Source organism: Streptomyces sp. NPDC026575 (assembly GCF_055567415.1).
In genome coordinates, this window is sequence record NZ_JBVHQM010000029.1 from 1 (window position 1) to 56,812 (window position 56,812).

Below are 56,812 nucleotides of genomic sequence, written 5' to 3' on the forward strand. Positions count from 1 at the left end.
CCGGCCCCGGCTCCCAAGCCGTCATCATCACCCAGGACCGCAACGGCCGCGCCCACGCCTGGAACGCCGTCAACCACAACGGCAAAATCACCTACATCGACGCCCAAACCGGCAACACCAGCAACAAACCCCTCCACGACGGCTCCAACGGCGTCCACGCCATCCCCCTCGACCCCAACCGCCGCCCCACCCAGGACGGCCCGCCCCACGACCGGGACACCCAGGGCGACCGCCGGCCGGCCGCCGCACCGGCGGGCAGCGACGACGGGAAGAAGCGCGAGCGGCCCGACGACATGGACGTCGACGAGGGCGACCGGGGGAAACGTCAGCACCATGACGATTCCGACGACCCCTCGGACGTCGACATGCCCGACGCCGACCAGGACGACGCGGGACAGGACAACGCTGGTCACGACGGCACAGGCCACGACGACTCGGGGAATCCGAACAGGCTCAACCCGGCCGAGGGCGCGAGGGACAACCAGCTCGGGCTGCCTCCGGACTCGGACCAGCAGGACCTGCGCACGAGCAACCCCGTCCACCGGCTCGGGGACGATGCGCTCGGCGACAACTACGGCGACGACGGGCTGTCGCACGTCCACGACAGCCTCAGGCAGTGGGCCCAGGACGGCAGCCTGGCCTCCGTCCTCCAGAGCGCCCAGCAGCGCCTGGAGGCGCAGCGCAACGCCCTGGCCGACGGGGACACCAACCCGCCGCCGACCACCATCTCCCGAAAGGAGTTGGAGAACGCTCTCGGGGACAAGTTCCGCGCCATGAACGACGGCCAGAAGATGGCCGTGGTCGCCTCCCTGGCCCGCATGAGTGCGGTGTATCACGAGAGCCAGGGCGTCGGAAGGAACCCGGAATACGACTCCCGGCCCTACGCCAATGCCGATCCCCGCATGGACGGCACGGACGACCGGGCGAAGAACAAGGACCGGGCGGTCAGTTCCCAGTCCCGCGAGGACGCCAGTGCCAACTTCCCCACGCAGCATCGCAGCGACGACCACAGCAAGCGCGACCTCAAGGAACTCCACGAGCGGGTCTCCGGAAAGAAGGCGCCGGCCAGGGGACCGTCCAAGAAGCAGATGGACGACATCATCAAGGCCACCGGCGGCCATAAACCGGATTTCTCCGGGAAGAACTACGCCGTCATCGAGGTGAAGGACAGCGACGGAAACTCCACCTACGTCGTGGACTCCTCGGTCCCGGCCGAGAATTCGGGTGTGTCGCCCCGCCACTCCGAAAAGCACCTGCTCCAGTGGATCGACCGGCAGAACGAGCGGCCCGGCGGGAACAGGTACACGATCCAGGGTCTCTACACCGAGCGGGAGCCCTGCGGAAAGGGCCAAGGGCACGCCCACTGCTCGAACCGGCTCCGCGAGCACCCTTTGATGACCGGCGTCCCCGTGCACTACGCCACCACGTACCGAACGGACCCGGAGGGACTGGACCTGCGGTCCACGGAGCGCGCGAATCAGAAGGCGAAGTACGCTTCGCAAATCCAGGCGGCGCAGGCGATCACGGACGAGAAGCAGCGGCGAGAAGCCCTGAAGAAAATCAGCCAGAAGATCAACAACGAGGTGGGAAAGCAGGAATCGGAGAAAGAACGGTTGATGCAGCAGGAAATGAATGACCATTTGGACGTGATCGGTGAGGTGTGGTCCTCGACCATGCTTCACCTCATCAAGAGGTAGTTCCGTGAATCAGCCCAGCCCCCCTGGTGACCGCCGTCTCTCCCGCGACGAGGTGATCGCGCGCGTTCTTGAGTGGTGGAACGACGGGAACCGCACCGCGCGCCGCTGCGAGATCGTGGGCGGCCGCGACGCGGACGACCTGCTGCGGGAAGTGCACCGGCGCGCACCTCGCAGCCTGCTGCTCGACGCCACCGGGCGTACGGCCGACGAGGTCGTCACGGAGGTGCTGGACTTCGTCGGCGTCCCGGACACCGCCCGGACCGGCACGCCCTGGCGCCGTCTGCGCACGTACTTCTCGGCCGACACGCTCATCCTGCTCACGAACGTGCACCGCGCCGGCCGGACCCGCCACTCGGCTCGCCCCGCCCAGGTGCGGGGCCGGCTCGCCCAGCGGCTCAGCCACCAGCGCAGGACCGGTGTGGTCGTCACGGCCCCGTCCGAATCCGGCCCGCCGGCACCCGAGTTCGTCCTCCGCCTCGACGAGCCCGACGGCGTCGTCCCCCACCCCGACCCGGAACAGGTGCCGCCCGCCATCCGGGCGCTGGCGCTGTCGCAGCCGCGCCGGGTCCCGCTCCCGGTGTGGCGGGAACTGGCCGCGGCCGGCGGCCTGAACGGGGTGGACGAGGCGGCGCTGGAAGAGCTCGCGGCCCGGTTCCCCGACCTCGTGACGGTGCGTTCCGGGTGCGCCGCGTTCGTCGACGAGGGGCTGGCCGAGGCCCTGCGTGCGGCCGCCGACCCGGAGGCCGCACGCCAGGTCGACCGGCACCTGGTCGAGTGGCTCAGGGGCCTGGCCCCCGACCTCCGTCACGCCGAAGGCTGGGGCGCGTCGGGCGAGTTGGGGCGGTACGCCGCGGACGGGCTGGCCGCCCACGCCGTTCGTGCGGGGCGGTTCGAGGAGTTGCTGAGCGATGGCGGAGCCCTCGCCAACCTGACCCGGGAAGCGCTGCTCGACGCGGCGCACTGCGCCTACGACGGCTCGGTCCCCGGGAACAGTCCCGCGGCGGACGCCGTGCACCTCTGGAGCTACGGAGTGGCCCCGCGCAGCCAGGCCGAGTGGGCCGCGTGGCTGCACCTGATGGCCACCGCACGCGAGGACTCCGCTCTGGCCTCCGGCATCGCCGACTCCGGCCTGCGGCTGCCGTGGACGACGTCCTGGGCCCACTGGCGGCCGCCGGGCGGCTACCACCCCCGGTACCTCAGGCCCGGAGCCGTGGACGACCTGTACGGAGTCCGCTGGCAGGGACGCCCCGCCGTGGTCGTCGAGGCCGCGGACGCCGCACACGTCCATGTGCGCGACGTCGCCACCGGCGAAGTGCTCGGCGGCCCGTGGCACGGCGACGACCTGCCGGAGGCCGCTCGGCGGGCGCTCACCTGGACGGACCCCGACGCGCACGACACCGAAGGCCCGGCCACCGTCGGCGACTTCGAGGACGCCGACCGGGCGGACGACGGCCCCGACGAGGAGCTGCTCCACCTCGCGCTCACCGTGGGCGACCGCGTCGTCGTGGCGGGCGTGGGCGGCCTGTTCGCCGTGGAGCCCGCCGAACCGGCCGCCTTCGAGGGGCTCGCCCCCTCGCACGGCCTCCCCCTTGCCGGGTGCCCGACGGTGGCCGGCCCGGCCCGTCCGCTGCACGCCCCCGACCCCGCTCCGACGGACCTGGCGGCGCTGTTCGACGAGCCGGTGGTCGTCCGGACGCCGCAGGACGCCTTGCCGCCGGGGCTCACCGACGCATCCGCCCGGCGCACGCTGTCCGGTTCCGGGATCCCCGTCATGGACGCACGGGGGATCGCCCTCGAACCGGACCTTCCCGGCTTCCTCTCCGAGGTCTCCTGGGCGGACGACCTGGAATCCCCGCCGACCTCGGGCCCGTACTTCACGATCGGCCGGTGGATGGGCGGCCCGCTGGTCGTCGACGGGCCGACCGGTCAGGTGCTGCGCATGCCCGGCAGCCCCGACGAGGACGGCCTGGAGGGCACCGTGGTGGCCGGCGGCCTGGAGTCCTTCCTCACCAACGCGGCCCAGTGGATCACCGGCCGGGAGATCCTGGACGTCACCGAGAACGAGGTCGAGGCGCATCTGCTGCGCCGGCACATCGAGGACGCCTTGTGGACCGTCGACTGGGACGGCGCCACGGCGGGCGCGTGGATCTACCCGCTCCACAACGACTGAAGCCCCATGTGCCACCGGCCCGCCACGGTCGCTTCCGTGACGGGCCGGGGTGGTCCGATGGGCGTGCCCACCCGGGGGCTACCGGCCCTGCCGGCTCTCCGCGATCTGCCGCGACATGATCGTCGTCAGCTCGTAGGCGGTGTGCGAGGCGGCCACACAGGTGATCTCCGCGTGGTCGTAGGCCGGGGCGACCTCCACCACGTCCGCCGAGACCAGGTTGCAGGAGGACAGTCCGCGGACGATCTCCAGCAGCTCGCGGGAGGTCAGGCCGCCCGCCTCGGGGGTGCCGGTGCCGGGCGCGTGCGCCGGGTCCAGCACGTCGATGTCGATGGAGATGTACAGCGGGCGGTCGCCGATGCGCTGGCGCAGCTGGTCGGCGACCTCGTCCACGCCGCGCCGCATGACGTCCGCGGAGGTGACGATGCCGAAGCCCATCTTCTCGTCGTCGTCGAGGTCCTTCTTGCCGTACAGCGGTCCGCGGGTGCCGACGTGCGAGAGCGCGGAGGTGTCGAGGATGCCCTCCTCGACGGCGCGGCGGAAGGGCGTGCCGTGGGTGTACTCGGCGCCGAAGTAGGTGTCCCAGGTGTCCAGGTGGGCGTCGAAGTGGAGCAGCGCCACCGGGCCGTGCTTCTTGGCGACCGAACGCAGGATCGGCAGGGCGATGGTGTGGTCGCCGCCGAGGGTCATCATGCGGGCGCCGGTGCCGAGCAGGTCGTCGGCCGCGGCCTCGATGGTCTCGACGGCCTCGTTGATGTTGAACGGGTTCGCGGCGATATCGCCGGCGTCGGCGACCTGGGCGAGCGCGAAGGGGGAGGCGTCCTGGGCCGGGTTGTACGGGCGCAGCAGGCGGGATGCCTCACGGATGGCGTTGCCGCCGAAGCGGGCGCCGGGCCGGTAGGAGACACCGGTGTCGAAGGGGACACCGACGACGGCCACGTCGGCGCGGCCGCCGACCTCGTCGAGGCGCGGCAGGCGGGCGAAGGTCGCGGGCCCGGCGTAGCGGGGGACGCGGGAGGAGTCGACGGGGCCGACGGGCTCGGGGGATGCGCTGGCTGCGGTGGTCATGAGGGTGAGATTACGGACGGGCGACGGTCCGGCCCATGGACATTTGAGGTAGTGGGGACGACCACGTTCGACATTTTGGCCAGCGGGTGGAGCGGGTGGCTCGCTGCGCCCCGCCGCCGTCGCCCGTCCGGGTGTCCGGGCCGCGGTGCGCCGCCCGGCGGACGCACCGGGTGTCCGGGGTGTGGAAGTGCCCCGCCCCGCACCACCCGTCCGGGCACAATGGCGCTATGCCGATAGCCTCCGCAGCCGCCGTCCCCTCCCGTGCCGAACTCGTCGACCATCTCGTCCGCACCCGCATCGCCGGTGACGTCGCCACTCCCCGCGAGAACAACCTCTCCCACTACCGCAGACTCGCCAACGGCGACCGCCACTACTGGTTCGGCCTGGAGTTCGGCGACCGGTGGTCGGACGAGCAGGATGTGCTGGCCGTGATGGCGGAGCGCTGCGGGGTGAGCGACGATCCGCACCACCGGCAGGGCCAGGACACCATCGACCCGGAGCTGACGGTGGACGCGCTGGACCGTACGGCGGCGGTGCTGCGCAAGGCGGCGGCCGACCGGCAGAGCGTGCTGTTCGCGACCGGCCACCCGGGCGGGCTGCTCGATGTGCACCGTGCGACGGCCGAGGCGCTGCGGGCGGCCGGCTGCGAGATCGTGGTCATTCCCGAGGGGCTGCAGGCGGACGACGGCCTGGTCTTCCAGTTCGGCGAGGTGGCGATGCTGGAGCGCGGCGCGACGCTGTGGCACACCCACTCCCCCGAGCCGATGGCCGCGATCCTCGACGGGCTGGAGCGCGAGGGCCGGCCGCAGCCGGATCTGGTGATGGCCGACCACGGCTGGGCGGGCTGCGCGGGCCAGCGGGGCCTCGACGCGGTGGGCTTCGCGGACTGCAACGACCCGGCGCTGTTCCTCGCCGAGGCGGAGGGCACGCTGCAGGTGACCATCCCCCTGGACGACCACGTCCGCAGCCCGCGCTACTACGACCCGCTCACCTCCTACCTGCTGGACGCGGCGGGGCTGGGCTGAGGACGCCGGGGGCCGGGGCGCCGGGTCGAGGGGGCCGGTCCTGACGGACCTCGTCGGCCGGTCGGCCGACCGGCCGACGAGAAATCGGCAGCGGAGTGTGTTCCCATCTTGACTGTCCGTGCTTCACCGGCAGAAAGGATGAGCCATGCGCGCGCTTCCCCCCACCGGCCTGCGGGCCGCGGCCGTCGCCCTGGCCGCGGCCGCCTGTGTGCTGGGCACCTCCGCCCCGAGCCCCGCGGTCACCGCGCACAGCGCCCCCGTTCCCCGGGCCGCCGACGAGCCACCGGCCGATGCCGCCCAGATCGCCATGCTCAAGCGCAGCGTGGCGGAGTGGAACACCTGGCGCGGGGCGCATCGCGGCGTCCGACCGGCCCTCGCCGGCGCGTACCTCCACCACGCCGACCTGCGCCGCGCCGATCTGTCCGGCGCCCGCCTGCGCGGCGCCGATCTGGGCGGCGCCGACCTCTCGGGAGCCGATCTCTCGGGCGCCGACCTCGCCGGCGCCGTCCTCGCCGAGGCCGACCTCAGCCACGCCGACCTCACCCGGGCCGATCTCGGCGGCGCCTATCTGGACGGCGCCAAGCTGGGCTGCAAGGGCCACCAGGTCTGCAAGGGCTGACGGCCGGTACGCAAGGGACGACGGCGGCCGGGGCGCGGCACGACGTGCCCCGGCGAACGCCCTTGGGCCCTGTCGTCACGCCCCCTGGCGCGGAACCCTGATCACGCCCTCCTGGATCACCGAGACCGCCAGCCGGCCGTCGGCCGTGAAGATCCGGCCCTTGCCCAGTCCCCGGCCGCCCTGGGCGGTGGGCGACTCCTGGTCGTACAGCAGCCACTCGTCGGCGCTCAGCGGCCGGTGGAACCACATCGCGTGGTCCAGGCTCGCGCCGACCACGTCGCCGACCGCCCAGCCGCCGCGGCCGTGCGCGAGCAGGACGGAGTCCAGCAGGGTCATGTCGGAGACGTAGGTGACCAGGCAGATGTCCAGCAGCGGGCGGGGGATCTCCCCGTCGTCCACCAGCTTGCCGTGGGTGCGGAACCAGACCTGGGAGCGGGGCTCGCGCACCTCGCCGACGGTGCCGAACGGCGGCTCGCCCACGTACCGCAGATCGATCGCGGCCCGCGCCTCCAGCAGCCGGTCGACGACCCCCGGTCCGGCGAACCGGTCGGCGTAGCGGGGCAGCATCTCGGCGGCGGTGGGCAGCTGCAGCGGGTCCGGTGCCGCGGGCATCGGCTCCTGGTGCTCCATGCCCTCCTCGTGCGCCTGGAAGGACGCGGAGAGGTGGAAGATCGGCTGACCGTGCTGGACGGCGACGACCCGGCGGGTGGTGAAGGACCGCCCGTCGCGGATCCGGTCGACGGTGTAGACGATGGGCGCGCCGGGGTCGCCCGGGCGCAGGAAGTACGCGTGCAGGGAGTGCGGCGGGCGGTCGGCGGGCGCCGTGCGCCCGGCCGCGACCAGGGCCTGGGCGGCGACCTGGCCGCCGAAGACCCGGGGGACCACCGACGCCTGGGACTGCCCGCGGAAGATGTCCTGCTCGATCCGCTCCAGTGCGAGCAGACCGAGCAGGGACTGCAGTGCGTCGTTCACGTGCGGGGGACCCTTACAGGCCCATCGACTTGGCGATGATCGACTTCATGATCTCGCTGGTGCCGCCGTAGATGCGGTTGACGCGGTTGTCGGCGTAGAGGCGGGCGATCGGGTACTCGTTCATGAACCCGTAGCCGCCGTGCAGCTGCAGGCAGCGGTCGATGACGCGGTGCGCGACCTCGGTGCAGAACAGCTTGGCGCTGGCGGCCTCGGCCGGGGACAGCTCGCCCGCGTCGAGGGCCTCCAGGGTGCGGTCGGCGACGGCCTGCGCGGCGTCCACCTCGGCCTGGCAGGCGGCCAGCTCGAACTTGGTGTTCTGGAAGGCGGCGACCGGCTTGCCGAAGACGGTGCGCTCCTGCACGTACTGCGTGGCGAAGCGGACGGCCGCGGCGGCCTGCGCGTAGGCGCCGAAGGCTATGCCCCAGCGCTCGGAGGCGAGGTTGAGGCCGAGGTAGGAGAAGCCCTTGTTCTCCTCGCCCAGCAGGTCCTCGACCGGCACCTTCACATCGACGAACGCCAGCTCGGCGGTGTCGGAGACCTTCAGGCCCAGCTTGTCCAGCTTGCGGCCGACGGAGTAGCCCTCGGCCTTGGTGTCGACGGCGAAGAGGGAGATGCCGAAGCGGCGGTCGTCCTCGCGCGGGGCGGCGGTGCGGGCGCAGACGATGACGCGGTCGGCGTGGACGCCGCCGGTGATGAAGGTCTTGGCGCCGTTGAGGACGTAGTGCGTGCCGTCCTCGGAGAGCTTGGCGGTGGTCTTCATGCCCGCGAGGTCGGAGCCGGTGCCCGGCTCGGTCATCGCCAGCGCCCACATCTCCTCACCGGAGACGAACTTCGGCAGGAACCGCTTCTTCTGCTCGTCGGTGGCGAGCATCTTGAGGTACGGCAGGCCGAGCAGCACATGCACGCCGGAGCCGCCGAAGGAGACGCCGGCCCGCGCGGTCTCCTCGTACATCACGGCCTCGAACTTGTACGAGTCGATGCCCGCGCCGCCGTACTCCTCGCCGACGCGGATACCGAAGACGCCGAGCTCGGCGAGCTTGTAGTAGAAGTCGCGCGGCGCCTGGCCCGCGGCGAACCACTCGTCGTAGACGGGGACGACCTCGGCCTCGATGAAGGCCCGCAGGGTCTCCCGGAACGCCTCGTGGTCCTCGTCGAACACCGTACGGCGCATCTGCGTCGCCTCCTCCAGCTCACCGGCCTAGCCCATATCTAAGCGCTTGCTCAGCGAAAGCTACCGGCCGGTCACCAAAACTGTCCAGAGGTCAACCAAAACCTGTGCGGACCGCGGCGCCCCCTACGCGCCCGGCGCCCCCAGCGCCACAGAGCCCCCGGCCTCCGACTCCCCGGCCACCGCCCCGAACGCCCCCAGCGCCAGCCGGTGCAGCAGCTCCGCCATCTCCGTACGGCCGGGCAGGGAGCCGGGGCGGCCCAGGTGGGGGGTGGAGTTCAGCAGACCGAAGACGGCGTGCACCGCGGCGCGGGCCTGGGACTCGGAGGGCCCGGGGTGGACCTGGCGGACGACCTCCACCCACAGCTCGACGTACTGCCGCTGGAGCTGGCGCACCCGCTTGCGGTCGGCCTCCCGCAGCCGGTCCAGCTCGCGGTCGTGCACGGTGATCAGCGGCCGGTCGTCCAGCGCGAAGTCGATATGGCCGTCGATCAGCGCGCACAGCACCGCCTCGGGGCTCTCGCCGCCCTCCGCGACCCGCATCCGGCCGCCGGCGAGCAGCCGCTCGCTGATGCCGACCAGCAGTTCGGCGAGCATCGCGTCCTTGCCGGCGAAGTGCCGGTAGAGGCCGGGGCCGGAGATGCCCACGGCCGCCCCTATCTCGTCGACGCCGACGCCGTGGAAGCCGCGCTCGGCGAAGAGCCGGGCGGCCTCCTTGAGGATCTGCTCGCGGCGGCTGTTCGGGGCGGGGGCCTGCGCATTACTCATGCCGTCGATTGTAGACAGCCGGGTTAGTGCTCGTTAACCTGAGGGAAATGAGGTTAACGGCCATTAACCCGGATGGCCCGGCGGCCGCCGATCGCGGCGCCGGGGCAGCTGATCGAGCAAGGGGGCTCGTACTGATGGAACAGGCACCGGTGCTGGGGAGCGCGGCCGTTCCGGCGTCCGACTCCTGGCGGGCCAACGAGGCCGCGCACCGCGAGCTGGCCGCCGAGCTGCGCGAGAGGCTCGCGGCGGCCCGGCTGGGCGGCGGCGAGAAGGCCAGGGCGCGGCACACCGCACGCGGCAAGCTGCTGCCCAGGGACAGGGTGGACGCCCTCCTGGACCCCGGCTCGCCGTTCCTGGAGGTGGCGCCGCTGGCGGCGGAGGGCATGTACGGCGGCGCGGCGCCCGCCGCCGGGGTGATCGCGGGCATCGGCCGGGTCAGCGGCCGCGAGGCGCTGATCATCGCCAACGACGCCACGGTCAAGGGCGGCACGTACTACCCGATGACGGTCAAGAAGCATCTGCGGGCCCAGGAGATCGCCCTGGAGAACCGCCTGCCCTGCCTGTATCTCGTCGACTCCGGCGGCGCGTTCCTGCCCATGCAGGACGAGGTCTTCCCCGACCGCGAGCACTTCGGGCGGATCTTCTACAACCAGGCGCGGATGTCGGGTGCCGGCATCCCCCAGATCGCCGCCGTCCTGGGCTCCTGCACGGCGGGCGGCGCCTACGTCCCCGCGATGAGCGACGAAGCGGTGATCGTCCGCAACCAGGGCACGATCTTCCTGGGCGGACCGCCGCTGGTGAAGGCCGCGACCGGCGAGGTCGTCACGGCCGAGGAGCTGGGCGGCGGCGAGGTGCACTCCAAGGTTTCCGGCGTCACCGACCACCTCGCCGAGGACGACGCGCATGCGCTGCGGATCGTGCGGACCATCGTCGCCACGCTCGGCGAGCGGCCCCCGCTGCCCTGGACGGTGCGCAAGGCGGACGAGCCCGAGCTCGACCCGGCCGGGCTGTACGGCGCGGTGCCGGTGGACTCCCGCACCCCCTACGACGTCCGCGAGGTGATCGCGCGGATCGTGGACGGCTCGCGCTTCGCGGAGTTCAAGGCCGAGTACGGCACGACGCTGGTCACCGGATTCGCCCACATCCACGGCCATCCGGTCGGCATCGTCGCCAACAACGGCATCCTGTTCTCCGAATCCGCCCAGAAGGGCGCGCACTTCATCGAGCTGTGCGACCAGCGCGGCATCCCCCTGCTGTTCCTCCAGAACATCTCCGGCTTCATGGTGGGCCGCACCTACGAGGCGGGCGGTATCGCCAAGCACGGCGCGAAGATGGTGACGGCGGTGGCCTGCACCCGCGTGCCGAAGCTGACGGTCGTCATCGGCGGCTCGTACGGGGCGGGCAACTACTCGATGTGCGGCCGGGCCTATTCGCCGCGCTTCCTGTGGATGTGGCCGAACGCCAAGATCTCGGTGATGGGCGGCGAGCAGGCCGCCTCCGTCCTCGCGACCGTCAAGCGCGACCAGTTGGAGGCGCGCGGCGAGGAGTGGAGCGCCGAGGAGGAGGCCGCCTTCAAGGCGCCGGTCCGCGAGCAGTACGACACCCAGGGCAACGCCTACTACGCCACCGCGCGGCTGTGGGACGACGGCGTGATCGACCCGCTGGAGACCCGGCAGGTGCTGGGGCTGGCGCTGACCGCCTGCGCCAACGCCCCGCTCCCCCAAAGGGACCCCGCGGCGCCCGGCTACGGCGTCTTCCGGATGTGATCTTCATGAGGGGAATGCCCACACCCATGGCAACGACGATGTTCGACAGCGTCCTGATCGCCAACCGCGGCGAGATCGCGGTCCGGGTGATCCGCACGCTGCGCACCCTCGGCATCCGCTCCATCGCCGTCTACAGCGACGCGGACGCCGACGCCCGGCACGTCCGCGAGGCCGACACGGCCGTACGGATCGGCCCGGCCCCGGCCGCGGAGAGCTATCTGTCGGTGGAGCGGCTGCTCCAGGCGGCGGCGCGCACCGGCGCGCAGGCGGTCCACCCCGGCTACGGCTTCCTCGCCGAGAACGCCGGCTTCGCCCGGGCCTGCGCGGCGGCCGGGCTGGTCTTCATCGGCCCGTCCGCGGAGTCCATCGAGCTGATGGGCGACAAGATCCGCGCCAAGGAGACGGTGCGCACGGCCGGCGTCCCGGTCGTCCCCGGCTCCTCGGGCAGCGGGCTGGACGACGGCCAACTGGCCGCCGCCGCACGGGAGATCGGCCTGCCGGTGCTGCTCAAGCCGTCCGCGGGCGGCGGCGGCAAGGGCATGCGGCTGGTGCGCGAGGAGGCGCTGCTGGCCGACGAGATCGCCGGCGCGCGCCGCGAGGCCCGCTCCTCCTTCGGCGACGACACCCTGCTCGTCGAGCGCTGGGTCGACCGCCCCCGGCACATCGAGATCCAGGTGCTGGCGGACGGCCACGGCAACGTCATCCACCTCGGCGAGCGCGAGTGCTCCCTGCAGCGCCGCCACCAGAAGGTGATCGAGGAGGCCCCGTCGGTCCTGCTCGACGAGGCCACCCGCGCCGCGATGGGCGAGGCGGCCGTCCAGGCGGCCCGCTCCTGCGGCTACCGCGGCGCCGGCACCGTCGAGTTCATCGTCCCCGGCAAGGACCCGGCTTCGTACTTCTTCATGGAGATGAACACCCGGCTCCAGGTGGAGCACCCGGTCACCGAGCTGGTCACGGGGTTGGACCTGGTGGAGTGGCAGCTGCGGATCGCGGCCGGCGAGCGCCTGCCGTACGCCCAGGAGGACATCACCCTCACCGGGCACGCCATCGAGGCCCGGCTGTGCGCCGAGGACCCGGCCCGCGACTTCCTGCCCACCGGCGGCACGGTGCTGGCGCTGCACGAGGTGGCAGGCGACGGACTGCGCACGGACTCCGGCCTGGCGCAGGGCGTGGAGGTCGGCAGCCGCTACGACCCGATGCTGGCCAAGGTCATCGCCCACGGCCCGGACCGGGCGAGCGCGCTGCGCCGGCTGCGGGCCGCGCTGGCGCAGACGGTCACCCTGGGCGTGACCACCAACGCCGGTTTCCTGCGGCGGCTGCTGGCCCACCCGGATGTCGTCTCCGGCGACCTGGACACCGGGCTGGTGGAGCGCGAGGCGGCCGGCCTGGTCGAGGGCGAGGTGCCCGACGAGGTGTACGCGGCGGCCGCGGCGGTGCGGCAGGCCGCCCTGGAGCCGCAGGCGGCCGAGGGCGGCTGGTGCGACCCGTTCGCCGCGCCCAGCGGCTTCCGGCTCGGCGGCGAGCCGGCGCCGGTCCGCCACTGGCTGCGGGTGCCGGGCCGCGACCCGGTGCCCTACGACGTCACGCCCGGCTCCGCGGCCGGCCAGGTCGGGCCGGACCGTGTGCGGATCACCGTCGACGGGGTGCTGCACTCCTTCCACCGCAGCGGCGACTGGCTCGGCAGGGACGGCGACTCCTGGCAGGTGACCGACCACGACCCGGTGGCGGCGGCGCTGCGCGGGGCCGCGGGCGGGGCCGGCGCGGACACCCTGGCGGCCCCGATGCCGGGCACCGTCACCGTCGTCAAGGTCGCCGTCGGCGACGAGGTGGCCGCCGGGCAGGGCCTGCTGGTGGTGGAGGCGATGAAGATGGAGCACGTCATCTCCGCACCGCACGCCGGGACCGTCACCGAACTGGACGTCGGCGTGGGCACGACCGTCGCCATGGACCAGATCCTGGCCGTGATCGCGCCCCATGAGGCGCCCGAGGGCGAGCGGGAGGACGCGTCATGACCGCGGCCGGACTGCCGATGCAGGTCCAGGCGGAGGGGCTGCCCACCCGCGTGACGATCCATGAGGTCGGCGCGCGCGACGGGCTGCAGAACGAGCAGACCGTCGTCCCGACGGAGGTCAAGTCCGAGTTCGTCCACCGGCTCGCCGACGCCGGCCTGCCGACGGTCGAGGCCACCAGCTTCGTGCACCCCAAGTGGGTGCCCCAACTCGCCGATGCGGAGCGGCTGTTCCCGCTGCTGGGCGATCTCGATCCGCACCGGCTGCCGGTGCTGGTGCCCAACGAGCGCGGTCTGGACCGCGCGCTCGCGCTGGGCGCCCGCCGGATCGCGGTGTTCGCCAGCGCCACCGAGTCGTTCGCCAAGGCCAACCTCAACCGCACGGTCGACGAGGCGCTGGCGATGTTCGCCCCGGTCGTCGCGCGCGCCAAGGAAGCCGGGGTCCATGTCCGCGGCTATCTGTCGATGTGCTTCGGCGACCCGTGGGAGGGCCCGGTGCCCCTCGCGCAGACCGTACGGGTCTGCCGGGAGCTGCTGGAGCTGGGCTGCGACGAGCTGAGCCTGGGCGACACCATCGGCGTGGCCACCCCCGGCCACGTCCAGCACCTGCTCGCCGCGCTCAACGAAGCGGGCGTGCCCACCCCCCGGCTGGGCGTGCACTTCCACGACACCTACGGGCAGGCCCTCGCCAACACCCTCGCCGCGCTCCAGCACGGCGTCACCACCGTCGACGCCTCCGCGGGCGGCCTCGGCGGCTGCCCGTACGCCAAGAGCGCCACCGGCAACCTCGCCACCGAAGACCTCGTGTGGATGCTGCACGGCCTCGGTATCGAGACCGGCGTCGACCTGGACCGGTTGGTCGCCACGAGCGTGTGGATGGCGAAGGCCCTGGGTCGGCCGAGCCCCTCGCGCACCCTTCGAGCCCTCTCCCACAAGGAGTGACCCCCATGTCACTGGACCACCGTCTGCCCGCTGAGCTGGAAGAACTCCGGCGCACGGTCGAGGCGTTCGCACATGACGTCATCGCCCCGAAGATCGGCGAGTACTACGAGCAGCATGCGTTCCCGTACGAGATCGTGCAGGAGATGGGCCGGATGGGCCTGTTCGGCCTGCCGTTCCCCGAGGAGTACGGCGGGATGGGCGGCGACTACCTCGCGCTCGGCATCGCCCTGGAGGAGCTGGCCCGGGTCGACTCGTCGGTGGCCATCACCCTGGAGGCCGGCGTCTCCCTGGGCGCCATGCCGGTCTACCGCTTCGGCACCGAGGAGCAGAAGCGCGAGTGGCTGCCCAAGCTGTGCAGCGGGGAGATGCTCGGCGCCTTCGGCCTGACCGAGCCGGACGGCGGCTCGGACGCGGGCGCCACCCGGACGACCGCGGTGCGCGACGGCGGGGACTGGGTGATCAACGGCAGCAAGTGCTTCATCACCAACTCCGGTACGGACATCACGGGCCTGGTGACGGTCACCGCGGTCACCGGCCGCAAGGCTGCGTCCGATTCCTCTGGCGGCGGCCCGCTGATCTCCTCGATCATGGTGCCGTCCGGCACGCCCGGCTTCACGGTCGGCGCCCCGTACTCCAAGGTCGGCTGGAGCGCCTCGGACACCCGCGAGCTGTCGTTCTCCGACGTCCGGGTCCCGGCCGGCAACCTGCTGGGCGAGGAGGGCCGCGGCTACGCCCAGTTCCTGCGCATCCTCGACGAGGGCCGGATCGCCATCGCGGCGCTGGCCACCGGCCTCGCACAGGGCTGTGTGGACGAGTCGGTCGGCTACGCCAAGGAGCGGCGGGCCTTCGGGCGGCCGATCGGCACCAACCAGGCGATCCAGTTCAAGCTCGCCGACATGGAGATGCGCGCCCACACCGCCCGGCTGGCCTGGCGCGACGCCGCCTCCCGGCTGGTGCACGGCGAGCCCTTCAAGAAGGAGGCCGCGCTCGCCAAGCTCTACTCCTCCGAGATCGCGGTGGACAACGCCCGCGAGGCCACCCAGATCCACGGCGGCTACGGCTTCATGAACGAGTACCCGGTCGCCCGGATGTGGCGGGACGCCAAGATCCTGGAGATCGGCGAGGGCACCAGCGAGGTCCAGCGGATGCTGATCGCCCGGGAGCTGGGGCTGTAGGCAGGATCCCGTCCGCGACGCGGCGGGGCCGGGGAAGACCTCCCCGGCCCCGCCGCGTTTTCCGTGCCCGCTTACCGGACAATCCACCGGAAGGGCTGACCGAAAAGTAGCTGTCCAGCGGACCGCGGAATCCACCAGGCTTGATCACGCACATTCGGCCATGCTCAGATAAATAATGCCCGGGGGGGTATTAGCAGGTGCCTAGCAAGGGTGCTGCATACAGCCTGGAAGTCACCAAGCGCCAGCCGGTGACCACGCAGAACTTAGCGGAACTCGGTATCAATGAATCCATTCTCAAACATCCGAAGCTGGTATATACGGACATCCGGGGTGTAAAGCACAGTCCCCTGGGGATCTCCATCAACGAGACCGTGTTCGGGGAATTCCCCGGGACGGCGCTCGAACGTGGCTGGATCACCTACATGAATATCGGTGAGCCGCTGATCGAGGAGCGCAGCAGCCTCGCCCAGCCGCCTCCCGACACGCTCTCCGCGCGGGTGTACGTCAACCGGGACACCACCGCGCCGAGAAAGTTCGAGGACACCGTCGAGTTCTCCATTTCGAACACCTTCAGCTGGTCGGTCCAGGGCACCGTGCAACTCACTCTGGGCGCCAAGGAATCGGCGTCGCTGCAGAAGATGGTCCAGACCCAGCACACCGTGCGCCAGAGCTACAAGGAGTCCGGCACGGACATCGCGTACACGGTGCAGGAGCAGGCGACCGGCCAGGCAGAGCTGTCCGGCGAGCTGATGCTCGCCCTCACCGGTTCCGTCAGCGGCTCCCTGACCACGTCGTGGACCTCGCGGTCGACGGTCTCCGGCGACCTCGCCGCGAACAGCCGCGTGGAGACCCGGGCGACCCAGCGGCGGGTGGCGAAGAACTACTCGTACGAGATCCCGATCGCGTTCGCCGGTCACTTCGCGGTCAACTACCCGGTCGAGGCAACCGTTCTGGCGCCCCCGCAGGACTACACCCCGGCGACGACGAAGGTGGTCGCCCGCAATATCGCCGACATCGAGCTGGTCCGGGACAGCAAGTTCCGCCAGCGGGGGGCGGCGGAGAGCGTGTCCGCGCTCGCCGTGGAGCACACGGTATTCGAACGGGAATTGCTGACCGCCGACGAACAGCAGCTCTACAAGAAGCCGAAGCAGGGGTGAGGAACCATGGTGTTCGACAACATCTTCGCGTTCGCCCGCGAGGGGGCGAAGTCCGGTGAGGCCACCGGCGAAGGTCTCCTGGGGAATATCCCCGGCCAGACGCCCGATTCGAGGATCGTGCGCGAGCACATGCCGGAAGCACAGAGCATTCTGGGCTTCATCGGAAACCTCGCCAAGGTGACCCAGTCGGCCGCCGAAAAGCAGAGCACCTTCGCCGGTGATCCGGCGTCGACGTCCGGTGCGGCATCCGCGACGGCGGCGAAGGCGGCCGAATCCATGCAGCGGGAAGGCGATGTAAAGAAATACCCGGGCCCCGCAAAGTAATTCCGTCGCGGGTCCGGCCCCGGCTGCGGCCCGAGCCGGGCCCCCGGGCCCCTCCGGCCGGGCGTCCGCGGACGCCCGGCCGCTCGCTCACCTCGCCGGCCAGGGCACCTCCGGCGAGCGGTGGTAATTGATGCCCTGCGCGTCCCAGCGCGGGCCCTGGGCCGCCAGCCGGTACTTGTACGCCTCCCAGTCGTGGGTGCTCGCCGGGGACCAGCCCAGCTCCGCGATGCCCGGCAGCCGCGGGAAGGCCATGTACTCCAGGTGCGCCGAGGTCGAGAGGGTCTCGGTCCACATCGGCGCCTCGACGCCCAGGATCGATGCCTCGGGGGCGCCCTTGAGGTAGCCGCCCGGGTCCCAGTCGTAGGAGCGCCTGGCTTCCACGTAACCGGCCCAGGACAGCCCCAGCGGCGTGTTCTTGTCGTACTTCATGTCGAGGTAGGCGCGGTCGGCGGGCGAGAGGATCAGCCGGGTGCCGTTGCGGGCCGCGTCGACCACCTGTGCCTGCTCCTGCGCGCCGGTCTTGTCGTAGCCCCAGTACTGGGCGACGGCGCCCTTCGCCGGGTGCGCTCCGGTCAGCTGGTGCCAGCCGATCACGGTCTTGCCGTACTCGGCGACCACCGGCTGCACCTTGTCCATGAAGGCGACGTAGTCCTCGTGGCTGGTCGAGTGCGCCTCGTCGCCGCCGATGTGGAGGTACGGGCCGGGGGTGAGCGCCGCGATCTCGCGGATCACATCGTCGATGAAGTCGTACGTCACCGCCTTGGGCACGCACAGCGAGCTGAAGCCGACGTTGGTGCCGGTGTAGAGCGGCGGCGCCTGGCCGTTGCAGTTGAGCTCGGCGTAGGAGGCCAGCGCGGCGTTGGTGTGGCCCGGCATGTCGATCTCGGGGACGACGGTCAGGTAGCGGTCGGCGGCGTAGCGGACGATCTCGCGGTAGTCGTCCTTGCTGTAGTGGCCGCCGGGGCCGCCGCCGACCTGGGTGGAGCCGCCGTAGGCCGCCAGCCGCGGCCAGGAGTCGATCGCGATCCGCCAGCCCTGGTCGTCGGACAGATGCAGATGCAGCTTGTTGATCTTGTATGCGGCGAGCTGGTCGATATAGCGCTTGACCTGCTCGACGGTGAAGAAGTGCCGCGAGACGTCGAGCATCGCGCCGCGGTAGTCGTAGCGCGGGGAGTCGGCGATGGTGCCGCCGGCGATCCGCCAGGGCCCGCGCTGGGCCTCTTGCCGCTCGACGCCGGCGGGCAGCAGCTGGCGCAGGGTCTGCACGCCGTGGAAGAGGCCGGCCGGGCGGGCGGCGCTGATGGTGACCGCGCGGCCGCCGGAGGTCAGCCGGTAGCCCTCCGCGCCCAGCTTCCCGGTACCGCGGCCGCCGAGCCGCAGGACGATGCCGTCCGGGCCGCCCTTGGTGGTCACCGGCAGGTCGTAGCCGGTGGCGGGCCGCAGCAGCCCCGCCAGATAGCCGGCGATCCGCTTCGCCTCGCCGGAGCCGCCGGGCACCCGGATCCGGGTGCCCTCGCCGAGGGTGAAGGCGCTCCCGCCGACGCGCACGGAGGCGGGCGCGGGGACCACCTGGTCCAGCGGGGTGGCGGCCGGGGCGGCGCCGCCGCCGGCCGGGCCCTGCGGCACCGCGGCGGTGGTCCCCAGCCCCGCGGCCGCGACCAGCAGCAGCGAGAAGAGCAGTCTGCGTCGTCTCATCGACGGTCCCTTCGGCGAACGTCGTTCATGGCAGCGTGCGTGACAACGTGCATGGCATGGAGCGACCGAGCGGTGACCATGCGTACCGCGAGCCTGGATCAGGGGTCAAGGTGTAGACCACTTTCCCGCACCCAAATCGGGGACCTGCCCGATTCCGGGCAGATTTCTTGCGAATCCTCGCGCGGCCCCGCAGTATCTACGGGTGCTCGAACGCCGTAACCGCAGCGCCGACGCGCCGCACGATGACCTGGTGGACCACCTGGTGCGCAGCACACCGCTGCAGCGCGGTGAGGCCGCCCGGGTGGTGCTCGACGTGCTGGCGTACTTCGACGAGACGACGGAGGAGTTCGTCCGCAGACGCCATCGCGAGCTGCAGTCCCAGGGGCTGCGCAACGAGGCGATCTTCGAACGGATCCGCCAGGAGATGCCGCACCGCGCGGTGGCTCCGCCCGACCTCTCGCCCCGCCAGCTGCGCCGCATGGTCTACGGCTGACGCCCGCGCAGCGGCGCGCCGGGCACGGCGACCGAGGCAACGCCTTTCATCGGCACACCGTCTTCAACCGACGACAACGTCTTTCTCGGAGGGTCACTGTATGTGCGGGATCGTGGGATATATCGGCAAGCGTGATGTCGCTCCGCTGCTCCTGGAGGGCCTTCAGCGCCTGGAGTACCGCGGCTACGACTCGGCCGGTATCGCCATCCACGCGAGCGGCACCGGAAAGGCCGGGGGCCTGAAGACCGCCAAGGCCAAGGGCCGGGTCCGCGAGCTGGAGTCCCGTCTGCCCAAGCGCTTCGCGGGCACCACCGGCATCGCGCACACCCGCTGGGCCACCCACGGCGCACCGACCGACGAGAACGCCCACCCGCACCTGGACGCCACCGGCAAGGTCGCGGTCGTCCACAACGGCATCATCGACAACGCCGCCGAGCTGCGCGCCCGCCTGATCGCCGACGGCGTGGAGTTCGCCTCCGAGACCGACACCGAGGTGCTGGCCCACCTGATCGGCCGCTCCGGGGCCGAGAAGCTGGAGGAGCGGGTCCGCGAGGCGCTGCGGCACATCGAGGGCACCTACGGCATCGCCGTGCTGCACGCCGACTTCACCGACCGCATCGTCGTCGCCCGCAACGGCTCCCCGGTCGTCCTGGGCATCGGCGAGCACGAGATGTTCGTCTCCTCCGACGTGGCCGCGCTGGTCTCGCACACCCGCCAGGTCGTCACCCTCGACGACGGCGAGATGGCCACCCTCAAGGCCGACGACTACCGCACGTACACCACCGAGGGCTCCCGCACGACGGCGACGCCGGAGACCGTCGAGTACGCGGCCGAGTCCTACGACATGGGCGGTCACGACACGTACATGCACAAGGAGATCTCCGAGCAGGCCGACGCGGTGGACCGCGCGCTGCGCGGGCGGATCGACGACCGCTTCTCCACCGTGCACCTCGGCGGCCTGAACCTCGACGCCCGCGAGGCGCGCGGGGTGCGCCGGGTGAAGATCCTGGGCTGCGGCACCTCGTACCACGCGGGCCAGATCGGCGCGCAGATGATCGAGGAGCTGGCCCGGATCCCCTCGGACGCGGAGCCGGCCTCCGAGTTCCGCTACCGCAACCCGGTCGTGGACCCCGACACGCTGTACGTGGCGGTCTCCCAGTCCGGTGAGACCTACGACGTCCTCGCGGCCGTCCAGGAGCTCAAGCGCAAGGGCGCGCGGGTGCTGGGCCTGGTGAACGTGGTCGGCTCGGCGATCGCCCGGGAGACCGACGGCGGCATCTACGTGCACGCCGGCCCCGAGGTCTGCGTGGTCTCCACCAAGTGCTTCACCAACATGGTGGTCTCCTTCGCGCTGCTCGCCCTGCACCTGGGCCGGATCCGCGACCTGTCCGTCGCCGACGGCAAGCGGATCATCGAGGGCCTGCGCAAGCTGCCCGGCCAGATCGACGAGATCCTCAAGGGCGAGGAGGACGTCAAGAAGCTGGCGGCCCACTACGCCGACGCCAAGTCGATGATGTTCATCGGCCGGGTGCGCGGCTACCCGGTGGCCCGCGAGGCCTCGCTGAAGCTCAAGGAGGTCTCCTACATCCACGCCGAGGCATACCCGGCCTCCGAGCTCAAGCACGGCCCGCTGGCGCTCATCGAGCCCGCCATGCCGACCGTCGCCATCGTCCCCGACGACGACCTGCTGGAGAAGAACCGCGCCGCGCTGGAGGAGATCAAGGCCCGCAGCGGCCGCATCCTGGCCGTCGCGCACCAGGAGCAGGAGAAGGCCGACCACACCATCGTCGTCCCGAAGAACGAGCCCGAGCTGGACCCGATCCTGATGGGCATCCCGCTCCAACTGCTCGCCTACCACACGGCGTTGGCGCTCGGCCGGGACATCGACAAGCCCCGTAACCTCGCCAAGTCGGTGACCGTGGAGTAGTCGCGGCCCCGAGGACGCAAAGAGGGGGCGGTGGCCCGCGCGTGCCACCATACGCGCGGAGCACCGCCTCCCCTGCGCCGGCATCGCCCAAACGCCGGCGGGATGCCGCCGCCCCGGGAACCGTCACCTCCCGGCCGGCAGCACGCAGTTGCCGTGCGCGCGGCCGCCCGGGCCCGTGAAGCGGTGCGCCCACGTGACCGTTTTCTACCCCTCACAAGCGCGCAATCCACCTCCACACGGCGGCGGAGATGGCGAGATCGCTGGGCGCGATGCCCATGACGCCCCCTCAACTGCGAGTGGCGCAAGGAGAACTGACCGCCCGGCGGGCCGCGGCGCGGGTCAGGGGATCACGATCACCGGGCGCTGCGCCCGGCGGGCCAGCCGGCCGGCGACCGAGCCGAAGATCCGGCCGACGATGCCGTGCGTGGAGCCGACCACGATCGCGTCGGCCTCGTACTCCCGGCCGACCTCCTCCAGCTCGTGGCAGATGTCGCCGCCGCGCTCGACGAGGATCCAGGGCACCTCGCTGAGGTGGTCGGCGCAGGCGAGCTCCAGGCCGAGCACTTCGGTGCGGTGGTCCGGCACATCGACGAAGACCGGGGGCTCGCAGCCCGCCCAGACCGTCGTCGGCAGCCGGTTGGCCACATGGACGATGATCAATCCGGCGCTGTGGCGCCGTGCGATACCGATTGCATACGCCAACGCTCGCTCGCTCGACATGGATCCGTCGAAGCCGACCACGACGCCGTGCCGGAACACGGGGTCGCAGGAGTGTCGTGGCTCTTCCGCCGCTTCGAGGTCCGCCGTCGGATCGGCGACCTGCTTGCGGTCCGCGGGTTCGGGATATTCGTGACCGGCCATGGATGTCTCGGCGAAGGCGTCCTCTTGCGGAGGGGCGAACGGGGAACGGCGATTGACTTGATCCGGCAGTTGACTGAGCTGGCTCTATCGAGGCGCGAGAGCCTTAGTTCAAAGAGGAACAATACGACTGGGAATCATCTTTCCAAGTCGATACCCCAAGAGTACGGCTCCACTCCCCCGCTGCCCAGAGCCCGCCGCGGGCACCGGGTGCCCGTGCGAGGCCGGGCGGGGGCCCGAACGTTCCCCGGAGCATGCCGGAGCGTGGCGCGGAAGGCAATGCCCCGGCCTGCCCCCGTACGTACCCCTCGGGGTGACCCATGATCGTCGGCGGCGTTGTAGTAGCAGCCCGTCCGAGGGGAGTACGAGATGCCGTCGCGGCCGGACAGATCACCCGACCCAGTGAGCGATGTCGTGCGCTGGGGCGCGTTCGGCTGCGCCCTGGTGCCCCTCGTCCTGATCGTCAGCGGCGCCTCCTGGACCGGGGCGGCCGGCACCGCCGCCGGCCTCGCGGCGCTGACCTGCGCCTGCCGCGCACTGCTGCGGCGATCCGAACGGACCGCGGCCCGGAAGTGCGTCCGCGACACCGGACGTCATCGGGACAAAAGGGGGCGTTCAGGGGTAGCGGCGCGCAGGGGCGGACGCCATTCCGAAGGGCGTACGCCGGTCGATTGAGGCGCTCGCAAGTCCGCGCGCGACCGTTTTCAGCCAACTTCCGGCCGGGCCCCCCACCTTGCCCCCGACCCCCCTCAACCCTTGTGTGAGCAGGGAGGAAAGGACCGGTGGGCATGGTTGTGTCCTACTGCGAACGGGCAGAGCCGAGACGCGTACTTCCCATGCAGGCCCGACGAGTGGAACGCTTCGTGATCGAATGCTTCGCGCCAAGTTGCCATATCGACATACCAGTGGGTGGTGAACTTGGCACTCCATCCTCACGGAACACAGTAGATTCGATCTTGGTAGTTACGGCGGGGGAACTGTGCAGGACCGAGAGGGCGAGACGACCGAGGGGGGCTTAAGTGCCATGAGCCAGGACTCCGCTGCCGTACCAGATGCCGCACGCAAGCTCGCCGCCCGACGACGCCGCGAAATAGTCGCGGTGCTCCTCTTCAGCGGCGGACCTATTTTCGAGAGCTCCATTCCGCTCTCGGTCTTCGGCATCGACCGACAGGACGCCGGCGTTCCGAGGTACCGGCTACTTGTGTGCGCGGGCGAAGATGCACCTTTGCGCACGACCGGGGGGCTGGAACTGTCAGCCCCCTATGGGCTGGAGGCGATCTCCCGTGCCGGGACGGTCGTCGTACCGGCCTGGCGTTCCATCACGCAGGCCCCGCCGCCCGCCGCGCTCGACGCGCTGCGCCGGGCGCATGAAGAGGGGGCCAGAATCGTCGGGCTGTGCACGGGGGCGTTCGTCCTCGCCGCGGCCGGACTCCTAGACGGCCGACCGGCCACGACCCATTGGATGTACGCGCCGACGCTCGCCAAGCGTTATCCGTCCGTCCATGTGGACCCCCGCGAGCTCTTCGTCGACGACGGCGATGTGCTCACCTCCGCGGGGACCGCGGCGGGCATCGACCTGTGCCTGCACATCGTGCGCACCGACCACGGCGCGGACGCCGCGAACGCGCTGGCCCGCCGGCTCGTCGTGCCGCCCCGCCGGACCGCCTCCGACCTGGGGCACCAGCGCTACCTGGACAGGTCATTACCAGAAGAGATCGGCGCCGACCCGCTCGCCGAGGTCGTCGCCTGGGCGCTGGAGCACCTCCACGAGCAGTTCGACGTGGAGACCCTCGCCGCGCGCGCGTATATGAGCCGGCGCACCTTCGACCGGCGCTTCCGCTCCCTGACGGGCAGCGCTCCCCTGCAGTGGCTGATCACTCAGCGGGTGCTGCAGGCCCAGCGGCTGCTGGAGACCTCCGACTATTCGGTGGACGAGGTCGCCGGGCGCTGCGGGTTCCGCTCGCCGGTCGCCCTGCGCGGCCACTTCCGTCGGCAGCTGGGCGCCTCACCGGCCGCCTACCGGGCGGCCTACCGTGCGCGCCGGCCGCAGAACGGGGCGCCCGAGCCCGCGCTCAGACCGGAGCGGGCCGAGCGCGCCGAGCGGCCCGAGCGCGAGCGGGCGGCGCTGGGGGCCGGTGGCGCGGAGCGGTTCTCCGCCGCCGCGCTGGCCGGACACGGCCTGGCGACGGCCGAAGCGGGCGAGATGGGCAAACCCCAGTCGGACGCGTATGCGTCCCGGCTGGCGGAGACCCCGGTCGGCCGCGGAGTGGGACGCCCCGTGCTGCCCGGACAGCGCGAGCGCCCCGTAGGGTGAGATGTATGAACGATCGCATGGTGTGGATCGACTGCGAGATGACCGGACTCTCGCTGGCGAATGACGCGCTCATCGAGGTGGCCGCACTGGTCACCGACTCCGAGCTGAATGTGCTGGGCGACGGGGTGGATGTGGTGATCCGCCCTCCGGCCGAGGCGCTGAGCACCATGCCGGAGGTGGTGCGCCAGATGCACACCGCCTCCGGGCTGCTGGCGGAGCTGGACGGCGGAACGACGCTGGAGGCGGCCGAGGCGCAGGTGCTCGCTTATATCAAGCAGCATGTGCCGGAGCCGGGGAAGGCGCCGCTGTGCGGCAACTCCGTCGGCACCGACCGTGGCTTCCTGCTGCGCGACATGCCGACGCTGGAGAGCTACCTGCACTACCGGATCGTCGATGTGTCGTCCGTGAAGGAGCTGGCCCGGCGCTGGTTCCCGCGGGCCTACTTCAACAGTCCGGACAAGAACGGAAACCACCGGGCGCTGGCGGACATCCGCGAATCCATCGCGGAGCTGCGCTACTACCGGGAGGCGGTCTTCGTGCCGCAACCCGGGCCCGACTCGGACACCGCGAAGGCGATCGCCGCCAAGCACGTCCTGCCGGCCGAACCCCAGCCGGCGCCGCAGTCCGCACCGTCGTCGTAAGGCGATCGGGGCCGTCTTTCGGGTCATGGCCTGACCTGCCGTGACCCGAAAGACACGCCCGCGCCGGGCAGGTGGAAAACCTGGGCGCGAGCACCCCTCCGGACCCTGTACACTTTTTCTCAGCCGGTGGGGAAAAGGAACCACACAGCACCGGTCATGGTGGGTATAGCTCAGCTGGTAGAGCACCTGGTTGTGGTCCAGGATGTCGCGGGTTCAAGTCCCGTTACTCACCCCACGTCAAGGCCCCCGACCTCAGGTCGGGGGCCTTGAACGTTATGCGGGACTGCGGGGCCGCGGGACTGCGGGGCCGCGGGCGGCGCGGATCAGTAGCCGACGGTGAAACGCTCGCCGATGTGCCGCGGGCGCTCGATCTCGTCGAGGACGGCGACGGCGTAGTCCTCGGTGGAGATCCGGCTGCTGCCGCTCCACTGCGTTCCGCCTCCGCTCTTTGAAGAGTCCTCGGAAGCGGAGCCGGCGGCGATGACCAGGTCGTCGGTGGCGGTGCGGTAGCCGCCGGTGCGCTCGCCGGGCGCGATGGTGGCGGCCGGGCTGAGGTTGGTCCAGCGCACGTCGGACACGGTCCGGTAGAAGTCCAGCGCGTCGCCGTGGGCGTGCATGATCTGCAGCAGGAACTCGGGCAGGCCCTCGGCGTCCCAGACCTGCTTGCCGTCCGGGGTGCGCAACGAGCCGGCGCCGCCGACCGCGATCAGCCGGGGCGCGGCGTCGCCGAGGGTGCGCAGACCGGCGACGAGGGACCGGGCGGCGGGCTCGATGGTGGCGATATGGCCCGGCCCGTCGCCGCCGCCGACCGCGCTGACCACCACGTCCTGGTCCTTGGCCGCCGCGGCGACGGACGCCGGGTCGAGGATGTCGCCGGTGGTCACGGTCAGGTTCGGGTGGGTCGTGGTGATCTTCGCGGGGTCGCGGACGACCGCGGTGACCTGGTGACCGCGCTGGAGGGCCTCGTCGAGGATGCGGCTTCCGATGGTGCCGTTGGCTCCGAAGAGGGCGATCGTGGACATGGTGTCTCCCAGCTGTGCTGTGTCCGGTGGTCGGCGTGGCCGATACTGCGGACTTCCGTTTTCGGTCAGCGCTCTCGCTGACGTCTTCTACGCTAGAGCTGGTAGCGGGACATTTCGGGGTGGCGAAGGGACCAGCGATGGTCAAAATGCGACAGCAGAAGCCGGAGCCCGTGACGGAGATCCGGGAGGTGGCGTTCGCCGCGCCGGCCGGGCGGCCCGCCGGCCTGGAGGTGATGACGCTCGCCGAGCTGCGCGAGCGCGCGGACGCCTGCCGGCTGGCCACCCCGCACCGCCCCGGCTTCCACCATCTGCTGCTCCTGGACGGCGGCCGGCTGGTGCACAGCGTCGACTTCCGGGAGCATCCGCTCGCCCCGGGCGATCTGCTGTGGTCGCGCCCCGGGCAGGTCCAGCACTTCGGCGATCTGACCGGGGCGGAGGGGCGGCTGGTGCTCTTCGAGGCCGGCTTCCTGGATCCGGCGACCGCGGCGGCGGCCCGGATCGAGGACTGGTACGGGCCGCCCGTACGGCATCCGCGGGGCGCGGCGGCGCGCCGGGTGGAGGAGGCGATGGGCCAGCTGCACCAGGAGTTCGGGGCGCTGGGCGGGCTGCCGCTGGAGATCCACCTGGAGGTGCTGCGGCATCTGCTGGCCGTACTGGTGCTGCGGGTCTCCCACGCGGGCGGGACGGCGGACGGCGAGGACGCCGGCTGCGAGGCGAGCGAGACCTATCTGCGCTTCCGCGACGCGGTGGAGCGGGGCTTCACCCGCAGCCGCCGGGTGGCCGACTACGCCCGCGCGCTGGGGTACGCGCCCCGCACCCTCTCACGGGCCACCGAGGCCGCCGCGGGGACCGGGGCGAAGGAGTTCATCGACCGCAGGGTGGCGCTGGAGGCCAAGCGGCTGCTGGCGCACGGCGACCAGTCGGCGGCCCGGATAGCGGACCGGCTGGGCTTCGCCGACGCCACCAACTTCAGCAAGTTCTTCCAGCGGCAGACCGGCAGCACCCCGATCGCCTTCCGGGTGGCGGTGCGGGGCGGGGCGCAGCGGGTGGGGGGTGGGCCGCCGCGCCCCGCCTAGGGCGCGTGCGGACACGCCCTGGGGGGACGGTGGTCCGGGACGACGGGCCGGACCTCCGGTGGGGGTGGGACCTTGGATCAGCCGGTGTAGGCGCCGAACGCCTTGGTGAAGTCCAGCGGGCCCTGCTCGATGGAGCTGCAGGTCGGCTGCGCGGAGGGGGACGGGCCGCCCTCGCATGCCTTGTCGCGGGTCGAGGACCACATCGACAGCCGGCCCAGGTGCTTGTCCTTGGCGAACTTCACCAGCTGGGTGGCGTCCTCGACCTTGAAGACCTCCTTCTGGACGTCGTTGACACCGATCATGGGCGTCACCGCGACGGCCTTCCAGGCGGCCGCGTCGCTCAGGCCGAGGGCCTTTTTGATCTGGCCCTGGGTGGCGGTGGCGGCCTTGACGGCGTAGGTGCCCATGTCGCCGTCGTAGGAGGGGCCGTAGTCCATCGCCATGATGTTGACGGCGGAGACCTTCACGCCGTTCTTCTTGGCGTCCGCGACCAGGTTCACGCCGTCCTGGGTCAGGCCCTCGGGCATGACCGGGAGGGTGAAGGAGACGTCCAGGCCGGGGTGCTTCTTCTGGAGCTGGGCGACGGCCTGGGCGCGCCGGGTGTTGGCGGCGGTGTCGGGCAGCGCACCGCCCTCGATGTCGAAGTCGACCTTGGTGAGCTGGAACCGGTCGATGACCTTGCCGTACGCGGCGGCCAGCTCGTCCGCCGAGCCGCAGGCCAGGCCGAGTTCGGAGCCGTTGGCGCCGCCGAAGGAGACCCGCACGTCGCCGCCCGCCTTGCGCAGCTCGGGTATCTGCCGGGCCACCGGGTTGTCGCCCAGCTCGCCCGTGCCGCCCCACTTGGGAGTGCAGCCGCCGCCGGAGGTGACGAAGGCGAGGTGGAAGTTCTTCACCCCGGTCTTCTGAGCGGTGCCGGTCAGGTCGTAGGCGGGGCTGAGGGAGGTGTCGACGTACGGGGCGAAGCCGGCCGCGGCCTTCGCGGCGCCGGGGGTCCGGGGCGCCTTGCCGGCCATGGCGGATCCGGCGATGGCGAAGGCGCCGCCGGCGGCGACGGCCACGGCCGCACCGGTCACGATCAGCTTGGTGGTGCGGTTCTTGCGCCGGCGGTGTGCCGAGGGGGTCATCTGGTGCCTGCCTGTCGTCACATGGGGGGCTGGGGTGCACCGTGGTGCGCCCCGCACGCTAGCGGCAGCGAAACGGACAAATGCCGGTATCCGTACGGTGGTTGGCGGAATTATGGCTGCCTTAAGGAAGCCGAAGGGGGTGGTTAAGACCACCGGCCTATGCCGCGCGCCCACTCGCTCAGGAGCCGACGCGGCCGGCCCGCCGTCCCCGGCCGCCGAGCGTGCGGCGCAGCCGGTGGCCGCGGCGTACGCCGTGCCGGTCGCGGCCGCCGTCCAGCGCCAGCCAGACCCGTACCTCGGTGCCGCCCAGGACCGAGCGCCCCAGGCGCACATCGCCGCCGGTGGATTCGGCCAGCCTGCGCACGATGTCCAGGCCGAGGCCGGTACTGCCGTCCCCGCCGCCGCCGTGGCCGCGGCGCAGCGCCGCGTCGGGGTCGGCGATCCCGGGACCGGCGTCCGAGACCAGCACGATCACGGCCTCCTCGGCGTTGTGCACATCGACCGCGAAGGCGGTGCCCTCGGGGGTGTGCCGGAAGACGTTGCCGAGCATCGCGTCCAGGGCGGCGGCGAGTTCGGGGCGGGCGACCGGGATGCGTACGGGGTGCTCCGCACCGGCGACGCGCACCGTACGGCCCTCGTCCTCGGCGAGCGCCGACCAGAAGTCCATCCGCTCGCGGATCACCTCGGCGGCGTCGCAGCCGGCCGCGGCCGCGGCCTGCCGGGTCTGCGCCTTCTGCTCGCGGGCGGTGCGGATGATCTGGTCGACCTCGCGCTCCAGCTGCTCGACGGCGGCCCGGGTCTGCTCGGCGGCCGGAGTGTCCCCGAGCGAGGCGGTGTTGAGCCGCAGGACGGTCAGCGGGGTGCGCAGCCGGTGCGAGAGGTCGGCGGCCAGTTCGCGCTCGTTGGCGAGCAGCTGGACGACCTGGTCGGCCATGGAATTGAAGGCGCTGGCCGCGGACCGCAGCTCCTTGGGGCCGTCCTCCTGGACGCGTACGCCGAACCTGCCCCTGCCCAGGTCGAGGGCGGCGCCGGCGAGCCGCTCCGCGGGCCGCACCATCCGGGTGCCGAGCCGGTCGGCGACCGCCACCGAGCCGATGATCAGCGCCAGGCCGACGCCGGCCAGCACCACCCAGGAGGTGGTGACGCCGTTGGTGAGCGCGGCGTCGGGGACGAAGACCTCCACGACCGCTATGCCGGAGGCGACCGCGGTGGGCTGCAGGAGCACGGAGCCGCCGGGCACCGGCGAGATGGAGGCCCGGCCGAGCCGGACGGCGGCCGCGACATCGGCGGGTGCGGCCCGCCGGGAGCCGATCTCGGCGGGGGCGCCGTTCCTGCCGGCCGCCGGGACGTGGACGCCGATCCGGCCGCCCGGGCCGGTCTCGGCGCTGGCGACCGCCCGCTCCAGCTGGGCGCGGTCGGTGGTGATGGCCAGCACCGGGCCGATGGTCGCGGCCTGCCGTTCGGCGTTGGAGTAGGCGCGGTCGCGGGCCAGCTCCTTGACGACCAGTCCGAGGGGGACGGCGAAGGCGACCACGACCATGGTGGTGACCGCCAGCGCCACCTTGACCAGAGCCCACCTCACGGTGTCTCGCCCTTCGCTTCTCCGCCCGCGAGGCGCAGAGGCGCGACCCTGACCGTCGACTGCGGCCCGGCGGCCTCGCGCGCGACGCTCACGGTGTCCCATCCTTCGCTTCTCCGCCCGCGAGGCGCAGAGGCGCGGCTCTCACCGTCGACTGCGGCCCGGCGGCCTCGCGCGCGACGCTCACTGGGGCGGCTCCAGCTTCACCCCGACGCCCCGCAGGGTGTGCAGATACCGGGGCCGTGCGGCGGTTTCGCCCAGTTTGCGGCGGAGCCAGGACAGATGGACGTCGATGGTCTGGTCGTCGCCGTAGGACTGCTGCCAGACCTCGGCGAGCAGCTCCTTGCGCGGGACGACGACGCCGGGGCGGCCGGCGAGGAAGGCCAGCAGGTCGAACTCGCGGCGGGTCAGGTCGAGCCCGACGCCGTCGAGTTCGGCCTGCCGGCGCAGCGGGTCGATGGCCAGGCCGCCGACCCGGATCACTCGTGAGGGCGGTTCCGCGCCCGCCGAGCCGGCCCGTGAGCGGCGCAGCACGGCGGCCATCCGGGCCGAGAGGTGCTCGACGGAGAACGGCTTGGTGAGGTAGTCGTCGGCGCCGTCGTTCAGCAGCCGGACGATCTCGGCCTCGTCGTCCCGGGCGGTGGCGATGATCACCGGGACATCGGTGATGCCGCGCAGCATCTTCAGCGCCTCGCCCCCGTCCAGGTCGGGCAGCCCGAGGTCGAGGATGACCACGTCGAAGCCGACCTGCGCCACCTCGCGCAGCGCCTCCAATGCGGTCCCGACGCTGCGCACCGTGTGGGCGGCCTCGGTCAGATGCCGGATGAGGGCCGAGCGGACGAACTGGTCGTCCTCGACCACGAGCACACGTGCCATGGGCGGCACCGTACGCCATTCGGGCCATTCCCTTTACCCGAGGTTGACGCCGGAGCGGCGCCTTCCGCCCCCGCAGACCGGCTGCAACCGGACGGGCCGGTGGTGCAGTATGAGCCAAATGCAACGAGGACTGGTTCACGCGGCGGCCTGGACGCTGGCGACCGGCGCCGCGGTCACCCTGTCGTGGTTCGGCGTGCACACCGTGCTGTCCGGCACGGCGTACGACGCCCCCCGCGCGCTGCCCCTTTCCGACCAGGTGGCCTCCTCGGGGACGGACGGCGAGGCGACGCCGCAAGCCTCCTCGACCCACCGCCCCAAACCGTCCGCCACGGCGCGGCGCAGCCCGTCGCCCGCCGACGGCACACCGTCAAAACCGGCCACGCACTCGACCGGCGGCGCGACCCGGCCGAGCCGGTCGGCCGCCCCTCAGGGCGGCTCCGGGTACCCGTCCCGCGGCGAGATCAAGAGCTACTCCACGGCCGGTGGCCGGGTCGTCTTCAGCGTGTCCGGCTCCTCCGCCGAGCTGGTGTCGGCGACCCCGAACTCGGGCTGGGAGATGCAGGTCTGGAAGCAGCAGCAGTGGATCCGCGTCGACTTCACGGGCTCCGGGGCGCATACGTCGGTGTTCTGCACCTGGAACGGGCATCCGCCGGCGGTGCAGATCAGCAACCAGTCGACCTGAGCCGGGCCGGGCCCCGCGCCGGGCCTGCCGGGCCCCGCGCCGTACGCCGGGTCAGTCGAAGGTCTTCGCCGGCGGGGCCGGGGACGCGACGGCCGTGGCGTCGGTGACCGGTGCCGCGCCGCCGGTGAAGTCCGCCAGCGCGCGGCCGTGTTCGACCCGCGCGGACTGCGGGTCGCTCGCCGCGCGGCGGGTCAGTTCGGCGAGCGGGAGTGCGGTGTCGGAGGCCAGCAGCACGGCGTTGCCGAAGCGCCTGCCGCGCAGTACGGCCGGATCGGCAGTCAGGCAGAGTTCGGCGAACGCGGTACCCACGGTGGCTATCTGGCCGCGCAGAAAGCTCAGCGGCCCCTCACCGCGCGCCGCCCCGGCCCCCCGTGCGCTCCCGGGCCCGTCCGCGAGGTTCGCCGCGTAGAACCCGCCCGGCCGCAGTGCCCGGCGGACCTCCGCCACGAACTCGGTGCTGGTCAGATGCGCGGGCGTGCGCGCCTGGCCGAAGACGTCGGCGATGATCAGGTCGGCCCAGCCGTCGGGGATCTTCGCCAGGACCGCGCGGGCGTCGCCCCCGCGCACCCGGATCCGCCAGCCGCTGTCCAGCGGCAGTTGCCGGCGGACGAACTGCACCAGGGGCGCGTCGATCTCCACCACCTGCTGGGTGGAGCGGGGCCGGGTCGCGGCGACGTAGCGGGCCAGGGTCAGCGCGCCGCCACCGAGGTGGACGACGCGCAGCGGGGCGCCGGGCGGCCCGGCGAGATCGGCGATATGCCCGAGCCGGCGCTGGTAGGGGAAGTCGAGGAAGGCCGGGTCGTCGAGGTCCACATGCGACTGCGGGGCGCCGTCGAGCAGCAGCGTCCAGCCGCGCGGGCGGTCCCGGTCGGGCCGCAGCTCCGCCAGCCCGCCGTCCACCGTCTCGGTGACGGCCTCCGCTCCGCCGCGCCCGCGCCTGCTCTTCGCCATGTACGTCAGTATGACTGCGGCCCGGCCCGGCTCGCCCCCGGGCCCCGAGGCCCCAGAAGGCGTCCCCTCGCTGGTCAGGGCGGTGCGGCCGGCGGATGGGGGCATGGCGGAGCGGCGGACCACCCGCGGCCTCACGGCCGGGGCGATCCGCCGACTGCGCTGCCGGTCCGATGCTGCTGAGGACCGGCCGCCGGGTCACTTGCTGATGTTGGCGCAGCGGTTCCCGAACGCCGGGTTCAGCAGCGCGAAGATGTTGACGGAATTCCCGCACACATTGATCGGGATGTTGATCGGCACCTGGACCACGTTGCCGCTGATGAACCCCGGCGAGCCCACCGCGTAGCCCTTGGCGAAGGCGCCGCTGTGGTGGCCGTGGTGGTGGCGGTGGCGGTGGTGGCCACCGCGACCGAACTGCTGGATGGCGTAGCTGCCGTGGCCGTGACGCGCCTGCTGGGTGCCGGCGCTCTGACCGTAGTAGCTGCCGCCACCGGCAGAGGCGATGCCTGCGCCGCTGACCACCAGGGCGCAGCTGGCCGCAGTCATCGCGGCGGCCTGGACGAACCGCTTCATCCCATTCTCCTTTCAGTTCGCGAATGGGGCACCCGGTCACAACGAGCCGAATGCGGCGGGGATGCGGGCATTACCCCTTACGGGAAATCATTGGTCCTTCTGGCAGTAATCGTTAGCCCTTCTGGCAGCAAGCCGCCCCGCCGAGGAAATCCGCCATTCCGCCGATCGGGATCCCCGCGGGGTATCCGGCGTGCCTGTCGCGGTTTCCAACATGATTTCTGTCAGAGTGCTCTCCTGTTTGACTGATAGAAGTCGGAGAGGAAGACATGCGGAAGTCGATGGACCGCACCGGGCGCGGCGTGTGCGCGCTGGCTTCCTTGGCATTGTCCGCCGCCCCGGCTTCGGCGGCCGCGCCGACTCCCCGGGAATCCGTCCGCATTCCCTTCGCCGAGCGGTTTCACGCGACCCAGCACGGCGGTATCGCCCGCGCCGCCAACTCCGCGGTCACCTGCGGCGGCGCGGACCGCCGGGCGGCGGCGGCCTGCGTGGCGGAACGGCAGGGCGCCGCCGGCGCCGGCGGCCACCACCGGCTGGCGTACGTCGACATCGACGCCGACCGCGGCACCGCCAACTCCAGCGCCGCGGAGCTGCGGCTGCCGGCCGGGTCCAAGGTCAGCTACGCCCGGCTGTACTGGGGCGGCAACCTGCGGGTCGGCGGGCGCAAGGCGGCCGAGGACAACGGCCGGGTGCTGATCGCCGGGCCCGGCGGCCGCTACCAGGAGGTGCGCGCCGACTCGGTGACCGGGCGCCGCACCGCGCTCGCCGCCGCCGACGGCTTCCAGGCGTCCGCGGACGTCACCGAGCTGGTGCGCAGAAGCGGTCCGGGCGGCTACACGGTGGGCCGGATCAATGTCGCGACCGGCCGGTCCACGGCCGGTGCCTGGGGCGGCTGGACGCTGGTGGCCGCGTACCAGAACCCGCGGCTGCCGCTGCGCAGCATCGCGCTGTGGGACGGCTTCGAGCCGCTGGGCGCGGGGCGCCGCACCCTGTCGGTGCGGCCGGCGGGGCTGCGGATCCCGGCGAACGCGAGCGGCCGGCTGGGGGCCGTGGCCTACGGCGCGAAGCGGGGCGTGGGAGGCGACGGGCTCACCGTCCAAAACGGCCGGCGCCGCCCGCACGCGCTGCGGGACACCGCCAATCCGGCGAATGATGTGATGAATTCGACCATCACCGATTTCGGCCGGGAGACCGTCCGGAAACCCGCCTACCGCAATACCTTCGGAATCGATTCCGATGTATTCGACCTGAAGCCCGCACTGCGGTCCGGCGGCGATCGGCTCACTTTCCGTTTCACCACTCGCGATCCCGGATATCTGCTCGGCGCGCTCTTCTTCCAGGCCGACACCGGGCGCTGAGCCACGCGCCCCGGAATTGTCCGCAGAGACCGTCGGGAGACCCGCAGTCCGTAGAGAGTCCGCTGAGAGTTCTGTCCGCTCGGAGTCAGGGGAGCAGTGCGTGCCGGCCCAAGACGTGCCGTGGCAGGAGCGGCCCGCGGTGCTCCATGTGTACCGCGGGTCTCCCGGTGTGCCGTGCCCCCGGCTCGGGGGGCGGATCAGGCGATGACGACCGAGAGCGCCGACGCGCCCCGTTCCGCCCCGGCCCGGCCCCCGTCGGCGGTCCCCCGCCCGCCGGCCGCCGCGGTCGGTCCGCCGCGCGGGCCGGGGCGGGCGACCCTGCCGCCGCCCCGGCCCGGTCGCGGCGTACGGCGGCGCACCGTCGCCCCGCTGATGGCCGCCGACTGCCTGGCCGCCGCGGGCACCGCGCTGCTCGTCCTCGGCCCCGGTACGCCGCCGGCGCTGCCCGCCGCCACGCTGCTGGGACTGCTGCTGCTCCACGTCCGGGCCGGGCTCTACCGCCCGGGGCCCGCGCCGACCGCGCTGGGAGATCTGCCGGCGCTGCTGGGCCGCGGTGCCGTCTGCTGGTGCGCGGCGGCCGCGGTGCTCGCCGCCGTACGCCCCGACCGGGCGCTGTCGCCGGTACTGCTGGCGCTCGCGGTGTCCGCGCACGGTGTGCTGGTGTGCGGCGGCCGGGCCGCGGTCTACCGGGCGCGCCGCGACCTCGCCCGCCGCCGGCCGCGCGCCGCGCTGATCGTCGGCACCGACCCGGCCGCCCGGCAGCTGGCCGCGGTGCTCGCCGCCCGCCCCGAGTACGGGATGCGCCCGGTGGGCGTGGTCGATCCGGCGCCGCGGCCGCCCGGCCCGCCCGCGGCCGCCGCGAGCCGGTCCGCGCTGCCGCGGCTGCGCTCACCCCAGGACATCGCCCGGGCCGTCATCCAGCACACCGTGCGGGACGCGGTGTTCACCCTGCCGCCGTACGCCGATGCGCACACCGCCGCGCTGCTGCGCAGCTTCGTCGACCAGGGGTCGGCGATCTGGCTGGCCGGCGCCGCGGCCGGCCGCGAGGGCCACCCGCCCCACCCGGGGACCGACCATCTGTGGGGCTTCGCCTGCCGGCCGCTGGACACCGCACCGCCCCGGTACGGCAGTTGGGGCAAGCGGGCGCTGGACCTCGCGCTGGCCGGGCCGGCGCTGGCGGCCCTGGCGCCGGTGCTGCTGGGCTGCGCGCTGGCGCTACGGCTCGCCGACGGGCCCGGCGTGCTCCGCCGGCAGGAGTGCGCCGGCCGCGGCGGCGGCACCTTCGTCCGGCTGACGTTCCGCACCGTGCGCCGCGGCGACGGGCCCGGTGCGACGGCGCCGCCGAGCGCGGCGGACCACGCCCCGGCGAGCCGGGTCGGGCACCTGCTGCGGCGCACCTCGCTGGACGCGCTGCCGCAGCTGTGGAACGTGCTGCGCGGCGAGATGAGCCTGGTCGGGCCGAGCCCCGAGCCGCCCTGCCGCGTCCGGCGGTTCACCCGGCACTGCCCGGAGTACGCCGCCCGGCACCGGATGCCGGCGGGCCTGACCGGGCTCGCCCGGGTGCACGGGCTCGGGCCGGACGCCCCGGCCGAGGACCGGGCCCGGTTCGACAACCTCTACATCGACAGCTGGTCGCTGTGGCAGGACATCCGGATCCTGCTGCGCACCGCCGCCTCGCCGCTCCGGCCGGAGGGCGGATGAGCGCGGGCGCGGCGGGCGGCCGGCTCGGGGCGCGGCCCGCCCACCGGCGCGCGGCGCGGCCCACCGACGAGACCACCACCCCGGCCGCTACCCCCACCCCAGGAGGCACCCGGTGAAGGTTCTGCATGTCATCACGGGCCTCGACATGGGCGGCGCCGAGCAGCAGTTGCGGCTGCTGCTGCGCCGGCTGCCCGCCCAGTGCGAGGTCGTCACCCTGACCGGTCCGGGGCCGGTCGCCGACGGCATCGAGGCGGACGGCACCCCCGTCACCCACCTCGGCATGACCGGCGACCGCGATCTGAGCGTGCTCCCCCGCCTGTCCGCACTGATCCGCGCCGGCGGGTACGACCTGGTGCACACCCACCTCTACCGGGCGTGTGTCTACGGCCGGATCGCCGCCCGGATGGCCGGCGTACGAGCCGTGGTCGCAACGGAGCACTCCCTGGGCGACGCGGTCATCGAGGGCCGCCGGCTGACCCGCGGCGTCCGCGCGCTCTACCGGGCCACCGAGCGGCTGGGCGCGGCGACGGTCGCCGTCTCGGACACGGTCGCCGCCCGGCTGCTGCGCTGGGGCGTGCCCGAGCGGCGGATCCACGTGGTGCACAGCGGCATCGAGGCACATCGCTTCGGCTTCGACCCGGCCGCCCGCGCCCTGGTCCGCACCCGGCTGGGGCTGCCGCTGGACGCCTTCGTGGTCGGCGGCGCCGGCCGGCTGGTGCCCGGCAAGCGGTTCGACGTGCTGGTCCGGGCGGTGACCCAACTCCCGGGCGTCCACCTGCTGCTGGCGGGCGAGGGCCCGGAGCGGGAGACCCTGCGGCGGACGGCGGAGCAGTTCGGGTCGGGGGACCGCATTCACCTCCTGGGCGCCGTAGGCGACGCAGAACGCGTCTCAGCGGCGCCAACAGGCGCTGTGGGCGACGCAGAACGCGTCTCGGCGGCGCCGCCGAGCGCCGTACCCGGATGCCGGCCCGACATCCCCGATCTGCTCTCCGCCCTCGACGTCTTCGTCTCGCCGTCCCCGGACGAGGCGTTCGGGCTGGCCGTCCTGGAGGCGCTGGCATCCGGGCTGCACGTGCTCTACGGCAGCTGCCCGGCGGTCGAGGACCTGCCCGCCGACCAGGCTCCCGGCGCCCGGCGCTTCAGCCCCGGCGTCCACGAACTGGGCACCGCCCTGCGGGAGTTGCGGCGCCACGAACCGGGCCGGCTGCCGGTGCCGCCGGTGGTGCGGCGCTATGACATCGCGCGCAGCGCCGAGGCGCTGATGAGCGTGTACGAGCAGGCGGTGGCCACCGCCGCCCCGCCCCGGTGGCGCCGCCCCGTGCCGGCCCGCCCCTCCGCGGTCGTCCCGCTGCCCGACGCGCCCCGGTCGCCCGCCCCGTCCCCGCTCTCGAACCGACAGGCGGCGCCCATGGCGAGCCGTCCGCACCGATGAGTCCGCACCGATGACACAGCGCAGGGAGCATCCATGTACGACCTCGTGGTGGTGGGCGCCGGCCCCTACGGACTCTCGATCGCCGCGCACGCGGCGGCGGCCGGGCTGCGGCTGCGGGTCCTGGGCCGGCCGATGGCCTCGTGGCGCGCGCACATGCCCGACGGCATGCTGCTCAGGTCCGAGCCCTGGTCCTCCAGCCTCTCCGCCCCGTCCGGCCGCCACAACCTGGCCGAGTACTGCGCGGTCCACGACCTGACCGCCGAGCACGGCGTCCCGCTGGCCCTGGACACCTACGTCGCCTACGGCCGGTGGTTCGGAGAGCGGGCGGTGCCGCAGGTCGAGGAGGTCGCCGTCACGGCCGTGCGCCCCGACGGCGACGACGGCTTCCAGGTCGAGACGGACACCGGCGAGCTGATCGCGGCCCGGACCGTCGCGCTCGCCGTCGGCATGGTGCCGTTCGCCCACCGCCCCTGGCCACTGCTCGAACTGCCCCCGGAACTCGCCTCGCACAGCAGCGACCACCGCGAACTGCGCGGCTTCGCCGGCCGGGACGTCGCGGTGATCGGCGCCGGGCAGTCCGCGCTGGAAACCGCGGCCCTGCTGGCCGAACAGGGCGCCCACCCCACGCTGGTGGCCCGCGCGGACCGGCTGAACTGGCGCAGCCCGCCGCAGCCGCTGGACCGCGGCCGGCTGCGCGCGCTGTGCGATCCGCACTCCGGGCTCGGCACCGGCTGGTCCAACTGGGCGTGGTCGCAGCTCCCGTGGGCGGTGCGCCGGCTGCCCGCGGCGACCCGGGTCCGGATCGCCGAGAACGGGCCGACGCCGGCCGGCGCCTGGTGGCTGCGGGGGCGCTTCGAGCCCGCGGTGGCGGCCCGACTCGGCCACCGGGTGCGGGCCGCGGTCCCGCACGGCGACGGGGTGCGGCTCCATCTCACCCATACGGATGGCGGGTCGGAGACCGTCGACGCCCACCATGTGGTGGCGGCGACCGGCTTCACCCCCGACCTGCGGCGGCTGCGGCTGCTGCACCCCCGGGTGCGCACCACCCTGCGGACCGTGGCCGGCAGCCGCGCGCCCGAGTTGAGCCCCGGCTTCGAATCGTCCTGGCCCGGGCTGTTCTTCGCGGGGCTGCTCAGCGCGCCGTCGTTCGGCCCGGCGATGCACGCCGTGCACGGGGCGGGCTTCACCGCGGCGCGGCTGCTGCGCGGCGTACAGCGCCGGCTGAACGACCGGCGGGGCGACCGGCGGGGCGCCACCACCATCCCGCGCCCGGCACGGGACGGCGCTCCGACCGCCGCGAGCGGCCCGGCATCGGAGGCGGCGGCCGGCGAGCCCGCGCACTGACCGGGCCCGCGAGCCGGGCGGAGCGGCCCGCGCGCCACCGGCCCGGCGCTCACTGGCAGCGGTCGACGGCCTCGATCGTCCGCGCCGCCTCGCCGAGCGCCGCGCGCAGTACGGCCGGGTCGGTGGCGGCGGCGCCCGCGCCCTCCGGCGGCACCAGCCAGCCGGTACCGGTCACCGGCGGCTCCGCCGCGCCGCCCTCGCCGGCCGGTGCGCCGGCCCGCCCGTAGGTCTGGGTGCACGCGCTGCCCGGCACGTCCCAGCCGTCGGCCGTGCCCGCGGGCACCAGGAAGCCGAGAGTGTCGCAGGCGCCGTCGTGCAGTACGGGGCCGACGCCGTCGCGCAGCCGGAGGATGTCGACGGCCTCCAGCCCCTGCCGGGCGGGCACCGTGACCAGGTCACAGGGCTGGACCGGTACGGCGGCCGTGCCGCCGGGGACGACCTGCTTGCGACGGCCCTGGGCCTGGCCCGCGGACCCGTTGCCGCCCCTGCTCACGCCGGTCTCCCACACGGAGAACCCCTCCTCCTGCACGCGCCGCACCCTTTACACCGAGTTCAACGGTCGGGCACGTCAACAGCTACGGCGGCGTAACGCTGCAAAGGATGGCAGTTCATGGCAGATCACGCGCGAGATATCCGATTTGTAGCCAAAAGGTGTGTATCGGAGCCGGGGTAGCCGGTACCGTCGTCCCGCCGCACCGCCAGGACGCGGCAATCGCCACAAGATGGCACGGAGAGGGTCCGCCATGGCGTCGCCAGCAGCACGTTCAGCGTCGTCCCGCACCGTACCCGCTCGCCCGAACACCGCATTCCGGCAGCTGCGCGGCCGGCTGTCACCAGGCGAGTTCGCGGCGGCGGTCCGACGGGCCGCCCGTGAGATCGGTGAGCAGGTCTCGTGCGACGCCCGCTATGTGGGCCGCGTCGAGTCCGGGGAGATCCGGTGCCCGAACTACGCCTACGAGCGGGTGTTCCGGCATATGTTCCCCGGGCTGACGCTGCCCGACATGGGCTTCGCGCCGCGCGAGGTGGTACGCGGACGGGGGGCGCGTACGGCGGCGGTCAGCGCCGCGCCCCTGGCAACCGAACCCGACAACCGCGATACCTGTATCCAGATCCACGAGGAGAGCGACGTGCTGCGTCGCGCGTTCATCACCGGCGGCCCGGCGGCGGCCCTGGGCTTCGCCGCCCTGCACCCCATCGAAGCCGTCGCCGCGTCCGCCCATGTGCCGCCGCCGCGCACCCCGGTCGGCGGCCGGGCCGGCGCGGCCGAGGCCACCGCCGTCGAGCAGGCCGTACGCCAGATCCGGCTGCTGGACGACCGGCACGGCGCGGAGGGCATCTACCGCCGCGCCACCCAGCCGCTGCGCGCCGCCTACGAGTTGCTGGACGCCGACGTCCAACACCGCTCGGTGTCCGACCGGCTGCACTCCGGCGCGGGCGAACTCGCCATCACCGTCGGATGGTTGGCGCACGACTCGGGCCGCTTCGACGAAGCCCGCTCGCACTACGCCGAGGCGCTGGCCACCGCCCGGGTCTGCGGCGACGCCGCCCTGGAGGCGCACGCCTTCTGCAACACGGCCTTCCTCGCCCGGGACGCCGGCCGGCCGCGCGAGGCGGTGCGCGCCGCGCAGGCCGCGCAGCAGGCCGCCAAGCGGCTGGCCTCGCCGCGGCTGCTGTCGCTGCTGGCGCTGCGGGAGGCGGGCGGCTGGGCCGGGCTGGCCGACCGGGCCGGCTGCGAGCAGGCGCTGGCCAGGGCGGAGCGGCTGTTCGCGAGCGGGTCGCGGGACGGCGACCCGGAGTGGATGACGTTCTACGGCGAGGCGGAGCTGGCGGGCCTGGAGGCGCAGTGCTGGGCGGCGCTGGGCGACGCGCAGCGCGCCGCGGAGTACGCGCAGCGCGCGGTGGCCCTGCAGGATCCGCACTTCACCCGCAATATCGCCCTGTTCACCGCGGAGCTGGCGGGCGACCTCGCCGACAGCGGTGCGCCCGAGGAGGCCGCCGCGGCCGGTACCCGGGTGCTGGCGCTGCTGGAGCAGGTCCACTCGGCCCGGATCCGCACGATGCTCGACCGCACGGCCCGTACGCTGCGGCCGCACCGGGGGATCGCGCCGGTCGCCGCGTTCCTGGAACGGCACGCGGCCTCGGTCTCCTCGGGCGGCTGACCGGCGGCGGGTGGGCTCAGCCCAGGTGCCCGGTGTCGTTCCAGCGCTCGATCGCCGGCTCCCCGTAGGCCCAGCCGAGCACCGACAGGGACGTCGGCTCCAGCCGGATGCGGGCGGCGAAGGAGATGTCCAGGCCCAGCCAGCGGGCGCCCAGGACGCGCAGGATGTGGCCGTGCGCGAAGACCAGCACATCGCGGTCGGCCGACCGCGCCCAGTCGACGACCTCGTCCGCCCGCGCGGACACCTGGGCGAGCGTCTCGCCCTCGGGCACCCCGTCGCGCCAGATCAGCCAGCCCGGCCGCCCGGCCTTGATCTCGTCGGGGGTCAGGCCCTCGTACGCGCCGTAGTCGAACTCCATCAGCGCGTCCCACTCCTGCGCCCGGTCGCCGAAGCCGGCCAGCTCGCAGGTCTCCTTCGCGCGCACCAGGGGGCTGGTGCGGACCTCGACGCCCGGCAGGCCGTCCCAGGGGGCGTGGTGCAGCCGCTCGCCCAGGAGCTTGGCGCCGCGCCGCCCCTCGTCCAGCAGCGGGATGTCCGTACGGCCGGTGTGCCTGCCGGAAAGGGACCACTCGGTCTGCCCGTGCCTGGCCAGGAATATGCGCGCTGCCATGGTCGTACCTCTCGCCGATCGCTCGGCTGGTCGTTGCTCGGTGCGGGCGGCGTTGACCGCGGGACTCCCATTCTCGCGCACGGGGGCGTTTTGTCCGCGGGCGGGGAGGGGCCGGCCACCGGCGGGGAGGGGCCGGATCGCGGACGGGATCGGTCGGTGTCAGTGCGGGATGCGAGACTTCGGCGGGTGAATACCTTCCGCGACAGCCGACCCGTGTCGGCCGCCCCCGAGGCGGGGCGGCAGGCGCCGGCGCCGGTCCTGCGGCCGGGGACGCCCCCGCCCGGCGTGAGCCGGGCCAGGCTCACCGAACTGCGCGGCCCCGGCGTACGCCCCCGCTCGCTGGACGCCCGCGCGCTCGCCGCGCTGGCCGCCAACCCGGGCTGCCGGCGCCGCGCGCTGCTGGACGGCGCGGGCATCGACAAGGGCGCGCTGGCCCAGGCGCTGGGCTCGCCCGCGTCGTACGGCCAGTCCCAGTTCGCGCTCATCCGGGGCAACGCGTTCGAGGCCCGGGTGAAGGCCGACGGCGGCACGGAACTGCTGCGGCTGCTGCACGAGCGGCTCGCGCCCGGCACCCCGCCGCCCGGCCCCGAGGAGATCGCCGCCCCCGATCTGTCCGCGGCCGGGCCCGAGGGCCGGGCGGCGCGTACGGCGCTGGCGCTGCGCGAGGCGACCGCGGCCGGCGGCTGGGCGCTGCTGGACCACCCGATGCTGGTCCTCGACGTGGCCGGCTCGCCGGCCTATGTGGAGCCGGACGCGGTGGTGGTGCATCCGGACGGCGGCTGGACCGTCGTCGAGATCAAGTCCTTCCCGATGATCGACGGTTCGGCCGACGCCGCCAAGGTGGGGGCGGCGGCCCGCCAGGCGGCGGTCTACGTGCTCGCCCTGGAGCAGGTCGCCGAGCACGCCGCGGCGCACACGGGCCGCGCGGTGCGGGTGCGCGACCGGGTGCTGCTGGTGTGCCCGAAGGACTTCTCCAACCTCCCCGCGGCCGCCGCCGTCGACATCCGCAAGCAGCTGGCCACGACCCGGCGGCAGCTGGCCCGCCTCACCCGGGTCGAGGAGATCGCCGCGGCCCTCCCGGAGGGCACGACGTTCGACCTCCGGCTCGCGGACGACGGCCGGACCCCGACCCGCCCGCCCGAGGAGCTGGCCGAGGCCGTCGAGGCGGTCGGCGCGGCCTACGCCCCCGAGTGCCTGGCCGCCTGCGAGCTGGCCTTCCACTGCCGCAAGCGGTCGCGCCAGGAGGGCGCGGTGGAGGCGCTGGGGCGCGGCGTACGGGGCGAGCTGGGCGGGCTGGGCACCGTCGAGGAGGTGCTGGCCGCGGCCGTCTCGGCGGACCCCGGGCAGGCGGACGACCCGGCGGTGCTGGCCCTGCGCCGGGCTGCCGCGCTGCGCGCCCGGGCGCTGGCCGCCGCGGCATCGCGGGCACCGGAGCCGGTATGTCGATGATCGAGACGCTGGCCCGGATGGAGGCGGTGGCGGCCGGCCGCGCCCAGCCGCGGTGCACGGTCCGCCACCGCCATCTGTCCGAACGTCCGCTGGTCCTCGTCCCGTTGACCACCGCGGGCGAGGCCGGCGCCCCGCTGGGCGCGCTGGTCGGCACGGACCGCGACCAGCCCGCGCTGCTGGTCGTCCCGCAGCCGCGCGACCGCGATCTGCGCTTCGCGTTCCTGGCCGAACTGGCCGGCGCGATGCTGCCCTACGTGGACGGCTTCGCGGACACCGTCGAGTGGGAGGAGCGCAAGGAGACCGACCCGGAGACCGGCAAGAAGGTCCCGGTGCAGGTCGAACTGTGCGCGGACGCACCGCAGTTGCTCGTGCCCAGCGCCGCCGGCATCGACTACGTCCGGCTGCTGGGCCGTTCGATGCGCTTCCGGCGGACGGCCGAGCAGGAGCCGGCGGCGCCGTATCCCGCGCCGCCGCACGTCCCGCTGCTGGGCCGCTGGCTGACGCACTTCGGCGAGCGGGCCAGGGTGCCCGGGTCCGGTCTCCTGCAGTCCATGACCGGTCTGCTGACCCGCCATTGGGTCAGCGGCCAGAGCGCGCTGGAGGACCAGCATCTGGGCGCGCTGCTCGCCTGGATCGACCCGCCCGGCGGACTCTCGGGCCGGGAGGCGGCCGAGCGCGCGGAGGCGGCGCGGGACGCGGACGGGCAGCTGCTGTGCCCGCCGGCCGGGCCGGCCACGGACCCGGCGTTCGACAACCGGCTGCTCGCCCCCGCGATGGCCCGTTACGACGCCGGGCTGCCGGGCGCCGAGGACGCGCTCCGGGCCCTGGTGGCAGGCCAGTTGCAGCCGACCTGGGACGCCGTGTGGCGCGGCGTCGACCTGCTGCGGGCGCTCCCGGAGGGCGCGCATGTCGCCGACCGCTGGAAGCGCGACCGCTGGTCGTACACGGCGCACCGCGATCGGGTGCGCGCCGGGGAGCCGCCGCAGCCCAAGCGGGACGACGCGGTCACCGCCGCGCAGAAGCTGTCCGCACGGGAGACCGCCCAGGCCCAACTGGACGCCCAGGAAGCCCTGGACGACCCGCTGGTGATGGCGGGGCGCCGACTGGCCGGCGAGGCGTTCGAGGGCATGGTCACGGACGTCGAGATGGCGATGTCCGAGGGCCGGCGCCCGATGCCGCGCCCGCTGGTCACACTGGAGACGGCCGACCTCCCGCAGCTGTCCCCGGGCAGCAGGCTGCACCGCGCCCTGGCGGACGGAAGGACCCAGCCCGCCGAGTTCGTCGCGCCCGCGGAGTACGCCGACGGTGAGCCGGGCAGGCTGGTGGTGCGGCTGACGGGCGGGATGGGGCGCGGCAAGACCCCCGAGCCCGGTTCCGTACCCGAGCCGGGCGACGTGCTGTGCTGGACGCTGTTCGAACACGCCCCGCGCGGCGGCCCGGAGCTGCCGGACCCCGAGGACACGCCCTGGACGCACGGCGGCCCGCCGCCCGTCCCCGGGGCCGCGCCGAACGAGACCCCCGACCCCGTGACCGCGGAGGACTTCCTGTAATGCGCGCCCGCTGCTGGACCGGCCCGGGGCACACCGCCGTATGACGGCCGCCCAGGACCCGTCCGCCACCGCCCGATCCGCCTTCGACCCCGGCGCCGCGGCCACCGCGGCCACCGACGCGATCCTGCACGACACGCTGCACGGCACCCGCCGCGGCGTGGTCGTCGACTCCCCTCCCGGTGCCGGGAAGTCCACCCTGGTGGTCCGCGCGGCCCGCGAACTGGCCGCCGCCGGGCGCCCGTTGATGGTCGTGGCGCAGACCAACGCCCAGGTCGACGACCTGGTCCTGCGGCTGGCGGCCAAGGACCCCGAGCTGCCGGTCGGCCGGCTGCACAGCAGCGAGCCCGGCGCGTTCGACCCGGCGCTGGCCGAGCTGCCGTCGGTCCGCACGTCGGCGAAGGCCGCCGATCTGGCCGGGATGGACATCGTCGTCTCGACGGCCGCGAAGTGGGCCTACACCAAGGTCGCCGAGCCCTGGGGGCACGCGATCGTGGACGAGGCATACCAGATGCGGTCGGACGCGCTGCTGAGCGTGGCCGGGCTCTTCGAACGGGCGCTGTTCGTCGGCGACCCCGGGCAGCTGGACCCGTTCAGCGTCGTCGGCGCGGAGCAGTGGGCCGGGCTCTCCTACGACCCCTCGTCGAGCGCGGTCGCCACCCTCCTGGCCCACAACCCCGGCCTGCCGCAGCACCGCCTGCCGGTCTCCTGGCGCCTGCCCGCCTCGGCGGCGCCGCTGGTCTCCGCCGCGTTCTACCCCTACACCCCGTTCCGCAGCGGCACCGGCCACGGCGACCGCCGGCTGGCGTTCGGCGTGCCCGGCGACGGCTCGGGCGTGGACCGCGTCCTGGACGAGGCCGCCGAGTCCGGCTGGGGCCTGCTGGAGCTCCCCGCCCGCCGCACACCGCGCACGGACCCGGAGGCGGTGCACGCGGTGGCCCTGGTGGTGCGACGGCTGCTGGACCGCGGCGGCGCGGCGACCAGCGAGCTCTCGCCCGATCCGGCGCCGCTCACGGCGGACCGGATCGCGGTCGGCACCGCCCACCGCGACCAGGCCGCGGCGGTCCGCGCCGCGCTCGCCGGCCTGGGCGCCGCCGAGGTGGCGGTGGACACCGCCAACCGCCTCCAGGGCCGCGAATTCGACGTCACGGTCGTCCTGCACCCGCTCTCCGGCCGCCCCGACGCCACCGCCTTCCATCTGGAGACCGGCCGGCTGTGCGTGCTCGCCTCCCGCCACCGCCACGCCTGCATCGTCGTCTGCCGCGCCGGCGTCACCGACCTCCTGGACGAGCACCCCTCGACCGAGCCGGTCAGCCTGGGCGTCACGGTCAAGTTCCCGGACGGCTGGGAGGCCCACCACTCCGTCCTGGCGCATCTGAACGAACATCGTGTCGCCTGGCGCCCGTAGGGCCCGTCCCCCGCGGGCGCACGGTTTTCGGCCCCCTTGCGCGGGGCGGGACAATGGAATGCGGCACACGATCTGGAGGTAGGTACATGTCCGAGCCGCGACCGGCTCCCGACCCACGTGGTACGGCGCCGGGGCCCCGGCGCATGAGGCCCGCGCAACTGCTCTTCGAGCCCCCCGAGGCCGTCGCCGACCCCGAGCACTTCTTCGATCTGGAGTCGATGGAGGACCCGCGCGAGCTGCTGAGCCGCGCCACGGAGCTGACCCTGGCCTTCCGCGCCGCGGCAGACCGCGCCACGGAGTTCCAGGCGCTGGCCGCAGCCCAGCTGTCCGACCCCAGCAGGTTCGACCGGCTGCCGCTGGCCGTGCTGGCCGAGCAGGCGGAGTGGACCGAGGACTACGCCCGGAAGATGGTCGAGTTCGGCCGCAGCCTGATGCGCAGCGGCAGCACCCTGCCGGGCGACATGGACTGAAGCGACCCGGTCGCGCCTGACGGCGCGGACGCCCTCCCACCCCTCTTGTGCGGCTCATGGTCCGTGACCATGAGCCGCTGGCATATGCGAGGGAGGGAAGATACCCGGTCCCGCACCGCCCTGTCCCGGTTTCCGCCAATCAGCCAAGACCGTACGCGCCGTATCGGTAGACCTGTCCCCATGAGCGAGCGCAGGGAGCGAATCATGAAAAGGTGCGTGCGTCGCGCATGCGAGGCCGAGCGCAGCGAGGTTTCGGCATGAGCGACTGGCTGCCCGAGACTCCCCGCACCCTGGACTTCCCGACCACCTCCTACGTCACGCTCGCGGGCGCCGAATGGCTCGCCTCCGCCAGCCCTCGTCCGGACGAGATGCACGCACTGTGGGCGCTGCATCCGACCGCGCCCAGCGCCCTGCCGTGCGGCACCGCCTTCGACGTGATCAACGCCCCGGCGCTCTTCGGCCGGCGCATGGTGGACCGCTTATGGTCCGACGGCCCCGGCTCGGGGCCGGTCGCCGTGCACCGCGGCCGGATCCTGCTCTTCGCCGCGCCCGGCACGGCCCAGCGGCTGCCCGCCCTGCTCGTCTGGGAGGAGTGGTCCGCCGCCGTCCCGCCGCTGCTGTGCCACGGCAGCGGCGACGCGGTGACCGTCCCGCCGCTGCACCCCCGCTCCGGCCCGGCCGACGTCCTGGAGGACCCCGTCGGCCCCGCGGCCTCCCGCTGGCTGGTCGCCCCCGGCACCCGCACTCCCTGGCTCCCCGGGCCCGACGTCCTGCTGTGGGCCTGTGTCCGCGCGGCGCGCGGGGCGGCCGGGGTGGAGCGGGAAGCCGCAGCTCAGCACCCTGTTTCGGCGCTGATGCCGGGCTGAGGGAAACCGATTTTCGTCCTCCCCGACCAGGATGCTAATGTTTTCCCCGTCAGCAGGCGCCGCTAGCTCAGTTGGTTAGAGCAGCTGACTCTTAATCAGCGGGTCCGGGGTTCGAGTCCCTGGCGGCGCACAGACAGTCGAAGGCCCTCACTCCGGTGGGGGCCTTCGTCGTGTGCGCCCGCACCCGTCCTGCGCGCGCCGCCCGTGCGCCGCCGCGCGGGCCTCAGCCGCGCCCGATCTTGACCGCCCAGTCCCCGTCGCTCGACCGCCCGGCGACCTGGATGCGTACGCCGTCCTCGGCGACGTCCATGCTCTCCCCCACGCCCAGCGGTGCGTCCGCGAGCGGCGGGTAGACGGACGTTCCCCAGCAGGCGGAGGTGCCGGGGTGCCCGTCGAGGACCTGTACGGGCCCCGCCCCGGAGGGGGTCTGGCTGTGTACGCGGTAGACCAGGACGCCCTCGGTGCACAGACCGCGGTCGTTGCCCACGGCACCGCGTGCCTCGACGACCAGCGCGCTGTCCTCCCCCGTACGGACCACCAGCAGCCTCGGCCGGCGCTGGCTGCGGGGCTCCCTGGGGGCGGACAGGGTCCGCAGCGAGTGCATGGCGGGGCCGGTCAGATCGGCGCAGTCGACCTGGTTGTCGGCGATCCAGCCGAGCTTCCACTTGTGCCAGGCGAAGGGGTCGGGAGCCAGCCCGAACTGGCTGCCCATGAGGTCCCAGTCACCCACATAGGTGTCCCAGTCACCCTTGCCGTCCCGCGGACGGTGGTAAAGGTCCGGCAGGTCGAAGACGTGACCGGTCTCGTGGGCGAGGACATTGCGGTCCGGGGGGCTCTGCTCGAAGACGGTGACGAATCGGTGCAGGTCACGGTCGTCGGCATGCATCGGCTGGTCGAGATTGACGACCTTGGTGGCGTCCGAATCGACGCCGGGAGCGTCCGGATCGGCGACGAAATAGACCATGTCGTAACGGCTGAAGTCCACCGACGGATCCGCGGCGGCGACCGCGTCGCGCAGATAGGACGCGCGCCGGGCGGCGTCCCAGTCGCGCCGTATCCCGTACGCGACCGACGAGCGCGGCATCTTCACCCAGGCGGGGTGCACCTCCGCGCGCAGCCGGAACTTCCCGTAGGAGGCGCGCGCGAAGAAGGTCGAGGTGGCGGGGAAGTAGTCGCGCGAGAGCGCCCGGGGGGCGGCGGCGGGCCGGGAGTCCGGGAAGGAGAGGTAGATCATCACGGCGCTGAGCGGGCGGTCCGGGCGCGTATAGGAGCCGTTCCAGCTGTCCACGCCCTCGGAGTGGTGCGCGTCGGTGCGCCCCAGCGCGCAGGACAGGGCGGCCTCGGAAGCGGTGGCGGGCCCGGCGACGACGGAGGTGGCGATCAGCGCGCTCAAGGACGTGACGACGGCCGCGACGCGCCGCAGGCGGTGGTCCGCCCCGTCGGGCGTCAGAGCGCGCGGCACATATACCTCCAGGGACGGATTAGGAGACCTCATCTACCCTGTCGGGATTTAAGGCTATTCGTCCTGTTTCGGAGGCCCAGACGAGTGACCGGCGCGTCACCGTCGCCCCGTAACGGAAAGTCACAAACGACCAAGGGGGCAATCGGTACGAACAGAGCCGGGCAGAAATGGCTGAAGTTCCGTCATGGGTACCGACGATCACGGCTGCGTCGCTGGATCGGCCGCTGCGCCAGCCTCTATGATCGCCACACTTTCCAGCGCGAGAAGCACCCTCCATACGAGACAAGCGCCATGCGGGAGCGAGCAGTGAGCGGACACCCCGACGGCCCGGGTCGCACGCCCGGAGCGACACTGCCCTCAGTGACGGAACGTAACGGCACGACCAAAGAATCCGCCGACGCCCGGCACACCCCCACCGGCCGCTGCGACGACTCCGCGGCCTCACTGGGCGACTATCGCGCCGCCTTCCACGCCGGACGGCTGGCGATGGCCGTCCTCAACCGCGACGGGCTGGTCCTCGCGGCCAACCCCGCCTTCGGCGAGCTGGTCGGCACCGACCCGGACCAGCTGGTCGCCGCCACCGCGGCGGACCTCACCGACCTCGGCGCCGACCCCCGGGTGTGGACCGCCTACCGCGAGGTGCTGTGCGGCCGCAGCAAACGGCTGCGCTGCACCCGCCGCCTCACACACCCCGAGGGGCACTCGGTCTGGGTGGAGGTGACCGTCGAGCCGCTCACCCCGGAGCCGCTCAGCGGCGAGGAGCGGATGCTGCTGTCGGTGGCGGACATCAGCGACCGGCACGATCTGCTGGCCCGCCTGCGGCATCTGCAGATGCACGACCCGGTGACCCGCCTGCCCAATCGCGCGCTGTTCTTCGAGCGGCTCGCCACGGCGCTGGAGACGGCGTCCTTCGAGCCGACCGGGACCGGCCGGATCGGGCTGTGCTACCTCGACCTGGACGGCTTCAAGGCCGTCAACGACACCCTGGGGCACCGCGTCGGCGACCGGCTGCTGAGCGCGGTGGCACAGCGGCTGACGCGCTGCGCGCAGAGCGCGGTGGAGCGCGCGACGGGGCGCGGCGAGCATCTGGTGGCGCGGCTCGGCGGTGACGAGTTCGCTCTTTTGGTGGAGGACTCCACCGGCACCGACCAGCTGGCCGAGCTGGCCCAGTGCGTGCTCGACGCGCTGGAGCGCCCGTTCGATCTGGCCGGGCAGCGGCTGTCGGTGTCGGCGAGCATCGGCGTCGTGGAGCGGGCCGCCACCGGCACCACCGCCACCGGTCTGATGCAGGCCGCGGACACCACGCTGTACTGGGCCAAGGAGGACGGCAAGGCCCGCTGGACGCTCTTCGACCCGGAGCGCAACGCGCACCGGATGACCCGCCAGGCGCTCTCCAGCACGCTCCGCCCGGCCGTCGACCGCGGCGAGTTCACCCTGGAGTACCAACCGCTCGTCGGCCTCGGCGACGGCCGGGCGCAGGGCGTGGAGGCCCTGGTGCGCTGGCGGCATCCGCAGTTCGGGACGCTGTCGCCGAATCGGTTCATCGCCCTGGCGGAGGAGAACGGCGCGATCGTCGAGCTGGGCCGGTGGGTCCTGGAGCGGGCCTGCCATCAGGCGCGCGCCTGGCAGCTGGCGCACCCCGGCGGCCAGCCGCTGTTCGTCAGCGTCAATGTGGCCGTACGTCAGGTGTGGGACTCCGACCTGGTCGCTGACGTGGCCGGGATCCTCGCCGAGACCGGGCTGCCGCCGGAGCTGCTGCAGCTGGAGCTGACCGAGTCGGCGGTCATGGGCTCGGCCGGCCGGCCGCTCCAGGCCCTGCAGGCCCTGAGCGACATGGGCGTGCGCATCGCCATCGACGACTTCGGCACCGGCTACTCCAACCTCGCCTACCTCAGCCGCCTCCCGGTGTCCGTACTGAAGCTGGACGGCTCCTTCGTCCACGGCTTCCGCTCCCAGGAGCACCCCAATCCGGCGGACGAGATGATCGTCGAGGCGCTGGTGGCGCTGGCGCACCGGCTGGGCCTGACCGTCACCGCCGAGTGCGTGGAGAGCGCCGAGCAGGCCGAGCGGCTCCGGCGGATCGGCTGCGACACCGGCCAGGGCTGGCTGTACTCCCGGCCGGTGGCCCCGGAACGGGTCGCGGCGCTCTTCATCTAGGGCGGTACGCCAAGGAGGCTCCCCCCTCCGAGGGGCGCCTCCCCGGGCCGTACGGCGTGGTGGCGGCCGGTGCGACGACCGGCGTCCGCCACCAGGCCATGGGCGAGGCCGGGACAGCCCTTAGATGCCGTAGGCGTCCGCGATCAGCTCGTACGAGCGCAGCCGGGCCGCGCCGCTGTGGACGTTGGCCGTGATCATCAACTCGTCGGCGCCGGTGCGCTTGGCGAGGTCGTCCAGGCCCTGGCGGACCGCGTCGGGGGTGCCGTGGACGACGTTGCCGAGCCAGCCGTCGACGAAGCCGCGCTCCAACTCGTTGAAGCGGTGGGCCTCGGCCTCCTCGGGGCTGGGGACCAGGCCGGGGCGGCCGGTGCGCAGCCGGACCATGGCCAGGGCGCCGGTCATCACCTGCCGGCGGGCCTCGCGCTCCTCCTCGGCGGCCAGCGCCCCGACCCCGATCAGGGCGTACGGCTCGGCGAGCACCTCGGAGGGGCGGAAGGAGGCGCGGTAGAGGTCGAGCGCGGGGACGGTGTTGGCTGCGGAGAAGTGGTGCGCGAAGGCGAACGGCAGTCCGAGGGTGCCGGCGAGCCGGGCGCTGAAGCCGGAGGAGCCCAGCAGCCACACCGGCGGCCGGTGGGGCGACTGGACCCCGCCGGGCGAGGTGGCCTGGACCGGGCCGGGGACCGCGTGGATCCTGGCGTACGGGTGCCCGTCGGGGAAGGAGCCGTCCAGGAAGCGGGTCAACTCGACCAGCTGCTGCGGGAACTCGTCGGCTCCTTCGTGCAGTTGCTCGCTCCGGCGGAGCGCGGCGGCGGTGGCGCCGTCGGTGCCCGGAGCGCGGCCCAGGCCCAGGTCGATCCGGCCGGGGGCCATCGCCTCCAGGGTGCCGAACTGCTCGGCGATGACCAGGGGGGCGTGGTTGGGCAGCATCACGCCGCCGGAGCCGAGCCGGATCCGGCGGGTGTGCGCGGCGAGGTGGGCGAGCAGCACGGCGGGCGAGGAGGAGGCGACGCCGGGCATGGAGTGGTGCTCGGCGACCCAGTAGCGGTGGAAGCCGCGGCGTTCGGCCGTACGGGCGAGGTCGACGGCGGTGCGCACCGCGCCGGACGCGGTGCTGCCCGCGCCCACCGTCACCAGGTCGAGCACCGACAGCGGGACCGGGGCGCTGCCCCGGGCAGTGCCCCGTATCCCGTCGCCGGCGTCGTGGCCCGCCTCGCGGCCGGCCCGGGTCTCGTCGTCTTCGCCGCTCACAGTGCGGGTCCTCCTCGCTTGGCGCTGGGTCTGCGAGGTCGACAACCGGAGAGTTTCTCCGCTTATTCCCGGGTCGGCGTACCGTGTCCCGCTACTCCTGCGCGGCCGGCGAGAACAGCGCCCCCAGTCGCGGGCAGGCCGGCGTCCGGTCCAGCAGCCGCAGCCCCTCCCACGCCGTCACCTGATTGGCGGTGAGCACCGGCTTGCCCAGTGCCGCTTCGAGGGCGGGCAGATGCGCGGCGGTGTGCAGGGCGGTGTCCGGCAGCAGGACGGCCTCGGCGTCCGGATGGTCGCCGCCGCGGGCGAGCGCGAGCACCTCCGCACGGCCCCAGGTGCCGACCTCGGCGGCGGTGATGATGCCGCTGCCGCGGGTGGCGACGACCTCCGCACCGGCGGACTTCAAAAACGAGCGGAAGTGCTCGGCCACGTCCTCCGGGTACGTCGCGGCGATCGCGACCCGATGGACGCCGAGCGCCCGGACCGCGTGCGCGAAGGCGAAGGACGTACTGGAGGCGGGCAGGCCGGCGGTGGCGGACAGCTCCCTGACCTGTTCATGGGCGCCCTCCCAGCCGAAGACGAAGCTGGCGCTCGTACAGGCCCACACCACGGCCTGGGCGCCGCGCTCCTTGAGTTCCGCGACGCCGGCCGCCAGCCGGGCGGCGGAGCCCATCTCCAGCAGCGCGTCGACCCGGTGGGCGTCCTCGCCGATGTCGGTGTGCACGAGCGGCAGGCGGACCGCGCCGCCCAGGATCTCCTCCAGCCGGGGGTAGTCGTCCTCGGCGGAGTGGCCGGGGTAGAGGAAGCCGACCGATGCCATGCAGGTCTCCCTTGCGTGTACGGCTGCGGGTGCCGGGGTGTTCATGGTGCGGATGCGCTCTTCGGTGGTGCGGTGAGCTGTCGGCGGGAGCGCTGCCGGCGGCGCGGGCGGCGCCGGCAGCGTCCGGGACCTGGGGCCGTCAAACCGGGGGCAGCGGGCCGGGATCCTCGGGTGGGTAGGGCTTGGGATCGGCGCCGTCCACCGGATCCCCCTCCGGCGGCGCGGGCGGTCCGGCGAAGGCCGCCTCGGGCGTCGCCCGCGGTGCGCCTTCTCCCGGTCCTCCCGGCCCCGTCGGCTCCGACCCGGTCATCGCGGCCGGGCCGCGGCGCGCCACCGGATCGAGCAGGGCCTGGTACGGGCCCACCGCCGGTACGCCGATGGCGCGCAGAGCGGCCCACATCGTCACCTGGTTGGCGGACAGCACCGGCATCCGCAGCTCGGCCTCCAGCTGCGGGATGACGTCGTAGGTCGGCAGGTTCGTACAGCTGATGAAGAGGGCGTCGGCGGCGCCGATCACGGCCGCACGGGCCATGTCGACGACGTCTCGGTAGGGCACCTTCCAGATGTGCCGGGTCAGGCCGAGGTAGGCGCGGCCGGTGACCGTGATGCCCGCCTCGCCGAGATAGTCCTCCAGGGAGTCGGTGACCGACTTGGTGTAGGGCGTGACCACCGCGATGCGCCGCGCGCCGATCTCGCGCAGCGCCTCGATCAGCGCGCCCGAGGTGGTGAGGGAGGGAACCTCTCCCGCCTGGGCCATGGCCGCGCACATGGCCCGCTCGCCCGCGACCCCGCCGACGAAGCTGCCGGAGGTACAGGCATAGCAGATGACCTGCGGTGATACCGCACACAGCGCCTGGACGGCGGCGTCCAGTGTCTCGTGCTCGCTGACCAGACGGGCCAGGTCGAGGCTGACCTCGACGGGCACGAACGGAGTTCGGGTGAGGTGGAGGGACACGTCGTCGGGAACCCAGCGCCACAGCTCGCGGTCGAGCGCGAAGTCAAAAGGGGCGACAACGCCCACACCGAGCTGAGGCTGGGGACCACCCAGAAAGGAGACGTCCATTGAAGGCCCCTAGAAACGAAGGGCTGACGGCCAGGCCAGTGGCCGAGGGAAGGAGGTGCAGCCGGATCAAGCCGGGACGTCGGGACAGATGCCGTTGTTGACACGGTAGATACGACTTCTTAGCGTGGTCAATCCTCGCATCTCAGGCATCTGTCGGCGCCCCTTTCCAGTGAAACGGGCTCACGTTTCAGAACGGTTTCTGGCCTATGTCCGAAAGCACCGGAAGCACCGTCCTCATCCTGGGTTCCGACCCGCCGCCCAAGCTCGACCGGCTGGCCGGCCGGGCCCGGCTGATCTTCGCCGACGAGTCCTCGCTGGCCGGGCTACTGCCCACCGCCGACGTGCTGTTGGCCTGGGACTTCACCTCCGACGCGATCCGCGCGGCCTGGCCCCGCGAGGGCCCCAGGCCGCGATGGGTGCACACGGCGAGCGCGGGCGTGGACCGGCTGCTGTGCCCCGCCCTGATCGCCGACGACACGATCGTCACCAACGCCCGCGGGGTCTTCGAGCAGCCGATCGCCGAGTACGTCGCCGGTCTGGTGATCGCCATGGCCAAGGACTTCTACGGAAGTTGGGAGCTGCAGCGGCAGCGGCGCTGGCAGCACCGCGAGACGCTGCGGCTGGCCGGCACCCGCGCGGTCGTGGTGGGCTCCGGGCCGATCGGCCGGGCCATCGGCGCCACCCTCCTGGCACTGGGTGTCAAGGTCGATCTGGTCGGCCGGCGGGAGCGGGCCGGCGATCCGCAATTCGGCCTCGTACACCCGAGTGACGCGCTGAACGACTTGCTGCCCCAGGCGGATTGGGTGGTCTGCGCGGCGCCCCTGACCGACGCCACCCGCGGCCTGTTCGACCGGGCGGCGTTCGCGCGGATGCCGCCGCGGGCGCGGTTCGTCAACGTCGGGCGCGGCCCGCTGGTCGTCGAGGACGACCTGGTCGAGGCGCTGCGCGGATGGCGGATCGCGGCGGCGGCGCTGGACGTCTTCGAGCGCGAGCCGCTGGCGGCGGACAGCCCGCTGTGGGACGTGCCGCATCTGATCATCTCGCCCCACATGAGCGGCGACACGCTGGGCTGGCGCGACGCGCTGGCCGAGCAGTTCCAGGACAACTTCGACCAGTGGTCGGCCGGCAAGCCGCTGCACAACGTCGTCGACAAGCAGCTCGGGTACGTACCGGTGCAGTGACGGCGCGGACCGCCGGGCCGCGGCGCGGCGCCCCGCCCCCACCCACCGCCCCGCCCCGGGGCGGCCAACGCGCGGAGGACGCATGACCACCGAACCGACCGACCTCGCCGACCTGACCGCCGCCCGGCTCGCGGCCGGGTACGCCGCCGGCGAGTTCTCCCCCGTCGAGGCCGCCCGCGCGGTCCTGGAGCGCGCCGAGGCCGCGCAGGCCGCCACGAACTGCTTCACCCGGATCGACGCGGACGAGGCGCTGGCGGGCGCCAAGGAGTCGGCGGAGCGCTGGCGGGCCGGTGCGCCGGCCGGTCCGGTGGACGGGGTGCCGGTCACCGTCAAGGACATCCTGCTGACGCGGGGCGCGCCGACGCTGCGCGGTTCGCGGACGGTGCGGGCCGAGGGGCCGTGGGAGGAGGACGCGCCGGCGGTGGCCCGGCTGCGGGAGTCCGGTGCGGTGTTCGTCGGCAAGACCACCACCCCGGAGTTCGGCTGGAAGGGGGTCACCGACAGCCCGCGGCACGGGGTGACCGGCAATCCGTACGACCCGCGGCGCACCGCGGGCGGATCCAGCGGCGGCAGCGCGGCGGCGGTGGCGCTGGGCGCCGGGCCGCTGAGCCTGGGCACGGACGGCGGCGGCTCGGTGCGCATTCCGGCGTCCTTCTGCGGGATCTTCGCGCTGAAGGCGACCTACGGGCGGGTGCCGCTGTATCCGGCGAGCCCGTTCGGGACGCTGGCGCACGTCGGCCCGATGACCCGCGACGCGGCGGACGCGGCGCTGCTGATGGATGTGATCACCGGCGCGGACTGGCGGGACTGGTCGCAGCTCGGCCCGGCCGCCGGCTCGTTCCGGGACGCGCTGGCCGGTCCGGTCTCCGGGCTGCGGGTGGCCTACAGCCCCTCGCTCGGCTGGGACGTGGCCGTCGCGCCGGAGGTCGCCGCGGCGGTGCGGGGCGCCGTCGAGACGCTCGCCGGGCTCGGCGCGTGCGTCGAGGAGATCGACCCGGGCATCGCGGACCCGGTGGAGGCGTTCCACACGCTGTGGTTCAGCGGTGCGGCCCGGGTGGTGCAGCACCTGGACGACGCGGACCGCGCGCTGCTCGATCCGGGGCTGCGGGAGATCTGCGAGCAGGGCGCCCGCTACAGCGCGCTGGACTATCTGGCCGCGGTCGACACGCGGATGGCGCTCGGCCAGGCGATGGGGCGCTTCCACAGCGCCTACGACCTGCTGGTGACCCCGACCGAGCCGATCACCGCCTTCGAGGCCGGCGTGGAAGTGCCGTCCGGATCCGGCCACACCCGCTGGACGGGCTGGACGCCGTTCACCTACCCCTTCAACCTCACCCAGCAGCCGGCCGCGTCGGTGCCCTGCGGGGTGGACGGCGACGGGCTGCCGATCGGCGTCCAGCTGGTCGGTGCGCGGCACGCGGACGCGCTGGTGCTGCGCGCCGCGCACGCCCTCTACGAGGCGGGGGCCGCCCGGATCCCCGCGCCACCGGCCCCCTGAGGCCGGTCCGGTGACGCGGGGTCGGACAGGCCCTAGACCCGCCGGAAGTTGAGGGTCTCGCCCAGGGCGCCGGCCCGCCACAGGTCCTGGCAGGCGTCGGCCATCCGGTCCAGGCCGTCGACGACGCTGCCCCACACGATGCCGGGCACCCAGCCCGCGTCACCGTTGATCAGCAGGTTGTTGCGCTCGTAGAAGAGCGCGAGATCGACGACGGTGGCGCGGCCGCGGTGCTCGGCCTGGCTCTCGTAGCCGTAGGACGCGGTGCCCAGTTGGGTGTCGCTGAAGGTGAAGTAGCACAGGTCGCCGGGGATCGGGGTGATCGTGGGGTTCTCCAGCGGCGGCTCCTCGGGCGCGAACGGCGCGAGCAGGGCGTAGATCTCG

At 73.3% G+C, this 56,812-nt stretch carries 47 protein-coding genes, 2 tRNA genes and 1 pseudogene (1 of these 50 cut by a window edge); 31 read left to right on the plus strand and 19 right to left on the minus strand.

All coding sequences use genetic code 11. The features are described 5' to 3' along the window. On the plus strand, positions 1-1,697 hold a 1,697-nt coding region (locus ACZ4NB_RS31205; protein WP_467666398.1), incomplete at its 5' end, for a toxin glutamine deamidase domain-containing protein. 4 nt (positions 1,698-1,701) lie between these two features. Next, positions 1,702-3,867, plus strand: a complete 2,166-nt coding sequence (locus ACZ4NB_RS31210; protein ID WP_467666399.1) for an SUKH-4 family immunity protein — start codon at positions 1,702-1,704, stop codon at positions 3,865-3,867. 78 nt (positions 3,868-3,945) lie between these two features. Here the strand turns inward: ACZ4NB_RS31210 and speB are convergent, their stop codons facing one another. Then, positions 3,946-4,932, minus strand: a complete 987-nt coding sequence (gene speB / locus ACZ4NB_RS31215) for an agmatinase (protein ID WP_467666400.1) — start codon at positions 4,930-4,932, stop codon at positions 3,946-3,948. Positions 4,933-5,159: 227 nt separating this feature from the next. On the opposite strand from speB, the gene ACZ4NB_RS31220 reads away from it, so the two are divergent. Beyond that, positions 5,160-5,957: a phosphatase gene (locus tag ACZ4NB_RS31220; protein WP_467666401.1), complete on the plus strand. Its 798-nt coding sequence runs from the start codon at positions 5,160-5,162 to the stop codon at positions 5,955-5,957. Between the two features lie 145 nt (positions 5,958-6,102). Beyond that, complete coding sequence (locus ACZ4NB_RS31225; RefSeq protein ID WP_467666402.1) at positions 6,103-6,576, plus strand: pentapeptide repeat-containing protein; 474 nt, start codon at positions 6,103-6,105, stop codon at positions 6,574-6,576. Positions 6,577-6,651: 75 nt separating this feature from the next. Here ACZ4NB_RS31225 and ACZ4NB_RS31230 read toward each other — a convergent pair whose 3' ends face one another. The 3 genes from ACZ4NB_RS31230 to ACZ4NB_RS31240 form a co-directional block, all read right to left on the minus strand. Then, the gene (locus ACZ4NB_RS31230) at positions 6,652-7,548 is read right to left on the minus strand and encodes an acyl-CoA thioesterase (protein WP_467666403.1); all 897 of its coding nucleotides are present in this window, start codon (positions 7,546-7,548) and stop codon (positions 6,652-6,654) included. Between the two features lie 13 nt (positions 7,549-7,561). Beyond that, positions 7,562-8,719 carry an acyl-CoA dehydrogenase family protein gene (locus ACZ4NB_RS31235; protein ID WP_467666404.1) on the minus strand — a complete coding sequence of 386 codons (1,158 nt, stop codon included), beginning with the start codon at positions 8,717-8,719 and terminating at the stop codon, positions 7,562-7,564. Positions 8,720-8,842: 123 nt separating this feature from the next. Continuing rightward, positions 8,843-9,484, minus strand: coding sequence for an SACE_7040 family transcriptional regulator (locus tag ACZ4NB_RS31240; protein WP_467666405.1), 642 nt, complete (start codon positions 9,482-9,484; stop codon positions 8,843-8,845). Positions 9,485-9,618: 134 nt separating this feature from the next. Here ACZ4NB_RS31240 and ACZ4NB_RS31245 point away from each other — a divergent pair, with 134 nt between their 5' ends. From ACZ4NB_RS31245 to ACZ4NB_RS31270, 6 genes are all read left to right on the plus strand, one after another. Then, the gene (locus ACZ4NB_RS31245) at positions 9,619-11,250 is read left to right on the plus strand and encodes a carboxyl transferase domain-containing protein (RefSeq protein WP_467666406.1); all 1,632 of its coding nucleotides are present in this window, start codon (positions 9,619-9,621) and stop codon (positions 11,248-11,250) included. 26 nt (positions 11,251-11,276) lie between these two features. Continuing rightward, positions 11,277-13,262 carry an acetyl/propionyl/methylcrotonyl-CoA carboxylase subunit alpha gene (locus ACZ4NB_RS31250; RefSeq protein WP_467666407.1) on the plus strand — a complete coding sequence of 662 codons (1,986 nt, stop codon included), beginning with the start codon at positions 11,277-11,279 and terminating at the stop codon, positions 13,260-13,262. Then, positions 13,259-14,200, plus strand: coding sequence for a hydroxymethylglutaryl-CoA lyase (locus tag ACZ4NB_RS31255; RefSeq protein WP_467666408.1), 942 nt, complete (start codon positions 13,259-13,261; stop codon positions 14,198-14,200). The genes ACZ4NB_RS31250 and ACZ4NB_RS31255 overlap by 4 nt, the downstream gene beginning before the upstream one ends. A 5-nt stretch (positions 14,201-14,205) precedes the next feature. Continuing rightward, positions 14,206-15,375, plus strand: coding sequence for an acyl-CoA dehydrogenase family protein (locus ACZ4NB_RS31260; RefSeq protein ID WP_467666409.1), 1,170 nt, complete (start codon positions 14,206-14,208; stop codon positions 15,373-15,375). Between the two features lie 371 nt (positions 15,376-15,746). Then, the gene (locus ACZ4NB_RS31265) at positions 15,747-16,532 is read left to right on the plus strand and encodes a hypothetical protein (RefSeq protein ID WP_467666410.1); all 786 of its coding nucleotides are present in this window, start codon (positions 15,747-15,749) and stop codon (positions 16,530-16,532) included. 6 nt (positions 16,533-16,538) lie between these two features. Beyond that, positions 16,539-16,856, plus strand: a complete 318-nt coding sequence (locus tag ACZ4NB_RS31270) for a hypothetical protein (RefSeq protein WP_467666411.1) — start codon at positions 16,539-16,541, stop codon at positions 16,854-16,856. A gap of 87 nt (positions 16,857-16,943) precedes the next feature. On the opposite strand, the gene ACZ4NB_RS31275 is transcribed toward ACZ4NB_RS31270, so the two are convergent. Then, positions 16,944-18,551: a beta-N-acetylhexosaminidase gene (locus ACZ4NB_RS31275; protein WP_467666412.1), complete on the minus strand. Its 1,608-nt coding sequence runs from the start codon at positions 18,549-18,551 to the stop codon at positions 16,944-16,946. A 202-nt stretch (positions 18,552-18,753) separates the two neighbouring features. On the opposite strand from ACZ4NB_RS31275, the gene ACZ4NB_RS31280 reads away from it, so the two are divergent. Next, positions 18,754-19,044 carry a hypothetical protein gene (locus ACZ4NB_RS31280; protein WP_384430972.1) on the plus strand — a complete coding sequence of 97 codons (291 nt, stop codon included), beginning with the start codon at positions 18,754-18,756 and terminating at the stop codon, positions 19,042-19,044. A 100-nt stretch (positions 19,045-19,144) separates the two neighbouring features. Further along, complete coding sequence (gene glmS, locus ACZ4NB_RS31285) at positions 19,145-20,971, plus strand: glutamine--fructose-6-phosphate transaminase (isomerizing) (protein WP_467666413.1); 1,827 nt, start codon at positions 19,145-19,147, stop codon at positions 20,969-20,971. 339 nt (positions 20,972-21,310) lie between these two features. On the opposite strand, the gene ACZ4NB_RS31290 is transcribed toward glmS, so the two are convergent. After that, entirely contained in the window at positions 21,311-21,832 is a 522-nt protein-coding gene (locus ACZ4NB_RS31290) for a universal stress protein (protein WP_467666414.1), read from the minus strand. Positions 21,833-22,853: 1,021 nt separating this feature from the next. On the opposite strand from ACZ4NB_RS31290, the gene ACZ4NB_RS31295 reads away from it, so the two are divergent. The 3 genes from ACZ4NB_RS31295 (at position 22,854) to ACZ4NB_RS31305 (ending at position 25,019) form a co-directional block, all read left to right on the plus strand. Then, positions 22,854-24,143, plus strand: a complete 1,290-nt coding sequence (locus ACZ4NB_RS31295) for a GlxA family transcriptional regulator (RefSeq protein ID WP_467666415.1) — start codon at positions 22,854-22,856, stop codon at positions 24,141-24,143. 5 nt (positions 24,144-24,148) lie between these two features. Next, positions 24,149-24,784: an oligoribonuclease gene (gene orn, locus ACZ4NB_RS31300; RefSeq protein WP_430978390.1), complete on the plus strand. Its 636-nt coding sequence runs from the start codon at positions 24,149-24,151 to the stop codon at positions 24,782-24,784. Between the two features lie 159 nt (positions 24,785-24,943). Next, positions 24,944-25,019: transfer RNA gene (locus tag ACZ4NB_RS31305), tRNA-His, on the plus strand. 88 nt (positions 25,020-25,107) lie between these two features. Here ACZ4NB_RS31305 and ACZ4NB_RS31310 read toward each other — a convergent pair. Further along, complete coding sequence (locus ACZ4NB_RS31310) at positions 25,108-25,806, minus strand: NAD(P)-dependent oxidoreductase (RefSeq protein ID WP_467666416.1); 699 nt, start codon at positions 25,804-25,806, stop codon at positions 25,108-25,110. 137 nt (positions 25,807-25,943) lie between these two features. On the opposite strand from ACZ4NB_RS31310, the gene ACZ4NB_RS31315 reads away from it, so the two are divergent. Further along, on the plus strand, positions 25,944-26,882 hold the full coding sequence (locus ACZ4NB_RS31315; protein ID WP_467666417.1) for a helix-turn-helix transcriptional regulator: 939 nt from the start codon (positions 25,944-25,946) through the stop codon (positions 26,880-26,882). A gap of 77 nt (positions 26,883-26,959) precedes the next feature. Here the strand turns inward: ACZ4NB_RS31315 and ACZ4NB_RS31320 are convergent. From ACZ4NB_RS31320 to ACZ4NB_RS31330, 3 genes and pseudogenes are all read right to left on the minus strand, one after another. Continuing rightward, positions 26,960-27,942, minus strand: a pseudogene (locus ACZ4NB_RS31320) (chitinase); the annotation flags it as partial. 242 nt (positions 27,943-28,184) lie between these two features. Beyond that, complete coding sequence (locus ACZ4NB_RS31325; RefSeq protein WP_467666418.1) at positions 28,185-29,588, minus strand: sensor histidine kinase; 1,404 nt, start codon at positions 29,586-29,588, stop codon at positions 28,185-28,187. Positions 29,589-29,768: 180 nt separating this feature from the next. After that, positions 29,769-30,461, minus strand: coding sequence for a response regulator transcription factor (locus tag ACZ4NB_RS31330; RefSeq protein WP_467666419.1), 693 nt, complete (start codon positions 30,459-30,461; stop codon positions 29,769-29,771). A 118-nt stretch (positions 30,462-30,579) separates the two neighbouring features. Here ACZ4NB_RS31330 and ACZ4NB_RS31335 point away from each other — a divergent pair, with 118 nt between their 5' ends. Further along, positions 30,580-31,143 (plus strand): hypothetical protein, encoded by a 564-nt coding sequence (locus ACZ4NB_RS31335; RefSeq protein ID WP_467666420.1) that lies wholly within the window; start codon positions 30,580-30,582, stop codon positions 31,141-31,143. A gap of 51 nt (positions 31,144-31,194) precedes the next feature. Here ACZ4NB_RS31335 and ACZ4NB_RS31340 read toward each other — a convergent pair whose 3' ends face one another. Together ACZ4NB_RS31340 and ACZ4NB_RS31345 are read right to left on the minus strand one after the other, a co-directional pair. Beyond that, on the minus strand, positions 31,195-32,094 hold the full coding sequence (locus ACZ4NB_RS31340) for a spermidine synthase (RefSeq protein ID WP_467666421.1): 900 nt from the start codon (positions 32,092-32,094) through the stop codon (positions 31,195-31,197). Positions 32,095-32,289: 195 nt separating this feature from the next. Next, positions 32,290-32,664 (minus strand): chaplin, encoded by a 375-nt coding sequence (locus ACZ4NB_RS31345; RefSeq protein ID WP_467666422.1) that lies wholly within the window; start codon positions 32,662-32,664, stop codon positions 32,290-32,292. Positions 32,665-32,930: 266 nt separating this feature from the next. On the opposite strand from ACZ4NB_RS31345, the gene ACZ4NB_RS31350 reads away from it, so the two are divergent. The 4 genes from ACZ4NB_RS31350 to ACZ4NB_RS31365 all read left to right on the plus strand — a co-directional run bounded on the left by ACZ4NB_RS31350 (position 32,931) and on the right by ACZ4NB_RS31365 (position 38,496). Beyond that, positions 32,931-34,019, plus strand: coding sequence for a hypothetical protein (locus ACZ4NB_RS31350; RefSeq protein WP_467666423.1), 1,089 nt, complete (start codon positions 32,931-32,933; stop codon positions 34,017-34,019). A 204-nt stretch (positions 34,020-34,223) separates the two neighbouring features. Continuing rightward, entirely contained in the window at positions 34,224-35,720 is a 1,497-nt protein-coding gene (locus ACZ4NB_RS31355; protein WP_467666424.1) for a sugar transferase, read from the plus strand. A gap of 112 nt (positions 35,721-35,832) precedes the next feature. Continuing rightward, complete coding sequence (locus tag ACZ4NB_RS31360; RefSeq protein WP_467666425.1) at positions 35,833-37,152, plus strand: glycosyltransferase; 1,320 nt, start codon at positions 35,833-35,835, stop codon at positions 37,150-37,152. Positions 37,153-37,185: 33 nt separating this feature from the next. Next, the gene (locus tag ACZ4NB_RS31365) at positions 37,186-38,496 is read left to right on the plus strand and encodes an NAD(P)-binding domain-containing protein (protein WP_467666426.1); all 1,311 of its coding nucleotides are present in this window, start codon (positions 37,186-37,188) and stop codon (positions 38,494-38,496) included. Between the two features lie 49 nt (positions 38,497-38,545). On the opposite strand, the gene ACZ4NB_RS31370 is transcribed toward ACZ4NB_RS31365, so the two are convergent. Further along, complete coding sequence (locus ACZ4NB_RS31370) at positions 38,546-39,025, minus strand: hypothetical protein (RefSeq protein ID WP_467666427.1); 480 nt, start codon at positions 39,023-39,025, stop codon at positions 38,546-38,548. A 214-nt stretch (positions 39,026-39,239) separates the two neighbouring features. Between ACZ4NB_RS31370 and ACZ4NB_RS31375 the strand changes: the two genes are divergently transcribed. Next, positions 39,240-40,655: a tetratricopeptide repeat protein gene (locus ACZ4NB_RS31375; protein WP_467666428.1), complete on the plus strand. Its 1,416-nt coding sequence runs from the start codon at positions 39,240-39,242 to the stop codon at positions 40,653-40,655. A 16-nt stretch (positions 40,656-40,671) separates the two neighbouring features. Here the strand turns inward: ACZ4NB_RS31375 and ACZ4NB_RS31380 are convergent, their stop codons facing one another. After that, the gene (locus ACZ4NB_RS31380; RefSeq protein WP_467666429.1) at positions 40,672-41,265 is read right to left on the minus strand and encodes a histidine phosphatase family protein; all 594 of its coding nucleotides are present in this window, start codon (positions 41,263-41,265) and stop codon (positions 40,672-40,674) included. 186 nt (positions 41,266-41,451) lie between these two features. Between ACZ4NB_RS31380 and ACZ4NB_RS31385 the strand changes: the two genes are divergently transcribed. The 6 genes from ACZ4NB_RS31385 to ACZ4NB_RS31410 all read left to right on the plus strand — a co-directional run bounded on the left by ACZ4NB_RS31385 (position 41,452) and on the right by ACZ4NB_RS31410 (position 47,135). Beyond that, the gene (locus ACZ4NB_RS31385) at positions 41,452-42,714 is read left to right on the plus strand and encodes a hypothetical protein (RefSeq protein ID WP_467666430.1); all 1,263 of its coding nucleotides are present in this window, start codon (positions 41,452-41,454) and stop codon (positions 42,712-42,714) included. After that, positions 42,705-44,264, plus strand: a complete 1,560-nt coding sequence (locus ACZ4NB_RS31390; RefSeq protein ID WP_467666431.1) for a hypothetical protein — start codon at positions 42,705-42,707, stop codon at positions 44,262-44,264. Before ACZ4NB_RS31385 ends, ACZ4NB_RS31390 begins: the two co-directional genes overlap by 10 nt. A gap of 40 nt (positions 44,265-44,304) precedes the next feature. Continuing rightward, positions 44,305-45,669 (plus strand): AAA domain-containing protein, encoded by a 1,365-nt coding sequence (locus ACZ4NB_RS31395; protein WP_467666432.1) that lies wholly within the window; start codon positions 44,305-44,307, stop codon positions 45,667-45,669. A 143-nt stretch (positions 45,670-45,812) separates the two neighbouring features. Further along, positions 45,813-46,139 carry a hypothetical protein gene (locus tag ACZ4NB_RS31400; RefSeq protein WP_393486615.1) on the plus strand — a complete coding sequence of 109 codons (327 nt, stop codon included), beginning with the start codon at positions 45,813-45,815 and terminating at the stop codon, positions 46,137-46,139. A 257-nt stretch (positions 46,140-46,396) separates the two neighbouring features. After that, positions 46,397-47,005 carry a bifunctional DNA primase/polymerase gene (locus tag ACZ4NB_RS31405; RefSeq protein WP_467666433.1) on the plus strand — a complete coding sequence of 203 codons (609 nt, stop codon included), beginning with the start codon at positions 46,397-46,399 and terminating at the stop codon, positions 47,003-47,005. A 56-nt stretch (positions 47,006-47,061) separates the two neighbouring features. Further along, a tRNA-Lys gene (locus ACZ4NB_RS31410) sits at positions 47,062-47,135 on the plus strand. 93 nt (positions 47,136-47,228) lie between these two features. On the opposite strand, the gene ACZ4NB_RS31415 is transcribed toward ACZ4NB_RS31410, so the two are convergent. Further along, positions 47,229-48,467: a M6 family metalloprotease domain-containing protein gene (locus tag ACZ4NB_RS31415; RefSeq protein WP_467666434.1), complete on the minus strand. Its 1,239-nt coding sequence runs from the start codon at positions 48,465-48,467 to the stop codon at positions 47,229-47,231. 360 nt (positions 48,468-48,827) lie between these two features. On the opposite strand from ACZ4NB_RS31415, the gene ACZ4NB_RS31420 reads away from it, so the two are divergent. Further along, the gene (locus tag ACZ4NB_RS31420) at positions 48,828-50,624 is read left to right on the plus strand and encodes a putative bifunctional diguanylate cyclase/phosphodiesterase (protein WP_467666435.1); all 1,797 of its coding nucleotides are present in this window, start codon (positions 48,828-48,830) and stop codon (positions 50,622-50,624) included. 120 nt (positions 50,625-50,744) lie between these two features. On the opposite strand, the gene ACZ4NB_RS31425 is transcribed toward ACZ4NB_RS31420, so the two are convergent. From ACZ4NB_RS31425 to ACZ4NB_RS31435, 3 genes are all read right to left on the minus strand, one after another. Then, a complete protein-coding gene (locus ACZ4NB_RS31425) occupies positions 50,745-51,872 on the minus strand; it encodes an LLM class flavin-dependent oxidoreductase (protein WP_467666436.1) in 1,128 nt (375 codons plus the stop codon). Between the two features lie 91 nt (positions 51,873-51,963). Further along, a complete protein-coding gene (locus tag ACZ4NB_RS31430; protein WP_467666437.1) occupies positions 51,964-52,689 on the minus strand; it encodes a maleate cis-trans isomerase family protein in 726 nt (241 codons plus the stop codon). A gap of 139 nt (positions 52,690-52,828) precedes the next feature. Then, positions 52,829-53,752 (minus strand): maleate cis-trans isomerase family protein, encoded by a 924-nt coding sequence (locus ACZ4NB_RS31435; protein WP_467666438.1) that lies wholly within the window; start codon positions 53,750-53,752, stop codon positions 52,829-52,831. Between the two features lie 206 nt (positions 53,753-53,958). On the opposite strand from ACZ4NB_RS31435, the gene ACZ4NB_RS31440 reads away from it, so the two are divergent. Then, positions 53,959-54,933 (plus strand): D-2-hydroxyacid dehydrogenase, encoded by a 975-nt coding sequence (locus ACZ4NB_RS31440; protein WP_467666439.1) that lies wholly within the window; start codon positions 53,959-53,961, stop codon positions 54,931-54,933. A gap of 82 nt (positions 54,934-55,015) precedes the next feature. Then, positions 55,016-56,431 carry an amidase gene (locus ACZ4NB_RS31445; protein WP_467666440.1) on the plus strand — a complete coding sequence of 472 codons (1,416 nt, stop codon included), beginning with the start codon at positions 55,016-55,018 and terminating at the stop codon, positions 56,429-56,431. A gap of 32 nt (positions 56,432-56,463) precedes the next feature. On the opposite strand, the gene ACZ4NB_RS31450 is transcribed toward ACZ4NB_RS31445, so the two are convergent. Beyond that, positions 56,464-56,812, minus strand: partial view of a DUF3830 family protein gene (locus ACZ4NB_RS31450; protein ID WP_467666441.1) — the 3' portion only. Its footprint extends 152 nt past the window's final position; only the last 349 of its 501 coding nucleotides appear in the window; the start codon falls outside the window, past its right edge — the gene reads right to left on this strand; its stop codon occupies positions 56,464-56,466.

Bases quoted from the DNA above. Each gene is read 5' to 3' on its own strand.
- speB (WP_467666400.1), bottom strand. From the start codon at position 4,932: ATGACCACCGCAGCCAGCGCATCCCCCGAGCCCGTCGGCCCCGTCGAC.
- ACZ4NB_RS31220 (WP_467666401.1), top strand. From the start codon at position 5,160: ATGCCGATAGCCTCCGCAGCCGCCGTCCCCTCCCGTGCCGAACTCGTC.
- ACZ4NB_RS31225 (WP_467666402.1), top strand. From the start codon at position 6,103: ATGCGCGCGCTTCCCCCCACCGGCCTGCGGGCCGCGGCCGTCGCCCTG.
- ACZ4NB_RS31235 (WP_467666404.1), bottom strand. From the start codon at position 8,719: ATGCGCCGTACGGTGTTCGACGAGGACCACGAGGCGTTCCGGGAGACC.
- ACZ4NB_RS31240 (WP_467666405.1), bottom strand. From the start codon at position 9,484: ATGAGTAATGCGCAGGCCCCCGCCCCGAACAGCCGCCGCGAGCAGATC.
- ACZ4NB_RS31245 (WP_467666406.1), top strand. From the start codon at position 9,619: ATGGAACAGGCACCGGTGCTGGGGAGCGCGGCCGTTCCGGCGTCCGAC.
- ACZ4NB_RS31250 (WP_467666407.1), top strand. From the start codon at position 11,277: ATGGCAACGACGATGTTCGACAGCGTCCTGATCGCCAACCGCGGCGAG.
- ACZ4NB_RS31255 (WP_467666408.1), top strand. From the start codon at position 13,259: ATGACCGCGGCCGGACTGCCGATGCAGGTCCAGGCGGAGGGGCTGCCC.
- ACZ4NB_RS31260 (WP_467666409.1), top strand. From the start codon at position 14,206: ATGTCACTGGACCACCGTCTGCCCGCTGAGCTGGAAGAACTCCGGCGC.
- ACZ4NB_RS31270 (WP_467666411.1), top strand. From the start codon at position 16,539: ATGGTGTTCGACAACATCTTCGCGTTCGCCCGCGAGGGGGCGAAGTCC.
- ACZ4NB_RS31275 (WP_467666412.1), bottom strand. From the start codon at position 18,551: ATGAGACGACGCAGACTGCTCTTCTCGCTGCTGCTGGTCGCGGCCGCG.
- glmS (WP_467666413.1), top strand. From the start codon at position 19,145: ATGTGCGGGATCGTGGGATATATCGGCAAGCGTGATGTCGCTCCGCTG.
- ACZ4NB_RS31290 (WP_467666414.1), bottom strand. From the start codon at position 21,832: ATGGCCGGTCACGAATATCCCGAACCCGCGGACCGCAAGCAGGTCGCC.
- ACZ4NB_RS31295 (WP_467666415.1), top strand. From the start codon at position 22,854: ATGAGCCAGGACTCCGCTGCCGTACCAGATGCCGCACGCAAGCTCGCC.
- orn (WP_430978390.1), top strand. From the start codon at position 24,149: ATGAACGATCGCATGGTGTGGATCGACTGCGAGATGACCGGACTCTCG.
- ACZ4NB_RS31310 (WP_467666416.1), bottom strand. From the start codon at position 25,806: ATGTCCACGATCGCCCTCTTCGGAGCCAACGGCACCATCGGAAGCCGC.
- ACZ4NB_RS31315 (WP_467666417.1), top strand. From the start codon at position 25,944: ATGGTCAAAATGCGACAGCAGAAGCCGGAGCCCGTGACGGAGATCCGG.
- ACZ4NB_RS31330 (WP_467666419.1), bottom strand. From the start codon at position 30,461: ATGGCACGTGTGCTCGTGGTCGAGGACGACCAGTTCGTCCGCTCGGCC.
- ACZ4NB_RS31335 (WP_467666420.1), top strand. From the start codon at position 30,580: ATGCAACGAGGACTGGTTCACGCGGCGGCCTGGACGCTGGCGACCGGC.
- ACZ4NB_RS31340 (WP_467666421.1), bottom strand. From the start codon at position 32,094: ATGGCGAAGAGCAGGCGCGGGCGCGGCGGAGCGGAGGCCGTCACCGAG.
- ACZ4NB_RS31345 (WP_467666422.1), bottom strand. From the start codon at position 32,664: ATGAAGCGGTTCGTCCAGGCCGCCGCGATGACTGCGGCCAGCTGCGCC.
- ACZ4NB_RS31350 (WP_467666423.1), top strand. From the start codon at position 32,931: ATGCGGAAGTCGATGGACCGCACCGGGCGCGGCGTGTGCGCGCTGGCT.
- ACZ4NB_RS31355 (WP_467666424.1), top strand. From the start codon at position 34,224: ATGACGACCGAGAGCGCCGACGCGCCCCGTTCCGCCCCGGCCCGGCCC.
- ACZ4NB_RS31365 (WP_467666426.1), top strand. From the start codon at position 37,186: ATGTACGACCTCGTGGTGGTGGGCGCCGGCCCCTACGGACTCTCGATC.
- ACZ4NB_RS31375 (WP_467666428.1), top strand. From the start codon at position 39,240: ATGGCGTCGCCAGCAGCACGTTCAGCGTCGTCCCGCACCGTACCCGCT.
- ACZ4NB_RS31380 (WP_467666429.1), bottom strand. From the start codon at position 41,265: ATGGCAGCGCGCATATTCCTGGCCAGGCACGGGCAGACCGAGTGGTCC.
- ACZ4NB_RS31390 (WP_467666431.1), top strand. From the start codon at position 42,705: ATGTCGATGATCGAGACGCTGGCCCGGATGGAGGCGGTGGCGGCCGGC.
- ACZ4NB_RS31395 (WP_467666432.1), top strand. From the start codon at position 44,305: ATGACGGCCGCCCAGGACCCGTCCGCCACCGCCCGATCCGCCTTCGAC.
- ACZ4NB_RS31400 (WP_393486615.1), top strand. From the start codon at position 45,813: ATGAGGCCCGCGCAACTGCTCTTCGAGCCCCCCGAGGCCGTCGCCGAC.
- ACZ4NB_RS31405 (WP_467666433.1), top strand. From the start codon at position 46,397: ATGAGCGACTGGCTGCCCGAGACTCCCCGCACCCTGGACTTCCCGACC.
- ACZ4NB_RS31430 (WP_467666437.1), bottom strand. From the start codon at position 52,689: ATGGCATCGGTCGGCTTCCTCTACCCCGGCCACTCCGCCGAGGACGAC.
- ACZ4NB_RS31435 (WP_467666438.1), bottom strand. From the start codon at position 53,752: ATGGACGTCTCCTTTCTGGGTGGTCCCCAGCCTCAGCTCGGTGTGGGC.
- ACZ4NB_RS31440 (WP_467666439.1), top strand. From the start codon at position 53,959: ATGTCCGAAAGCACCGGAAGCACCGTCCTCATCCTGGGTTCCGACCCG.
- ACZ4NB_RS31445 (WP_467666440.1), top strand. From the start codon at position 55,016: ATGACCACCGAACCGACCGACCTCGCCGACCTGACCGCCGCCCGGCTC.